We start from the raw sequence: 57,671 nt of genomic DNA, 5'->3' as shown, positions 1-57,671 counted from the left end.
CGTTTGCAGACAATGTTCCATATGAGCAGGGCGCTATGTTTGAGCCTGCAACCGTAGCCATCCACGGTGTATTCCAGAATGATTACCACGGCGGTGAGTATGTGGCAATCCTGGGCGGCGGTACCGTTGGTATGTTTACCATGCAGTGGACAAAGATCTTCGGCTCCAAGAAAGTCGTAGTTTTTGATATCAGCGATGAGAGACTTGCCCTTGCAAAACGTCTCGGCGCAGATGAAGTCATCAACACAAAAGAAGAAGGCTACATGGAGAAGGCCATGGCCATCACAGGCGGCAAAGGATACGGCTTTGTATTCGAGACAGCCGGACAAGTTCCTACTATGCACATGGCATTTGAGCTTGCTGCAAACAAAGCCCATGTATGCTTTATCGGTACTCCTCATGAGAACCTTACTTTCACACCGAAACAGTGGGAGAATATGAACCGTAAAGAGTTCAAACTTACCGGTTCCTGGATGTCCTACAGTGCACCATATCCGGGACGTGAGTGGGATCTGACCGCGCATTACTTTGCAACCGGCCAGCTGAAATTTGATCCGGGCTTCATCTACAAGAAGATCCCGATGAGCCAGGCACAGGAAGCATTCCAGCTGTTCAAGACCCCGGGCCTTGTAAAAGGAAAGATCCTTCTTTCCAATGAGGAAGACTGATATGATCCTGACTGTAACGTTAAACGCTGCCATTGACAAGCGTTATGTAGTAGATGATTTTAAAGTGGGCGAAGTGAACCGGGTACGGGAATGTACCTATGTTCCCGGCGGAAAGGGACTGAATGTCTCCAAGCCGGCGTCCATTTACGGTGCCGAAGTGGTTGCCACAGGTTTTGTGGGCGGCCACGCAGGCAATTATATTGAAGATGCCCTGAAACCTTTTGGCATCAAGAGCGCTTTTTACCATGTGGACTCGGAGAGCCGTTCCTGCATCAATATCTGGGATGAAGTGAATCACGTGCAGACCGAATTCCTGGAGCCGGGATTTACTCTCACAGAGGCAGACTTTGAGGGATTTGAGAAAAAATTCCGCGAGCTTGTAAAAGACGCTTCTGTTGTTGCAATGTCCGGCAGCGTGCCCAAAGGACTTGACGGAACTGCCTATCAGCGTCTTGTGAAGATTGTCAAAGACGCAGGAAAACCGGTGATCCTGGATACCAGCGGAAAGCTTCTGGAAGAGGGAATCAAGGCAGCACCAACACTGATCAAGCCCAATATCGACGAGATCCGAATGCTTACGGGAAAGCACTGTGATGACATCAACGATATCATCGAAGCGGCAAAAGCCATCCATGCCGGTGGCGTGGAGATCGTAGCGGTTTCTCTTGGAGCAGATGGCTCCTTGGCAGTTGGCGAGGAGGGGATTTTCCGTGCGATAGTTCCGAAGATCGATGCAGTAAATACTGTAGGCTGTGGAGATTCCATGATCGCAGGTTTTGCCCTTGGATTAAGCGAGGGACTTTCCCTGGAAGAGACCCTGCGCAGGGCCAGCGCGATCTCAGCGGCAGCAGCCATGCGTGAGGAGACCGGTTTCTTTGTGATGGAAGATATGGAGAAACTTCTTCCACAGATTGAAATCAAAAAATTATAGAGGCTGTAAAACAAGTTTATAATAAGAAAAATTTTTTCATAAAAAAGGAGATGTAAAGATGGCAGAAGTTATCAATCCGGCAATCGTGCCGAAAGTGACACTTCCTTCCGGCGAACAGGTTCCATGCGTCGGAATGGGAACCTTCGGTTCCGACCGTGTATCCGCCGAGGATGTATCTGCAGCTGTTGCAGGCGCGATCCGCAGTGGTTACCGTATGTTCGACTGTGCCGCATGCTACGGAAACGAGCATGAGATCGGCCAGGTATTTAAGGATGCGTTCGACGAAGGCGTTGTAGAGCGTAAGGATCTCTTCATCATGACAAAAGTATGGAACGACATGCACAGAAGAGTAGAGGAAGCCTGTGACAAGAGCATCAAAGACCTTCAGTGTGACTATGTGGATATGTATTATATCCACTGGCCATTCCCGAACTATCATGCACCGGGATGTGATGTAGATTCCAGAAATCCGGATTCCAAGCCGTTCAGTGTTGAGGAGTTCATGGATACATACCGTCAGTGCGAGGCTCTGGTAGAAAAAGGAAAGATCCGTTACATCGGTATTTCCAACATGACCATTCCGAAACTTGAGGCAGTTCTTCCACTTATGAAGATCAAACCTGCAACCTGCGAGCTTGAGCTGCATGTATGCTTCCAGCAGCAGGAGCTTTATGATTATCTGGTAGCACATAACATCCAGCCGGTAGGTTACATGCCGATCGGTTCCCCACGCAGACCTGAGAGAGATATCTGTCCGGAGGATGTTGCGGATCTGGAAGTTCCGGAAATGCAGGCAATCGCAAAAGCACATGGTGTTCATCCGGCTCTGATCGCTCTGAAATGGGCACATCAGAGAGGTGAGATCTCCATTCCGTTCTCTGTCCATAACTATGCAAGCAACCTGAAATGTGTCACCGAGGATCCTCTTACAGATGAGGAAATGGCAACCATCGCAACCCTGGAAAAAGGCAACCGTCTTGTAAAAGGACAGGTATTCCTGTGGCATGGTGCAAACGACTGGCATGACCTCTGGGATGAAGATGGCGTTATTGTAAAATAAATCGCGGAACAGCCAGCGTAATATTGTATACGATGAAATCCCGTGTCCAATATATTGGACATGGGATTTTTTGCACAGTACTGCCTGTAAAGTGGACTAAGAAACTCCGTTGTAAATTATCAACAAACATGTTACCATGTAGAAAGAATTAACAGTTATTGTTTACATAGAAAACAGTAATTTTTAACAATGTAAATGGCAGATATAGTGGGAGGTATCTGCCAGGGGGATGTACAAAAAAGCAACAGAAACTGAACAGAGGGGGACGACAGAAATTATGTATCGTATTTTACTGGTAGACGATGAGATACTTGTTCGCGATGCGATCCGGGAGAATATTGACTGGAAAGCCATGGACTGCGAGCTGGTAGGAGACTGTGACAACGGGAAGGCAGCAGCGGAATTTGTGCAGACCCATCCGGTAGACATTGTACTTACAGATATTCTTATGCCATATATGGATGGTATGGAACTGAGCCATTTTCTCCATGATAACTATCCGGATATTGTAATTGTGATCTTCAGTGGATTCGGTGAGTTTGAATATGCCAAGAAGGCGATCCAGTATGACGTCAGTGAATACATGCTGAAGCCTGTAACTGCCATGGAACTCCGTGCAGTCATCGAAAAAATGAAGAAAAAAGTGGATCAGCGAAGAGAAGAAAAACAGAAAATCGAGCGCCTGACGCAGACATCGGAGAACTATCAGAAGAATGCGATTGTGATCCGGTCCAGAGCACTGCAGGCTTTTGTGGAAAACATTAAAACAAGAGAAGAAAGCCTTGAGGAACTTTCCGGGCTTGGAATCAGTCTGGAAGCTGCCTGCTATCGCGTGGCGGCGTTTGATCTGGATCTGTATTCGGACGGAACACAGATCACCGCAGAGAAAAGGCAGGAGAGTGCACTGATGTCCTTTGTCCTTTTTAATGTCAGTGATGAGATTGTAAGCAGGGAGAAGGCAGGTGTTGCCTATCAGGAAGGAAACAATAAGGTCTGCGTATTGTTTATGGGAAACCGGACCAGAGAATTTGGCGAAAAAATTATGGAAATCTGTCAGATGATCCAGTCCAAGCTTAAAGAGCTGATGGCTCTGGATGTTTCAATCAGTGTGGGAAGCTGGGCAAGGACACAGCAGGAGCTTCTGGTGTCTCATGAGCTGGCAGAAAAGGGAATCGAATACAGATATCTTCTTGGTGGAAGGCTTCTGATTGATATGGAGGAACAGCCGGAGGAGAATACGCTTTCCATAAAGAATGTCGTAGAGGCTCTGGTAACCGCACTGAAAACAGGCAGGAAAGAAAATGCGGATCATATTTTAGAAAAAATTTCATCCGACATCAAAGCGGCACGCGTGGATAAGAGCAGGGCCTGTGTTTATCTGCAGCAGATCATCCGTGCAGCAGACGAAACCTGCGAGGATATGGTTCCGGACAGTAAGCTTTTTTCCAAAAGAGAAGCACTTCTGCAGCAGGTCACAGAGCAGAATTCTTTTGACAGTGCATTTGAACTGGTAAAATCTCATGTGGGAGAAATTTTTCAGACGCTTTCCGATGCCAACAGTTCCAGCGGACAGCGCCAGGCAAGACTTGCCCTGGACTATATTCAGAAGAATTATATGGACCCGGATTTAAGCCTGAACAGTATCTGCTCCTATCTGAATATCAGTACCAGTTATTTTAGTACGATTTTTAAAGATCTTACAGGAGAAACATTTACAGAAGTTCTGATACGTACCCGAATGGAGAAAGCGAAGGAGCTTCTGGAAAATACAACCATGAAGAATTATGAAATTGCCGAAAAAGTCGGATTTGCAGACCCGCATTACTTTGGAATCTCCTTCAAAAAAATGACAGGCTGCACCCCGACAGAATATGCAAGGGAGAAACGTAAATGAGAGATATCCGGTTTGCGGCAAAGATCATAGGAAAATTCAAAAGTATCCAGAGCGCGATCTTTGCGGTGGTGACGGTGCTGCTTTTAAGTGCGGTGCTGGTTATAACCGGTGTTTCTATGAGATATACCCGCAATTCTATTTTTGAAAATTCCTCTGTCTACACCCAGAATATCGTGCAGCAGATGAATCAGAATATAGATTCTTATATTGACTACATGGAAAATATTGCTTATATGATCTCCAGCAACGAGGATGTGCAGCAATATCTTTTCGGCGAAAATGTGGACGATGACACAAGAGAACGTCTGATCAACCAGTTCAAGACAATTCTGGACGGGCGAAGTGATATCCGAAATCTGGGAATCATTGGAATTAATGGGCGGAAACTGATCAACGACGGCAAACAGTCTGTGAATCCGGATCTGAAACTTTCCACCCAGGAGTGGTACCTGGATGCTTTGCAGAAGCCGGAAGGCCCGCTTCTTACATCTTCCCATGTACAGCACATCATCAGCGGAGAACGCCCGTGGGTGATCACTTTAAGCAGGGGAATCCGTAATTTTTCCAACAGTGGTGAGAAAGAGGGAGTCTTTTTTATTGACCTGAATTACAGTGCCATCAGTGAACTCTGTGATCAGAATACGATTGGGAAAAAGGGATATGCATTTATTCTGGATGAAAGCGGAAATATTGTATATCATCCGCAGCAGCAACAGCTTTACAATGAATTGCAGACGGAGAATATCGACCTGATCGTGGAATCAAAAGAAGATACGGTGCGTACCGGAAAGGGAAACAGAGGAAAGCTGTATTCCATTTCCAGATCCAATAAAACCGGATGGACCGTTGTGGGCTGTATGAGCGTCAGCGAGCTTCTGCGAAAAAGTAATCAGGCGCAGAGTATTTATGTACTTATATCTGCACTTCTGATGATCGTGGCTCTGCTTTTTTCAAGATTTCTGGCAAAGAGTCTTACCTATCCCCTTCAGCGTCTCAGGGATTCCATGTCCAGGGTACAGGAGGGGCATTTTGACGGAGCAGATGTGGAGATCGATTCAGAGAATGAGATCGGAAGCCTGACGAAATCTTTCAATATGATGACACATAGGATACAGGATCTTATGGAGCAGAACGTGAAGGAACAGGAAGCAAAGAGAAAAAGTGAGCTTAAGGCCCTTCAGTCCCAGATCAATCCTCATTTTCTCTACAATACCCTGGATTCGATCATCTGGATGGCAGAGGGCAGAAAGTACGAAGAGGTTGTTCTGATGACAGCATCCCTGGCGCGTCTTCTTCGTCAGAGCATCAGTAATGAAGATGAAGTGGTTCCTCTTGCAAGGGAAGTGGAGTATGCCAAGGGTTATCTTACGATCCAGAAGATGCGTTACAAGGACAAGCTGGAATTCGAGATCGATGTAGAACCTTCTATATTAAATATCCCTCTGATCAAGCTGGTTCTCCAGCCGATCATTGAAAATGCCATCTATCATGGACTGAAATATAAAGAGAGTAAGGGACTTTTGCAGGTAAAAGGCTTTATGAAGGACGGAAATGCAGTTCTTCAGGTGATCGACAACGGTGTAGGTATGGATGAGGAAACATTGTCACATATTTATGATAAGCATAAGGTGAATTATCATTCCAATGGTGTGGGTGTTTACAATGTACAGAAACGTCTGAAGCTTTATTATGGAGAAAATTACGGGATCACCTATGAAAGTGAAAAAGGTGTCGGAACCACTGCCACGATCATCATTCCGGGAATACAGGAGGAATCAATATGAAAAAACATAGAAAACTCCTGACTTTAGGAGTGGTCATCTGCCTTGTGGCGGGGCTTGTAGCCGGAATAGTCTATTATAAACAGGTAGAAGAAGAGAGAAAACTATCGCTGATCTATATTCCGAAGGTTGTGGACGGTACCAATGATTTCTGGACATCACTGATCCAGGGGGCGGAGATGGCTGCAAAGGAATATAATGCAGATATCCGCGTATGGGCACCTGAGGAAGAGAATGATGTGGATGGGCAGAACAAGCTGATCGAAAGGGCAACAGAAGAAAAACCGGACGCGATCCTGATCTCGCCGTCCAGCTTCACTGAATCCGACCAGCTTTTGAAGAAGGCAAAGGAACAGGGAATACATATCGCATTTATTGATTCTTACACACAGGAAGAGGTCCAGGATCTTACCGTTGCGACCGATAATCTGGAAGCGGGACAGATCCTTGGCAGGTTTGCGAAGGATCTTGTGGGAACGGATGATCAGATTGCGATCGTTTCACATGTAAAGGGTGTATCTACAGCAGTTGAAAGAGAAAAAGGTTTCCGGACAGGACTTGGCAGTCTGAAGGATAATATCGTAGATGTGGTATACTGTGATTCTCGGTATGACAAGTCCTATGAGCTTACAAAAGAGCTGATGAAAAAATATCCGGATCTCAAGATGATCGCGGGAATGAATGAATATTCCTCTGTAGGTGCTGCAAGAGCAGTAAAGGCAGCAAAAGCAGAGAATCGGATCAGGGTGGTGGGAGTAGACAGCTCACAGGAGGCCGTCCAGCTGATGGAACACGGAATCTTCCAGGGAATCGTTGTACAGAAGGCATTTAAAATGGGGTATGTGGGTGTTCGGGAAACTGTTAAGATGCTGCGTGGAGAAGACTATAAGAAGAATATTAATTCCGGGTGCCAGCTTGTGACTCCTGACAATATGTATACCAGTGAGATCGAAAAACTGCTTTTTCCGTTTAATACGTTAAAAACATATGGTGATCTTACACCGTAAATAGTCATAAATGCACAAAGAAAAAGGTTAAATATTTACCATACAGTAAATATTTAACCTTTTTTTGAAAGATATTCTATTACAATTATTGATTTTTGACGGTATTATAATAACCAAGAAAACACAAGATACGTGCAAAACGTGAGGAGGGTAAAAATTGGAAAACTTAAAACAAAATCCAATCGTTAAGAAGCTCGGATTGAACAGAATACTGCTTGTCTGTGTTCTGATTCTTATGTTCCTGGTTTTTAAAGTAGTTCTTGGAAACAAGTTTCCGGCTGTTGATAGTATCAGATCTACTTTGAACTATGTGTACTTCCTGGGCTTTTTGTCACTTGGCGTTACATTCGTAATCGCTACAGGAGGAATCGATTTCTCCATCGGACCTGTAATGTTCTGCTGTGCACTGGTATCCGGTTACTGCATGACATCTTACAAGGTTCCATGTGCAGTTGCCATGATCCTTTGCATTCTGATCGGTCTCTGCTTTGGTATTTTCAATGGCTGGATGGTTTCTTACATGTCAGTGCCACCATTCATTATTTCCATGGCATCCATGAACATTGCAAAAGGTATTGCTTCTGTATTCACAAAAACACAGTCCGTAAGCTGGCCGGCAGCCAGTGAGGCAAACGGCTGGTTCCGTAATATCGTTTCCGTAAATGGCTTCCCTGTAGGAATTGTTATTTTCCTGGTAATGGCAGTTATCTGCGGTATCGTTCTTTACAACACAAAACCAGGACGTTACATCCTCTGCCTTGGATCTAACAAAGAGGCTGTCCGTCTTTCCGGTGTCAACACAAAGAAATGGGAAATGCTTGCTTATATGATCTGCGGATTCCTGGTAGGTATTGCAGCACTCTTCTTTGTAGCTACATACACAACTGTTCAGCCAGGTTATGGCGATCAGTACAACAATGAGGCTATTGCAGGCTGCGTTATGGGTGGTACATCCATGGTTGGTGGACTTGCTTCCATCGGCGGTACTGTAATCGGCGTATTTATCATCTCTCTTCTTCAGCAGGGCATTATGGCATTTGGCCTTGGTAAAGGACAGCAGATGATCATCACAGGTATCATCGTTATCGTTGCAGTTTATATCGACGTTTCTGCAAGACGCAGAAAGAACTGATCTTAGAGGGAGGATGCGACAATGGGTGAAGTTATTTTAACTATGAAGGACATTGATAAGTCCTTTCCTGGAGTTCATGCTCTGGATCACGTTAATTTCGAAGTAAAACGCGGCGAAGTACATGCACTTATGGGAGAAAATGGTGCCGGTAAATCAACACTGATGAAGGTTCTTACCGGTATTTATCAGAAGGATTCAGGTTCCATCGTTTACAAAGGACAGGAAACAGAATTCCACAATACACGTGAGGCACAGGATGCCGGCGTTGTAATCGTACATCAGGAGCTGAACATGGTAGGTGATCTTACTGTTGCTCAGAACATCTTCATCGGACGTGAGCCGAAGAAGGGTTTCCGCATTGATGACAAAAAGATGATCGAGGATTCCAAAAAGCTTTTTCAGGATCTGAACATTGAGATCAATCCGAAAGAAAAGATGAAAAACCTGACAGTCGGAAAACAGCAGATGTGTGAGATCGCAAAAGCAATTTCCCATAAAGCTGAGGTTATCATTTTTGATGAGCCTTCCGCAGCACTGACAGAGAAAGAGATCGCGGACCTGTTCGAGATCATCCGTGACCTTCGTAAGAAGAATCTTGGTATCGTATATATCTCTCACCGTATGGATGAGATCAAGACCATCACAGACCGTGTAACCGTTATGCGAGATGGTGGATATGTAGGAACTCTGATCACAAAAGACAGTACAAAAGAAGATATCATCAACATGATGGTTGGTCGTGTTATTTATGAAGATCCGAAACAGCAGAGTGCAGTTCCGGCAGATGCACCGGTAGTTCTTAAGGTTGAACATCTGAACGCAGGAAAGATGGTTCAAGATGTAAGCTTTGAACTGAAGAAAGGTGAGATCCTTGGTTTCTCAGGACTAATGGGGGCAGGACGTACCGAGACAGCCAGAGCACTGTTCGGAGCAGACCCGAAACAGAGTGGTAAGATCTCTGTTATGGGTAAAGATGGACAGCTTCACGAAGTTACCATCAACAGCCCGCAGGATGCTGTTAAATGTGGTATCGGTTATCTGTCAGAGGACAGAAGAAGATATGGCTGTGTTGTACAGAAATCTGTAACAGAGAATACAACACTGGCAACCATGGAAGAGTTTACCAATGGTATTTTTATCAACAAGGCAAAAGAGAAACAGGTTGCAGAGAAATATGTAAATGAGCTTGCAACAAAGACACCGACCACCGATCAGCTGGTAGTAAACCTTTCCGGTGGTAACCAGCAGAAGGTTGTTATTGCTAAATGGCTGACACGAGACAGCGATATCCTTATTTTCGATGAGCCGACAAGAGGTATCGATGTTGGTGCCAAGAACGAAATCTACAAATTAATGAACAGACTGGCAGCAGAAGGCAAATCCATTATCATGATTTCTTCTGAGATGACAGAAGTTCTCCGAATGAGTGACCGTATCATCATCATGTGTGAGGGTAAAGTTACCGGATGTATTGATATCTCCGAGGCAACCCAGGAAAACATCATGGACAAGGCCACACGGAATATCAATTAAGGAGGAAAGTCATGACTAAGAAGAAAAAAAGTATTTTAAGTGATCAGAGATTTATTGTTTTGCTCGTTATCATTGTCCTGTGTGCGATATTCTCAGGCTTGAGTAAAGAATTCAGACAGTACACCACGATCCTGAGTATGCTGGATTTCTCATATTACGATCTTCTTATGGCGATCGGAGTTACATTCCCGCTTATCACTGGTGGTGTTGACCTGTCAATCGGAACTGGTATGGTAGCATACGCACTGATCGCAGGAACACTGATCAGAAACAACAATTGCCCGGTAGCTCTGGCAATGCTGATCTGTATTGTTCTGGGTATCGCAGTCGGTGCACTGAACGGTGTACTGATCGGTGTTATGAACCTGCCGCCATTTTTGGCAACACTTTGTACCTGTATGATTACCCGTGGTGCCGGATCTCTCTGCAGTGCGACACCTTGGCCGGGACTTACACAGCCGGGCGGATGGTTCCATACCATCTTCAAGGTAACAGTTGGTACAGGAAGAAGCGCTTCCCGTTATCCACTTGGTTTCCTCTGGATGATCATCCTGGTACTGGTTATGGAGTACATCCTGAACCACACAAAATTCGGTCGTTATACAATTGCAATCGGTTCCAACAAAGAGGCAGCAGCCCTTTCCGGAATCAATACAAAGTTCTATCACGTAATGGTATACGTTGTCTGCGGTCTGTTTACAGGTCTTGCGGCAATCGCATACGCAGCAGTAACACCTACTGTACAGCCTGGTACTGGTGCCGGACTTGAGATGGATGCTATCGGTGGTGTATTCGTTGGTGGTGTAGCAGCTACCGGTGGATATGGTTCCGTGATCGGTACATTCGTTGGTATCTTCGTCATCATGCTTCTGAAAACAGGTCTTCCATACATCGGCCTGCAGGCAAACTGGCAGCAGATCATCACAGGTATCGTTCTGATCGTAGCCGTTCTGATCGATATCCTGAAAGAGAAAAAAGCAGCACACTAATATTAAGAAGTGTGGTACAATAAGCAAGGGTGCTGTTCACAGAGAAATGTGAACAGTATCCGATAATCAAAGATGTGAAACGCCAAGGGGTAGCAACGGCGTATGAACATAAAAAACTATATAATATATTTTAAGGAGGAAATATTATATGAAAGCAAAAAAGGTTATGGCATTAATGCTCTGTGCAGCAATGGTAACAAGCATGAGCGCAACAGCAGCTTTTGCAGCTGAGGAGAAAGAAGATGCAGCAACAGAGGAATCCGCAGATTCCACAGCAGCTGAGGATCCTACCGCACAGTTCGACGGACTGAAAGCAAACGAAGCTTATGAGTTCCCGATGATGGTTAAATCTTTCCAGTCTACATACTGGGATGCAGCTCAGGAAGGTATGAAGAAAGCATCTGAGGAGCTGGGCGTTACTTATAAAGCACAGGGACCGAACAGTGAGTCCGATATCGCTGACCAGGTTAACATGATCAACACAGCTATCGGCTCCAATCCTGTTGGATTAGGACTTGCAGCTTGCGATACATCTTCTGTTCAGGATGCTCTTAAGACATGTGCAGAAAAAGGTATCCCGGTTGTAACTTTCGATACAGGTATCGCTGATGCTCCGGAAGGATCTGTAGTATGCGAGGTTTGTACAGACAACGCACAGGCTGGTGCAGTAGCAGCTGAGAATATGTACAACTCCATTAAAGACGTTGTTAAAGATGCTGACGGACAGGTTATCATCGGTGAGGTTAACCAGGATGCAACAGCTCAGAACATTCAGCAGCGTGGTACTGGATTCATCAACAAGATGATCGAGCTTCTTCAGGCTGATGGCAAGACTGTAGCAGTAAGCGGTAACGAGTTCTATGTTAACGCAGCAGAGGGTGCTGATGCTGATGCTAAAGACGCAGACGTTGTTATCCAGGTAGCTGTTCCGGCACAGACAACTGTAGAGCTTTGCTCCACAGAGGCTCAGGCAATCCTTTCCCAGGAGAACTGTATCGCAGTATTCGGTTCCAACCAGGTTTCTGCAGAGGGTGTTCTTGCAGCAAATGCTAACCTTAACGTTCTTGGTTCTGACCCGGCAAACGGTGATGTAGTTGGTGTTGGTTTCGATGCTGGTTCTATCATCAAAGCAGCTGTTAAAGATGGCACATTCATCGGTGCTGTTACACAGTCTCCTCTTATGATGGGATACTATGCAATCTACGCTCTGACAGCAGCAGCAAACGGCCAGGAGCTTCAGGATGTTCCTACAGACGGTTACTGGTATGATGCAACAAATATGGAAGACGAGGATATTGCTCCTAACCTTTATGACTAATCATATAATCGATCAGATCGTGAAGTTGTAATGAACGCGGATTGCGTTCACGAACGTAAAAATAAGAGATCCGCTGGCTGATTCAGTCAGCGGATTTTTTAAACAAATAATGCAGTAGTTCATAAATAATCGCTGTATTATTTGCAAATAAAGACACTTTTTTTGACAAAAGAGGTTCTTATCACCGGAAGGATCCTGATGTATGATAAATACAACATCAGATATGAAAGTGATCAGAAGCTTACATATTGAGGAGGATTTAAAAATGGCAACATATTATTTAGCAGTAGATATCGGAGCATCCAGTGGACGTCACATTCTGGGACATATGGAAAACGGAAAAATGATCCTGGAAGAAATCTATCGTTTTGAGAACGGCATGGTTAAGAAGGATGGAGAGCTCTGCTGGGAGTTTGACCGCCTTTTCAACGAGATCGTAAATGGTCTTAAGAAATGTAAAGAGATCGGCAAGATCCCGGTAAGCATGGGTGTTGATACCTGGGGTGTTGACTTCGTGCTTCTAGACAAGGATGACAAGGTTCTTGGCAACACGGTAGGCTACCGTGATCATCGTACAGAGGGAATGGACGAGGAAGTTTATAAGACAATTTCCCTGAAGGATCTGTATGCAAGAACCGGTATCCAGAAAGCAATCTACAATACAGTATATCAGCTGATGGCAGTGAAGAAGAAACATCCTGAGTATCTGGAGCAGGCTGAGACACTTCTTCATGTACCGGACTACTTCCATTTTCTTCTTACAGGCGAAAAAACTTGCGAGTACACAGAGGCAACCACAGGACAGCTTGTATGCCCGACAACCAAGGACTGGGATTATGAGCTGATCGATATGCTGGGATATCCAAGAAAGATATTCCAGAAGCTGATCATGCCTAGCACAAGCATCGGACATTTAACAGACACAGTGAAGGAAGCAGTTGGCTTTGATCTTGAGGTTGTAGCACCGGCTACACATGATACAGGGTCTGCAGTTCTGGCTGTGCCTGCAAATGATGACGATTTCATTTATATCAGTTCCGGAACATGGTCTCTGATGGGAATCGAGAGAAAAGAAGCAGACTGCTCTGAGAAGAGCTGTGAGATGAACTTCACAAACGAGGGTGGATATGCAGGACGTTTCCGTTATCTGAAGAACATCATGGGTCTCTGGATGATCCAGTCTGTACGTCATGAGTTTGATGATGCGTACAGCTTTGCACAGATCTGCGAGATGGCTGAGGAGGCAAAAGACTTCCCGTCAAGAGTAAACGCAAACGATGAGTGCTTCCTTTCTCCTGAGAACATGACAAAAGAGGTTCAGGACTACTGCCGCAGAACAGGACAGCAGGTTCCGGAAACTCTTGGCGAGATTGCAACCGTTATCTATACAAGCCTTGCAGATTGCTACGCTAAGATCGCAAAAGAAATCGAGGAGATGACAGGAAGAACCTACAGCCGTATCCATATCGTAGGCGGTGGTTCCAATGCAGGATACTTAAATGAGCTGACTGCAAAAGCTACAAAGAAAGAAATCCATGCAGGCCCTGGTGAGGCTACTGCAATCGGTAATATCACAGCACAGATGCTGAAGGCCGAGGAGTTTAAAACGATCGAGGAGGCTCGTACAACCATCCATGAGTCCTTCGGTATCAAAGTATACAAAGCATAAATAAAAATAACTGGAGGTTTTATTATGTTAGTTAACACAAAGGCAAAAGTTGGTGTATTTTCAATTGCTTTAGGCGCATATCTTCCGCAGTTCCCGTCACTGGTGCCGGAATTTGAGGCACAGTACGACGCATTCAAGAAAACGATCCCGGATACAGTAGAGATCGTTGACGGCGGAATGGTGACAACAAAAGAGCAGGCAATGGTGGCAGGAGATAAGTTCCGTGCAGCAGATGTTGACCTTGTATTTCTTCAGATGCTGACATACGCAACATCCTACAACATGCTTCCGGCGATCCGTGATCTGGATGTTCCGGTTGTTCTTGTAAACGTTCAGAAGATCAAAGCGCTGGATTATGAGCACACTGACATTGCCTCCTGGCTGGGTGAAGGCTATGCATGCGGTGCTGTAGGCGAGGCAGTTGCTGACCTTGAGAGAGCAGGCAAGAGACATGCGGTTATCACAGGCGTTGTAGAAGGCGGAGATCCTGCAGTTCAGGCTGAGATCGAAGACTGGTGCAAGGCTGCTCAGGTAAGAAGAAGATTCCGTGAGACTAACATTGCGCAGATCGGAAGACCATATCCGGGTATGATGGATCTGTATATTGATGAGACAAACCTCTATAACAGAATGTTCCTCTACACAAAACAGTTCGACTGGGAGAAGATGTGGGCGATCGCTGATGATATTACAGATGAGGAGGCAATCCGGGCAAAAGCACAGGATATCCTTGATACATTCGATATTGAGGGCGGCGGCACCATTGAGAAAGTATGGGATATGGCCAAATACGTTGTTGCTTTTGAAAAATGGGTAAAGGACGAACATCTTGGAATGATCGCTTCCCATTACGACGGATTTGCACAGGGTAAAGCAGGTGTCCTTGACAGTATGTTGATCCCGGCATTTTCCATGCTGATCAAACAGGGTACTGCATGTGCGGTAGAGGGTGACATGAAGGTTGCCATGGCAATGAGTATCTTAAAGACAATTTCCGGTACAGGCCAGCTTTCTGAGATGTACTCCATCGATTTCAACGATGACATCTGCATCATCGGACATTCCGGAAGCGGTGACGCTGACATCTCCGACAAGAAACCAACCATGAAAATCGTGCCGGTATTCCACGGCAAAACAGGCGGCGGATACCTGACACAGTTCTATCCATACACAGGCCCTGTAACCTACCTTGCAATCACTCAGGATAAAGACGGAAACTTCAAGTTCGTTGTAGCTGAGGGTGTAAACGAGGAAGGACCGATCCTTTCCTTCGGTGATACAAACATGAGAACACGTTTCACATGTGGAGCAAGAGAATTTGTAAATCGCTGGAGCGAGGCTGGCCCGACACATCACATGGCAGCTGCTACAGGAAGACACATCGACACAATCCTGAAAGTTGCAAAAATCTTCAACGTACCGGTAGATATCGTAACAAGATAATTATCAGTATCACAAAAAACGATAAATTCTTTCTTATAACCAACCGAAAACATATTCGAAAAAAGGAGACTGCAAATGCGGTCTCCTTTTTTGATGGAAAAATTCTTATTTTTTATGCATCATTGTATGCTCTTTTGTAAGTTCGTCATGGAGCTGAATGGAAGACCAGTGCTGGGTCACAGGGGTGAGCATGGCTTTTAACGAAACCGAAGGAATCGCTTCTTCCCGGAAAAACGCCAGGAACGCATCCATCTGTTCACTGGAAAAATTGTTCAGTACCATCATTTCCTCACTGAAATTTTTGCCCAGATTAAACTGTGCACAGGGCTGAAATCCCGGAAGTTCAAAAAGATATCCCAGAGGATGCAGAAATTCCGGTGTGGTGACGATCCGGACTTTTACTTTCTGACGGTTCAGATAGCGGCGGATGATCCGGAGCCGGTCCGGATCATTGAAATTGTATAAAAGTACTGCTGGCTGTGTATTCATAAGTATGATACCTCCTGTAAATTACTCTTCTCTGTGTGCCGGGAAGCGGATCTCGACTTCCGTTCCCTCTCCGGGTTTACTGGAATAGGCAAGTCCGTAATCTTTTCCATAAAGAATCTGAAGTCGGCGATGGGTGTTATAAACTGCAATATTTGTACCGCCAGACTGGCTGTTTCCCTTTCCTGACAGAATTGTTGACAGAATTTCAGGTGAAATTCCTACACCGTCATCAGAAATCAGAAGTACGATATCTGCATCCTCCATCCATCCGGTAATGACAATGGTTCCGGATTTTGACTCTTTTTCCAGGATTCCGTGGAGAATGGAATTTTCCACAACCGGCTGAAGAGTCAGTTTCGGAATCTGATATTCCGACAGCTCATCCGGAATATCCGTGATCAGTTCGATGCTGTCATGATAGCGCATATTCTGGAGCTGTACATAAATCGTCACATGTTCCAGTTCCCTTGCAATGGTAGAGATTCCTTTTTTCCGGCTTAACGTCAGTTTGTAAAAACGGGAAAGACTCTGTACCGCATGGCTGATTTCTTCCGTCTGTCCCTGCAGTGCCATCCAGTTGATCATATCCATGGTATTATAAAGAAAATGGGGATTGATCTGTGCCTGGAGGGAATTAAACTCCGCAATCCGGAGATCTTCTGCAGATTTTGCCTGCTTTTTCATCAGTTCATCCATTTTTCGGGTCATATAATTGTAGGTATCAATCAGATCACCGATCTCATCGTGGGCTTCCGGGCTTTCCATGGGAGTTGGTGGTCCGTGGCGTACGGTCTGCATCTGCCGGATCACAGAAGAAAGTCTTCCGGTGATGGAGTGTGCCAGTATATTGGCAAAAATAAGGGCCAGAACAAGAAAACCTGCGTAGAGCAGTGCAATCTGAAGCATCAGATGATTGCTTTCGTGGATCAGCGGAGGGGCAGGAAGAATTGTAACCATAAACCAGTCTGTATTGGAAATACTGTAAAAGCCGGCATAAACCTTAGTGTCCAGAATGTTTCGCTCAATAAAGTTGTTGGATGACATGAAGGAATCTTTGATGGTGTCGTAATCCAGCCGGTAGATTCCGGACAGTGATTGATCAGAAGTTGCAACGATGGCATCACGTTCATTTACAATATAGGACACGCTTCCCTCCAGAGAAAGATTGTCGGATAAAATATTGTTCAGCTTATCATCGGAAAAGTAAACAGCCAGATAAGCTTTGTAGGCGGTACTGTGGTAGTAAAGGCTCAGGGGACAGATATATGCCATATCTCCGTAATTCTGTTTTTCCTGAGAACCGAGATAGAAGGAAGGGCAGAACATTTCCTGCGGCTCCCGGTTTCCCTGGAAGATACCATACCAGTAAGTACCCTTTGCCTGACTTAAAGGTGCCAGGAGATCTTCTGTATTGGGATAGGCGTTCAGCGATTTCAGATCATCCGGGAAATCCACATAGATCCGCACATCGGTAACAATGGAATCCGTGGTCAGACGCTGAACGGCATTTTTGAAATCAATGGCATGATTGGATGTGGCAAGTTTTTCAGATGAATCGCTGACCGGCATGTAAAAAAGTTCCTGAAAAAAATTCTGGCCGGTGATATTCCGTGTAGTAGCCAGAATCGTATCCATGGTCCGCTCGATGAGAGGCGCAGTCTTTGCGGAGGCATCCTGTTCCTGCCGGATGGTATTGGACACGACCATATTGTACAGTCTTCCGTAAAAAAGAAATACGGTAAGAAATGCGGGAAGCACCACAATACTGATCAGCGCAATGGTGAATTTGGTCTGAAGGCTTAAGTTAAGATAGCCGTTTTTGAAACGGCGCCAGAAGGCCCTCATGACATTTTCTCCCGGTATTCGGACGGGGAGAAACCGGAGTATTTTTTGAAGCTTTTACCAAAGTAATTGCCGTCTGTATAACCTACTTTGGAAGAAATCTCAGAAATTTTGTATCTGGGATCAGAAAGCAGCTGTTTGGCTTTTTCCATGCGGTATTCCGTCAGATACTGATTGAGAGTCTGGCCAGTTTCACTTTTGAAAAAGGTGCATACGTAGGAAGCGGAAAGATATACATGGCTGCTGATATCCTTTACGGAAAGGGTATCATTCATGTAATTCCGGCTGATGTAATCCTTGATCATAAAGATGGTGGAATTTTCCGGCTGGGAATTCCTTGCATCTTCAAAATACTGAGCGGTTTTTTCTTTCAGAGATTCATGAAGCTCTTCGTAGGTAAAAGCATTGTTCAGGGTGTCCATGATCAGATCCTGTTTTTCGTGAAGCCCGGATTCTACCTGATTTTTTTTTCGGGAAGAGGAAAGCGCATTAAACAGCTGATAATAAAGATCACGGATCTGGTTGGGCATAAATGTGTGATTACAGCTGTAATACCGGAAAAGTTCCTCAAGAAACTGAACACAGTGTGTTTCCTCTCCGGCAAGGAGGTATTTGGAAAAAGTATTTTCCGGAGACTGCAGGGAATCCGGAACCGGTCCTTTTGGGGAAAGCTGTTTTATGGTGTTTTCTGTAAGAAATGTTTTTTCCGGAAAGAAAAAGCAATTCTGCAAAAGGATCACGGCGGAAGCGTAGGACTGATAAACTCTGGAAATATCAGTTACCGTATTGCCGGCAGCGATCAGATGTTTTCCACAGCAGTCATATTGCCTGGAAATATAGCTTCCTACGGCGGAAAGTGTAGTCGGGGAAGGCGCATTGCTTCCATATATATGGTGGACCAGATACTGTACTCTTTTTTCCACAAAGAGACATTTCAGGTGATAATGTTCCAGAAAACAGGAAATATCATTCAGGATATCTTCCAGAAAAATACCGGATGATTCTACTCCACTATTGAGTTTCACGATTATGGAAGTAAAATTCATGTCGGGATCAAGAAGCTCCGGCTGTCCGAGTTCCAGACAGAGATCTGCGATCTCACTGTTGTCGGAGGGCGGAAGGGTCAGTTTCTGTGCAAGCCGGGTGGCTGTTTCCTGAGAGTGCAGGGCTTCTTCACGGTGGGAACGAAGCTTCTGCCTGTAAAGAGACTGGGCCTCCAGCACTGCATCCCGTACTTCTTCGGGATGAAGGGGCTTTTCGATATAATTAACAGCTTTTAATTTAATGGCGGCTTTCAGGTATTCTTTATCTGAGTAGCCACTCATGAAGATAGGTACACAGTCCGGCAGAATCTTTTCCAGTCGTTCCAGCATGGCGATGCCGGTCATTCGTGGCATCCGCACATCACAGAGAATGATCTCGGGTTTATGAAGTCTGGCCATTTCCAGCCCGTTCACACCATCGTCAGCCTGAAGGATTTCGGTGATCCCCAGAGAATCCCAGTCGATAGATGAGATAAGTCCGGTACGTGTAAGTTCTTCGTCATCAACGATCAGTAATTTCATAGATAGTTCTCCAATTGGATATAGTTCATAGCCTTGTAAATCAGACATTTACGGTTCTGTTTATATTCACAGAAAACAGAAACGTCAGCGCTATCATTATAGCATAAAATATATAGAAATACGAGAATGCGGTATTGGTTTATGGGTAATATTTTACATAGAAAAGAGGAATATTTTACCCTTATCCAAAAATATTCCCATTATCAGCCAACAGGTGGGATGATAAAATAAAATCAGATCAAAGGAAAGGGAGGAGAAAGAGCCGTGTCAGAATATGTTCTTGAGTTAAAAGGTATTACGAAGATATTCCCCGGTGTCAAAGCTCTGAATAATGTACAGTTCCAGCTCAAACCTGGCGAAGTTCACGCGCTGATGGGTGAGAATGGTGCTGGTAAATCTACGTTTATCAAGGTTATTACCGGAGTACATAAAGCAGAAGAAGGTGAGATGTTCTTAAACGGACAGAAGGTTGACTTCAAAGGTCCGAAGGATGCTCAGGAAGCAGGTATCGCAGCCGTATATCAGCATCCGACATCATACCCGCACCTTACAGTAGCTGAAAATATTTTTATGGGTCATGAGATCATCAAACATCATATGATCCAGTGGAAAGAAATGAACCAGGAGGCAAACAAGTATCTGAAAGAGCTGGATGCAGATTTCGATGCAACCGCTGAGATGGGTACCCTTTCTGTTGCGCAGCAGCAGATGGTTGAGATCGCCAAGGCACTTTCCACAAATGCGAAGATCATCATTCTGGATGAGCCTACAGCAGCACTTACCAGAAACGAATCCGAGAAGCTTTACACACTGGTTGACAAGCTGAAAGAGAATGGCGTTTCCATTATCTTTATTTCTCACCGTTTTGAGGATATGTACCGTCTGGCTTCCAGAGTTACCGTATTCCGTGATTCCCAGTATATCGGAACCTACGATGTAAACGGAATCACAAATGCAGATCTGATCAAGGCAATGGTTGGCCGTGAGATCAATGATCTGTTCCCGAAACCGGAAGTTGAGCTGGGAGATGAGATGCTTCGTATCGAACATCTTTCCAGAACAGGATTTTTCAAGGATGTGTCCTTCAATGTACGTGCAGGTGAGATCGTAGGTCTTACCGGTCTGGTTGGTGCAGGACGTACAGAGGTTGTGGAAGCTGTCTGCGGAATCACCCGTCCGGATGAAGGAAAAGTTTTCCTTGAAGGAAAAGAGGTTTACATCAAGACTCCTTCCGAGGCAATGGAAAAAGGTATCATCCTTCTTCCTGAGGACAGACAGAAGGAAGGCCTGATCATGAGCTGGGGACTTGGAAGAAACGTAACACTTCCGGTCATCAGTAAATATGCAAAATCCGGATTCAACGACGAGAAGACAGAAAGAGAAATTTCCAAGAAGCTTCTTGAGGAAGTAGATACCAAGGCAGTTGATATCTTCCAGCCGGCAAGCTCCCTGTCAGGTGGTAACCAGCAGAAGGTTGTAGTGGCCAAGGCACTTGCACAGGAAATGAAGGTTGTTATCATGGATGAGCCTACCAAGGGTGTTGACGTTGGTGCGAAAGCCGAGATCTATGCGATCATGGGAGATCTGGCAAAGAAAGGCTATGCGATCATCCTGATCTCCTCCGAGATGCCGGAGATCCTGGGTATGGCAGACCGTATCATCGTTATGTGTAACGGCCGTAAGACAGGTGAACTGAACAGAGGAGAGGCAACACAGGAGGGTATCCTTGAGCTGTCCATGGAAAAGAGCACTGGAAAGGGGACTAAATAATGGAAAAGAAATCTGTCATCAAGAAGATTACAGGCTCCCGAGAGGCTCTGCTGGCAATTATCGTAATCGTGCTGTTTGCAGTTGTCACAGCGATCAGCCCGTCATTCCTTACGCCGAAGTCACTCATGGAGATGCTGAAAAATAATGCAGTAACAATGGTAATGTCACTTGGTATGCTGTGTGTCATGCTGGTAGGCGGAATCGATATTTCCATCATGTCAACCCTGGCACTTTCCGGTATGTCCATTGGTATGCTCCTGAAATACGGACATATCACAAGTACATTACTTGCTTTCATCATTGCAATGGCAATCGGTATTGCCTGCGGACTTGTTGTAGGTCTTGTGATCTCAAGAGCAAACGTTCCGCCGATCATTGCAACCATGGGCTTTATGTACATCTACAGAGCAATGGGATATCTTGTTTCTCACGGTGGTGAGTGGGCAAGTGCCGCAGCTCTTGGTGATTTCAAAAATTTTGCAACATCCACATTTCTTGGAATTAACAAAGTAATCTGGATAATCATCATCTGTTATGTAGTATTCTTCTTCTTTATGAAATGGACAAGAACAGGACGAAGAATCTACGCAGTAGGAAGTAATGCAAGTGCAGCACAGGTTTCCGGTATCAATGCAAAGAATATCAACCTTCTTGTATATGTGATCATGGGATTCCTCGCAGGTCTTGGCGGAGCACTTCAGGTTTCTGTTTATGCTTCTGCAATGCCTGATATGCAGTACGGTGGTGAGATGGATGTCATCGCAGCCTGCGTTATCGGTGGTGTAAGCATGAGCGGTGGACGTGGAACAGTAGTAGGTGCATTCCTTGGTTCCATCATCCTTGCAACCATCGCAAAAGCTCTTCCACTTGTAGGTATCAGCTCCCTGTGGCAGAACATGATCAAGGGTGTTATCATCCTGGTAGTAGTTGTGATCAATGTTATCCTGCAGAGGATCGCAGACAAAAATGCATTAAAGGGAAGGGAGATGTAAATCATGGCTGGAAAATCTGGAAGAAGTATTAACAATGTGCCGGAAAATCCGATGAAACACATCATATTCAGTTGGGAAGGCATCCTGGTCATTCTCTTTATCCTGGTAAATATTTTCTGCGCATCATTTTCTGAATTTTATAATCTGAAGAGTGTTCTTCGTCAGATGCCGGTTTACCTTGCAGAGGTATTCATGATGTTCCCGATGGCGTACATCCTGGTATTAGGCGAGATCGATATTTCTGTTGGTGCGATCGTGTGTCTCTCCGCAACTTTAAGCTGCATGGTCTGCAACACAAACGCTCCATTCATTGTAGTAGTACTTACAGCACTGGTTGTTGGTGCCCTCTGCGGTGCGGTTAACGGATTTATCCTTACCCGTTTCAAGGAGCTTCCTCCAATGATCGTAACACTGGCAACACAGATCATCTTCCGTGGTATCGCTGAGGTAACACTTGGAGCCGGCGGAAGTATCGCGATCACAAACACAGATGGTTTCCGTGCCATTGGTGGAAAAGTCGGACAGGTTCCATACATTCTTTTCCTGGTACTGATCCTTGGTGTCCTCTTTGCAATCTTCCTTGGAAAGAGCACATTCGGACGTCGTACCTATGCGATCGGAACAAACCGTGTGGCAGCTTATTATGCTGGTGTTCATGTTGAAAAGATCCGTTTCATCATCTACACAGTTATGGGTCTTATGTCTGGACTTTGTGCACTGTTCCTAGTATCATCTTCTTATGGTGCCAATACAACAACCGGTAACGGATTCGAGATGGATGCCATCGCAATGGCAGTATTCGGAGGTATCTCCTCCACAGGTGGTAAAGGTAACCTGGCCGGTGGTATCATTTCCGCATTCATCATCGTATGCTTACGAGTTGGTCTTGGACAGAAGAACGTAAACGCACAGGTAATCCTTCTGATCATCGGTGTACTTCTGGTAGCAGCAGTAGCTCTTCCAAACATCATCGGCGATGTAAAAAAAGCAGTCGCAATGAAGAAAAACTAAATATCAATTTTGAAACCCATATGATTGTTAGCTGCCTCCATTGGTGTAGCGGGGCAGCAGCATATAAAAAATTATATTCTTATAGGGAGGAACAAAAATGAAAAAAAAGGTAATTAGCGCAATCCTTTGTGGAGCAATGGTTCTTGGTACAGTTTGCCCAGTTCTCGCAGCAGATGACAAAAAAGACGATACTAAGACAGAAGCAGCAGCTGGCGATTCCGCAAAAGACAAAAAGATCGCTCTGGTTGGTAAAGCAGCTGGTAACGCATTCTTCGAGATCGCAGCGAAATCTTTCCAGGAGACTGTAGAGGCTGAAGGCGGCGAAGTTCAGGTCGTTTATCCTGAGACAGCTACCGCTGATGCACAGATCAAAGTTCTTGACAACCTGATTTCTCAGGACTTCGATGCAATCTGTATCTCCGCGAACGATGTTAACGCTCTTCAGGCTAAACTTGAGGAAGCTATGGATGCAGGAATCAAAGTATCTTCCTTCGACTCCGCACCGAACAAAGACAGCCGTGAGATTTTCGTAAACCAGGCTGGTACAAAAGAAGTTGCTCAGGCACTTATGGATGCAGTTCTTGATATTTCCGGTGGTGAGGGACAGTTCGCAATCCTTTCCGCTACATCTCAGTCCGCTAACCAGAATGCATGGATCGACGCAATGAAGACCATCATGGAAGGCGATGACAAATACAGCAAACTTGAGCTTGTAGACGTTGTATACGGCGATGATGAGCCACAGAAATCTACAGACCAGACAGCAGCTCTTCTTCAGAACTACAAAGATCTGAAAGTTATCTGCGCACCGACAACTGTTGGTATCGCAGCAGCTGCTAAATATCTTCAGGATAACGGATCTGAGTGCAAACTGACAGGTCTTGGACTTCCGTCTGAGATGCAGGAGTACACAGGTGATGATGCAGATCATTCCTGCCCATACTTCTATCTGTGGGATATGCAGGGCCTTGGAAAACTCAGCGCTTACACAACAATCGCTCTAATCAACGGTGACATCACAGGTGCCAAAGATGACAAGTTCACAGCTGGCGACCTTGGTGACTACACAATCACAGACGCTGATGACGGCGGTACAGAAGTTGTACTTGGCGCACCTCTGAAATTCGATACAAGCAACATCGAAGAGATGGCCAAACTGTACTAATCATATGATAAATCCTTTGGAAAGGGCGGAGTCTTTGGACTCTGCCTTTTTCTTTTGTGCAGCCGGAAAAGGATCATTGGGTGATTTCAGTTGTACTCCCGTGAAGGTAGTGCTAAAATGAGAGCAACAGGATAATGACAGACAAAGGAGCAGGATACATGCAGCAGGCTTTACTGGATCAGCTGAGAAAAATAACCGAAGAAGAACGTAAGATCCTGGACGGAGAAGCAGAGGTAGACAAAGATCTCTACACTTCCGGCCGGGATTTCACTGTGGACAGCCGTAAGATGCTGAAAGAAGGCAGGCTGATCGCTGTGCGTACACACACACGTTTTGTGTATTTTCCGGCACACCGGCATAATTTTGTAGAGGTGCTGTATGTGTGTGAGGGATCACTCACCAATATCATCGATGGAAAAAAAGTCGTGGTGAATAAAGGCGAGCTGCTTTTTCTTAACCAGTTTACAAAGCATGAGATCCTGAAAGCGGGACAGAATGACATTGCCATCAATTTCATGGTGCTGCCGGAGTTTTTTGATGTGGCTTATTCCATGACTGGCAATGACAATATGCTGGCGGATTTTCTGGTAAATGTTCTGCGTCAGGATGAGGAACGTGGCGAATATCTTCACTTTAAGGTTGCAGAGGTCCTGCAGATCCAGAATCTTCTGGAAAATATCATCTATTCTCTGGTAAACGGCGAAGAAAACCGGGAACGGATCAACCAGACCACAATGGGCCTGATCTTTATGTATCTGGTAGAATCCGTACAGTATGTGGAGATGCGCCTTCCCAATCAGTACGAAAATATGATCTCCATGACAACCCTGGATTATATTGAGCAGAAGTACCGGACAGCTACTCTGACAGAGCTGTGCACCAGGCTTCATCTGCCCATGCATGTACTAAGCAAGATGATCAAGAAAAGCACAGGATTTAACTTCAAGGAACTTCTTCAGAGAAAACGCCTGAACAAGGCTGTGGAGCTGATGTGTGAGACGGATCTTCCGATCAGTGATATTATTGCTGCTGTGGGATATGAGAATAACAGTTATTTTCACAGAGTATTTAAGGAACATTACCATATGACACCCAGGGTATTCCGTGTGAAGAACAGTGAAAAAGAACAGGTGAGGTTGTAGATTCCATATTATAAAAAATGCCATACCATAACCAGTGTGTTGAACAGAGCTGGAATATGGTGTGGCATTTTGTGTTCGCGGGCGATGCGCAGGCAGGATCAGATATCGTGAAACTGTCCGATCTTATCTTTGATCCGCTGCATTTCATTATCCATATCAATGACAGCGCGGGCGCAGTTTAGAAGCTCAGTGCTGACTTCCTCGTAACCATCCATTTCTTCGATATTCTGCTTATATCTGAGCTGATGTTCCAGGGTAGCCCAGAAATCCATACCATTGGTACGAATCTGGATCTCCGCACGCATGGGTGTTTTTCCCTTGGAGAAGAACACAGGAATTTCCACGATCATGTGGTAGCTGCGGTAACCGTTTGGTTTGGGATTTTTGATATAGTCTTTTACTTTGATGACGGTGATGTCGTCCTGTTTGGCAATGAGATCCGCAATGGTGTAGATATCATCAATAAAAGCACAGACAACACGGATACCGGCTACGTCATTGAGCTGGTTCTGGATATTCTCGGCAGTGAAGTCGTAACCCAGTTTTTTCAGTTTCTTGTAGATACTTTCCGGTTTTTTGATTCTGGTCTTGATAAAAGAGATTGGGTTACGTTTATATTCTACGGAAAATTCATCATTGAGAACTTCCAGTTTGGTACGTACCTCACGGACAGTACAGCGGTACATCATCATCAGATCATTAAATCTTGCGGAATTTTTGATAAAAACCTGTGGATCTGGGGTATCCAGCCAGGTGTTTGCATTTTTTTCAGCCATGGTATTTTCTGGTAAAACTCCCTTCGTAAGTAGGTTTTGTGATAATCACACTGTCACAATTATAGAATAAAATGACGATTTTTTCAACTTTTGTATTGACATATTAAAAATCCTGTGCTATTTTATATGAAAAGTTTAATCAAGTAAACCACTAAACCGTTGAAGCGGAGATAAAGGTATTCATGCGCGCACAGAGAGTCCGGGAGGGTGAGAGCCGGGCCGAGAAGCAGTTTACTAAATGGACCGCGGAGGGCACAGGGAAAGGTATTATGGATACCGAGTATTCTGTGACGTGAAGGCATACGTCAGTTGCCGGGAATATGCAGGTATTCCGCTAAGTGCACGGGTCGAACCGTGAATCAGGGTGGCACCGCGGGTGATTTTGAATTTGACGCTCGTCCCTGGCAGAACCAGATTCTGCCGGAGACGGGCGTTTTTTGAATTCCAATTTCGAAGAAATTGGAATTCATGAGCAAGTAGCGGATGCGGATTGTGAATGTCCTTGCTTTTTAATTTCGAAGAAATTGGAATCCATGAACAAGTAGCGAATGCGGATTGCGAATGTCCAGTACCGTACCGTCTCCTCCGGCAAAAGAATGAAAAGAACTCAGGAGGGCCTGTATATGTATCCAACATTAGAAAAAATCAAGAATATTGCACAGTCAGGCGAATACCGGCGCATCCCCGTATGCAGGGAGTTGTATTCCGACCGTTATACACCTGTAGAAGTCATGAGAACCTTACGCACAGCCAGCAGACACTGCTATCTTCTGGAAAGTGCCAGCCAGACAGAGGTATGGGGCCGCTATTCCTTCCTGGGATATGAGCCATCCATGGAGATCACCTGTACAGACGGAACTCTTCAGATCCGGAAGATCCACGAGGACGGAAGCGAAGAAAAAACCGTACAGCAGGTGAAACATCCGGGAGATGCTATCCGCCAGATCCTGAAAGAATACAAAAGCCCGGTGCTGGAAAATATGCCTACATTTACCGGTGGCCTGGTAGGATATTTTTCCTACGATTATATCAAATACAGTGAGCCAAAACTGGAGCTTACCGACAAGACAGTACAGGATTTCCGCGATATGGATCTGATGCTTTTTGACCAGGTAATTGCCTTTGATCATTACAGACAGAAGGTACTGCTGATCACCGGTGTGATGACTGATGACCTGGAAAACTCCTACAGGAAAGCCGAAGAGAAGTTAAAAGAGATGGCAGATCTGATCCGAAACGGAAAACAAAAGGAATTCCCGTCGCTGAAACTGAAATCCTCCATTGAACCACAGTTCCCCAAAGAAAAATACTGTGAGATGGTAGAAAACGCCAAACATTACATTCACGGAGGAGATATCTTCCAGGTGGTTCTTTCCAATCCCATGAGGGCAAAAGCGGAAGGAAGCCTGTTTGATACCTACCGGGTCCTTCGTGCTACGAATCCTTCTCCGTATATGTTTTATTTTTCCAGCGATGATATTGAGATCGCTGGAGCTTCGCCGGAAACTCTGGCCAAGCTTACCGGAACGGAATTAAGCACCTTCCCGTTGGCAGGAACCAGACCGAGAGGCAAGACAAAAGAAGAAGATCTGGAGCTGGAAAGAGGACTTCTCGCCGATGAAAAAGAACGTGCCGAGCACAACATGCTTGTGGATCTTGGACGAAACGATATCGGAAAGATCAGTAAGATCGGTACTGTAAAAGTAGAAAAATATATGTGCATCGAGCGTTTTTCCCATGTGATGCATATCGGTTCCACAGTTACCGGCCAGATCCGGGATGACAAGGATGCAGTGGATGCAGTAGATGCCATCCTTCCGGCAGGAACTCTTTCCGGAGCACCGAAGTTCCGTGCCTGCCAGATCATCCAGGAGCTGGAACAGAGCAAACGTGGTATTTACGGCGGTGCCATCGGATATCTGGATTTCGCCGGAAACCTGGACACCTGCATTGCCATCCGCCTGGTTTATAAAAAGAAAGGCGAGATCTGCATCCGGTCCGGAGCCGGGATCGTGGCAGACAGTGTTCCGGAAAATGAATTCCAGGAATGCTGCAACAAAGCAAGGGCCGTTGTACAGGCAATCGAAACAGCACAGGAGGGACTGGAATGATAGTACTGATCGATAATTATGATAGCTTTTCCTATAATGTTTACCAGCTGATCGGTTCTGTGGAGCCGGATATCAGGGTCGTACGAAATGACGAAGTAACCATACAGGAGCTGGAGGATATGAAACCGGAAGCCCTGATCCTTTCTCCGGGCCCGGGGCGTCCGGAAGATGCGGGAATCTGCATTGAATCCATAAAATATTTCAAAGACAGGCTGCCGATCCTGGGTATCTGCCTTGGGCATCAGTCCATCTGTGAAGCATTTGGAGGTACCGTCTCCTATGCAAAAGAGCTGATGCACGGCAAGCAGAAGGAAATCCATAAAGTTGGTGAGAGTCAGATATTTGAGGGATTGCCGGATACTTTCCTGGCAGCCAGATATCATTCACTGGCAGCGCTCCGGGATACGTTACCCGAAGAACTGGTCGTTACCGCAGAATCTGAGGACGGAGAGGTGATGGCACTGGAACATAAAAAATATCCGATCTTCGGATTACAGTTCCATCCGGAATCGGTTATGACACCAGATGGAAAAACGATGATCGAAAACTTTATGAAAGTTGTAAGGGAAAAGTAAAATTGAACAGAAACTGTCCCGGATAACGGACAGTACGGAAGTTGTAAGACAGAGAATGGTAATCCATAAAAGATAGGATCGTTACAGAACAGGAGGGAACAAGAATGATCAGAGAAGCAATCATCAAACTTTCAAAAAAAGAAGATCTTACATATGACGAAGCAGAATCCGTAATGAATGAGATCATGGATGGAGCGGCAACACCGGTACAGATGGCATCCTACCTGACCGCACTTTCCATGAAAGGCGAAACCATTGATGAGATCACAGCATCTGCAGCAGGTATGCGTGCACACTGCATCAAACTTCTTCACGATATGGATGTCCTGGAGATTGTAGGAACCGGCGGTGACGGAGCAAACTCCTTCAACATTTCCACAACTTCTTCTCTTGTGATCGCGGCAGGAGGCGTTCCGGTTGCAAAACACGGAAACCGTGCAGCATCCTCCAAGAGCGGAGCCGCAGATGTTCTGGAAGCTCTTGGCGTAAAGATTACCATTCCGCCAGAAAAAAGTGCCGAAATCCTGAAAAAGATCAATATTTGTTTCCTGTTCGCACAGAATTATCACATTGCCATGAAATATGTGGCACCGATCCGAAAAGAGCTGGGAATCCGTACAGTATTTAATATCCTCGGACCATTAAGCAACCCGGCAGGTGCAAACATGGAGCTGATGGGAGTCTTCGATCAGTCACTGGTAGAGCCTCTGGCGCAGGTTATGATGAAACTTGGCGTGAACCGCGGAATGGTTGTTTTCGGACAGGACAAGCTGGATGAGATCTCCATGAGTGCACCGACTTCTGTATGCGAGATCAAGGATGGATGGTTCCAGTCCTACGAGATCACACCGGAGCAGTTCGGTTACACTCGCTGCAGCAAAGAGGAACTTGCAGGTGGCACACCGGCAGAAAATGCAGAGATCACAAAAGCCATTGTAAACGGAACCGAAAAAGGCCCGAAGCGTCAGGCTGTATGCATGAACGCAGGTGCCGCACTTTATATCGCAGGAAAAGCAGAGAGCCTGGAAGCCGGCGTGAAGATGGCAGAAAATCTGATCGACAGCGGAGCCGCCGCAGCGAAGCTTGAGGAATTTATCAGATTAAGCAATGAAATTTGAGGATAATGGCGGGAGGAGAGGAATCGGCAACCCCATTAATTGAAATATTAAGTTGTCAGACTCCTTGAAATTGCCGAATGAGAGTTGAAATATCGAGGAGACAAACAAAGAATGAGTGAAAAAAACATTCTGGAAGAAATCGCAGAAAAGACAAGAGAACGTATCCAGAAGGAAAAACTTCAGCTTCCTCTGGAACAGCTGAAAGCTCTGGCAGAAAAAGCACCACAGCAGCCTTCCTTTCTGGAAGCCCTGAAAAAACCGGGCATGTCTTACATCTGTGAAGTAAAAAAAGCATCCCCTTCCAAGGGGCTGATCGCACCGGATTTTCCATATGTGGAAATTGCGAAAGAATACGAGGCAGCAGGTGCATCCGCAATCTCCTGCCTTACAGAGCCTTTTTATTTCATGGGAAGTGATACTTATCTTCGTGAGATCACGGAAACGGTGGCTATCCCGGTCCTCCGGAAAGACTTTACGGTGGATAAGTACATGATCTATCAGGCAAAAGCATTTGGCGCATCGGCAGTGCTTCTGATCTGCACCATTCTGGATGATCAGGAACTCCTGGAATACAGAGAGCTGGCAGAATCTCTGGGAATGGATGCACTGGTGGAAGCCCACGATGAGGAAGAAGTGGCAAGAGCACTGAAAGCAGGAGCGAAGATCGTCGGTGTAAATAACCGTGATCTGAAAACCTTCAAAGTTGATATGAATAACAGCATCCGTCTTCGAAACCTGGCACCGTACAATGTGGTATTTGTTTCCGAGAGTGGCATCAAAAATGCCGGAGACATTGCCATCCTGGAAAGAAACCGGGTAGGCGCCGTTCTGATCGGTGAAACCCTGATGAGAAGCCCGGACAAAAAAGCGGCGTTGGAAGAGTTAAATGGCGGAGCACTGAGATGAAAACAGAACAGAACAACACCATACGACAGGAAAGAGGCTGTGCGGATCGGAAACAGCAGGAGAAGCCGGTCAGAACCAGGATCAAGATCTGCGGCCTTACCCGCCTGGAGGACATTCAGGCAGTTAATGAAGCAAAACCAGATTTCTGTGGATTCATTGTAGAATTTCCAAAAAGCAGAAGAAACGTCACAGGAGCTCAGTTACGAACTCTCCGGGAAAAGCTGGATGAGAGTATTTTGCCGGTAGGCGTATTCGTCAATGCACCGGTGGAACTTCCCGCACAGCTTTTAAACGAAGGAACCATTTCCCTGGCACAGCTTCACGGACAGGAAAACGAAGATTATATCAGACAGCTTAAGATTATGACAGACCAGCTTCTGATAAAAGCTTTTTCCATAAAAACAGAAGAAGATGTAAAGCGGGCGATCCGTTCGGAAGCAGATTACATTCTTCTGGATCAGGGAGCCGGGGGCACCGGTGAGACCTTTGACTGGAGCCTGGTACCGTCCATAAAACGTCCCTGGTTTCTGGCCGGAGGCCTTGGGTGTGATAATTTGGAAACAGCCATAAAAATGCTTCATCCCTGGGCTGTGGACTTAAGCAGCAGTGTAGAAACCGATGGGCACAAAGACCCGGATAAAATAGTGAAAGCGGTACAGACCGTGAGGAACATAAAGGAGGATTTTTAACATGTCAAAAGGAAGATTCGGCATCCATGGCGGACAGTACATCCCGGAAACACTGATGAACGCCGTTCTGGAGCTTGAGGAAGCGTACAACCATTACAAAAACGACCCGGAATTCAACCGCGAGCTCACAGAGCTTCTCAATGAATACGCAGGAAGACCTTCCCGTCTTTACTATGCGGCACACATGACCGAAGATCTGGGCGGAGCCAAAATCTATCTGAAACGTGAGGATCTGAACCACACAGGTGCACACAAGATCAATAATGTATTAGGTCAGGTGCTTCTGGCAAAAAAAATGGGAAAGACCCGTGTCATTGCAGAGACCGGTGCAGGTCAGCACGGCGTGGCAACTGCAACCGCAGCAGCGCTGATGGGCATGGAATGTGAAGTCTTCATGGGAAAAGAGGATACCGAGCGTCAGGCCCTGAATGTATACAAAATGCGTCTCCTCGGAGCGAAAGTCCATGCAGTCACAAGCGGAACCGCAACTTTAAAAGATGCCGTTTCCGAGACTATGCGTGAGTGGACAAACCGTATCGCAGACACCCACTATGTACTGGGATCTGTTATGGGACCCCACCCGTTCCCGACTATTGTCCGTGATTTCCAGGCAGTTATTTCCAAGGAGATCAAAGAGCAGATGCTGGAAAAAGAGGGCAGACTTCCGGATGTTGTCCTGGCCTGCGTAGGCGGCGGCTCCAATGCCATCGGAACTTTTTATAATTTTATTGATGACAAAGATGTCCGTCTGATCGGATGTGAGGCAGCAGGCCGCGGTGTGAATACTGCAGAGACTGCAGCAACCATCGCAACCGGCCGTCTGGGAATCTTCCATGGTATGAAATCCTATTTCTGCCAGGATGAGTACGGACAGATCGCACCGGTATACTCCATCTCCGCAGGTCTGGATTACCCGGGCGTAGGACCGGAGCATGCACACCTTTATGACATCGGAAGAGCAGAATATGTGCCGGTAACCGATGATGAGGCAGTAGATGCATTTGAGTATCTTTCCAGAACAGAAGGAATTATTCCGGCAATTGAAAGTGCTCATGCAGTAGCCTATGCGAAAAAGATCGCACCAACACTTGGAAAAGACAAGATCATGGTAGTTACCATTTCAGGACGTGGAGATAAAGACTGTGCGGCAATCGCCCGCTACAGAGGGGAGGATATTCATGAATAAGAGAATTACAGAAGCTTTTGCAAACGGAAAGGCATTTATTCCTTTTGTAACCTGCGGAGATCCGTCACTGGAGGTTACCGAGCAGCTGGTATATGCAATGGAAGAAGCAGGCGCAGACCTGATTGAGCTTGGAATTCCGTTTTCAGACCCTACCGCAGAGGGACCGGTGATCCAGGAAGCCAATGTCCGGGCACTGTCCGGCGGAGTCACTACAGATAAAATTTTTGCAATGGTAGAAAAAATCCGTAAAAATACAAAAATTCCCATGGTGTTTATGACCTATGCCAACGTAGTATTTTCTTATGGAACGGAACGCTTTATCAAAAAAGCAGCAGAGATTGGAATGGACGGGCTGATCCTTCCTGATGTTCCGTTCGAAGAAAAAGAAGAGTTCGACGCTGTTTGCAAACAGTACGGCCTGGATCTGCTCTCCCTGATCGCGCCGACCTCCCATGAACGAATTGCCATGATCGCCAAAGAGGCAGAAGGTTTTGTGTACTGCGTATCTTCGCTTGGAGTTACAGGAATGCGAACCAACATCACAACCGACATCGGGGCCATGGTAAAACTGGTAAAATCCCAGAAAGACATTCCATGTGCAGTAGGATTCGGAATTTCCACTCCGGAGCAGGCAAAAAAAATGGCCGATCAGTCCGATGGTGCTATTGTTGGATCAGCTATTGTGAAGCTCTGCGGAGCCTACGGCAAAGACAGCGTGCCGAAGGTGAAGGCGTATGTGAAAGAGATGAAGGATGCAATAAGATAATTTATCTGTTATGGATATTTATATAGTTGAAGAAAAATCTGTTTTACTGAGAGATCATGTAGAACAGATTTTTTTGTTAGATAAAAAATGCATGGATGGGAAAATATAACAATAAACTTGTGAAAAACAGAGAATAATAGTACAATTTATACAAAATATTTATAAAGGGCAGCGAATACAGAGGTGTTATATTCACTGCCCGATTATGTAAAACGGGGGATTTGTACATATGAAAAAAGAAGAAACAGGGCTGAATCTGCGGTTTGGGATCATCTGCAGCCTTTACTGGATCTTATGGGCGGCGTCTACGGTATTTCTGGTACCGATCTTAAGACAGAAGGGAATGGGAGACGGACAGATCGGATTTCTGCTTTCGGTCCGTTCCCTGGCGGCCATTGGCTTTTCACAGGTGATCGCTTCTTTTCTGGACCGGCATTCTTTTTGTTTCCTCATATATTACTTTGCTTCCAATTGCCGGATCATACGGTTAATGATCGCAGCAGATTCTTCCGGTGTGTAATAAACATCCGGGTCCATATTTGTCAGGAAATCCTGAAAAATCTGAAGGATAAACGGTTCAGTGATCGCAAAGCACATATGCTCTCCGGCATTTGTCTGATAGGTAAGGGAACACGTATTTCCACAAAGAGCCATTCGAAGATTTTCAGACAGATGATTCAAAGGTTTTTTCAGGATCCGATAAGCACCCTTCTGACAGCACTGAGCGATTTCATGAAGGATACGGATACGCTGTTTCACAGTCAGAGGATGGTAAAACGTGGATGGGATTTCTTCGAATAATCCATCCTGCAGAAAGCGTGTCATACCATATTCTGTAAAGTATATGATGAATTTTTCATCTTTGATCCGCTGCATATTATCGATAAATAAAGCATCTGCCATAGAGATAACAGCATCTGCTCCGGGAATATTGTAATTAAAAATCTCTTTCAGCAGATCTCTTCGCAGAAATGGTAAAATACATGCTTCAGGCTGGATAAAGATTGTCACATCGGCAGAAGCCCTTGTGTTTGCAACAAACTGAAAAAGGGACGGCAGATCATCTGCGACAATAGGAAATGTCTGGAATACAGGCTGGCAGAGATCCTGATGGGAGCGGAAAAGATTCCACAACGCCTGTAAAATTTTCGAATCCTGATATAAGATCCCCATCTGGTAATCGGAAGAACATGTGATTGCATATAAAAATAATATATTAATATTTTCTAAAGAGAAAGAGTGTGAGGTGGAAAAATGACGATTAGAGTTAGCAGATATAATATGGATGATCTTATAGCTTTATTTCCAGTTTTATTTGGAATATTAATAGCTATGGCAATTTTGGCATGGGTAGCGGTTCATTTTGTGAAAAGAATGGATAATAATAAACCTTTAATTACAAGAAGAGTTAAAATTTTGGAAAAAATATACAGCCTTGGAGAGATTGAATGGTATGTTGTTGAATTTGAAAATGGAGAACGTTTAAAACTTAGAAATCTTAATGCACATAAGATGATTCTCTCAGCTGGCGATGTTGGTATCCTCAGATATAAAGGAATGACTATTGAAGCATTTCAAAGAGAAGGAATGAGAAATAAAACAGAAATGGGACGGTGTTTTCTGGTGCTCAAGCCATATTTCTCCGTCCCATTGGCTATTTTAAAGGAAATAAAAGGAGAGAGCAAAATGAGTAAGAAAGTAGTAAGAATATTAACTATGTTGGGAGTGATTTTTTTCCTTTTTATGGGTAAAGCATATGATTATGGTGCAGAGTCTCAGCACGGAGTACCGTATTCAACGGGCTATGTTGTAGATGGAAAATATAATTCTATACATAGTGGAGTATTAGGAGGAAATCAAAAAAGAGAGAATGATTTCAGCAGAGGAGCTACTATTTTTTATGGCCTTGGAGGAGTATGTGGTGTTATTTTTGCTGGAACATTTTTAGGACGCAGAAAAAGATAAGAGACTGTGAACAATAAAAATGATATAGACGATTGATGCTAAAAATCAGTTATTGTATTGATGGATATTTATGGAGAAAGGTGAGAAAGAAAATGCACAAGAAAAAATATTGTTTTATAATAATAACTTTAATTTGCTCTGCATTTATGATAACGGGATGCTCAAATAATAGAAATGTGAAGAATGGAGAAAGAGAGGAAGAGACAGCAACAGAGAGCAGTTCGAGTGAGAATACTGTAACTAATACAGAAAATAATACAGAAAACGTAGCGGAGACATCTTTTAATGTCAGGATAAATTACAGATTTAATGAAGGTGTGGAATGGATACAGGGAGATGCAGATGACTTGGGTTCGGGTTATGCATGTATTGACAAGGAAGGTAATGCTCTCTTTTTTGTGAATGAATCTGAGATATCAAATATTTCACCTTTTTCAAATGGATATTCTTTTATAGAAACAGAAAATGCTGTTTATCAGATTGATTTAAATGGAAACATAATAAATAAATATGATATATCTGATAATATTAAAGCGAAAGCATATGATGGAGGACAAATTTGGATAGAAGAATATAATTCGAATTTTGACAGTGCAGGATATGTATATAAATTATATGATGAAAGTGGAAATGAAATTACAGAATTTTCCATAGAAGGTACAGACCCTGTTAACGAAATTACATATTGCGGAAAAGGTGTATGGAGTTATGGAAATCTGAACAATGATGGAAACTGGGTTCGAATGTATTATTGTACACAGGGCAACAAATGGGTAGAGAAAACTACTTCATCGGATGATAATGTTTACTTTTATGAAGATACAGCGGTTTTGGGATTTGATTATGAAGATCCGAATGTTACAGGTTATAGATCGAAGATGATTTTAATGGATATAATGGGAAATTTGAATGAAATAGCTATAACCGGAGATTTAGGATGGAACTGGGGAAGTGATAATTATATAAATGAGGGATATTGTATATTGGAGGACTATGGAGATCACTTGGTTTCTTATAATGTTTCGTCAGGTGAATTTAAAGTAATGGATAATGAATATGCTGAAAAAATCAGAATGGCTGCTTTACCGGACAATTTGGTATTTGAAGATGGCTGCGTTGCACTTCCTTTAAGAGGAAATGATGAAAAAGATTATGTAGCGCTTTTTGACACATCGTGGAATATTATAGGAGAACCAATTCAAGGTACCAGATATGATTTTTCGGAAGGAAAATTAATAGTTGAACAGAATATCTCATCAGAAAATCAGGAAGGAACACATCTGGAAACTATAGTTTATAATACCAGGGAAGAAAAGATATTCAGCGCATTTGAAAAAGGTTATGCAACTATTACTTTTTATAAAGATGGAGTTGCTTATATTTTGGATGAAACTGCCGGGGCATTGATGAGAACTGCGGCAGGCAGACTTCAAACAGCGAGAGAGTTTTCTGATATCCCGCTGGATCGTAGTTGGAAATGTGTTAATGAAAATGGTGACTATCTTTTTGATACAATTAACATGGGGAATATAAAAACAATTGAATTAATCTAAACATTACGGGTCAGTTATATTTTTTTCTAATCAAAACACAAAAAAAGTAAAACCCGGCTGGTTCCTCTCATCTGGTAATCTATAGTCACTTCAAAAAAATACCAACAGGTGGGAGGAAAAAAATATGAAGAAAACACAGATTTTTGCAGGGATTTTATGTTTGGGTATTACAGCGACACTGATGACAGGATGTGGAAAAAGCGGGACTGTTGTTTCAGATAAGGAAGATGACTGCATAGTTGTTGAACTTCCGGATGATTACGGAGTCAGAGATATTTTTAACATCGTGTCCAGCACGGAGATTTCTGTGAGCGCGATCAGTGATCCGACGGTGGCACAGTTTTATATGATCGGAAAACTGGAAGATGGGGGTAGTGTAGTATGGAGGTCTAAGGAAGAACAGACTTTTGTGTATACGGAAAAAGAAGTGAAAGGTGTGGAAGTCAGCCATTATGGAAATGAGCTGAGAGATAAAACTCCGATATCTCTTGAGGAATTTGATGAGATATGTGAGAGTAAAGAAGGATGAAGATCAAAAAAAGTAAAACCCGGTTCATTTCTCTCAGCGGTTAATCTGTAGTTACTTCAGAAAAATACTAAAAGGTGGGAGAAAAAAAGAGGACGATGCAGATATCATCGTCCTCTGTCTGTATCTACCGCATAAACATCCTCACCATCTTCTCATAAACCTTCCGATACTTCTGATACCGCATAGGAAGATCAATCCAGGTTTTCTTATCCACGATGCTCTTATAGTGCGAAAATGTCCGGAAGCCGTCGATGCCGTGGTAGGAGCCCATGCCGCTTTCACCGAAGCCGCCGAATCCCATATTGCTGGTTGCCAGATGGATGAGGACATCGTTGATACAGCCGCCGCCGAAACCGCAGCGGGAAGTTACTTCCCGGGAGGCTTTTTCGTTGCTGGTGAAGAGGTAGAGGGCCAGTGGATGAGCCATAGAGTTGATCTTTGCTACCGCGCTTCCCAGAGATTCGTAGGTGAGGACCGGAAGTACCGGTCCAAAGATCTCCTGCTGCATGACCGGATCGTCGAAAGTTACGTTATCAAGGATCGTTGGTTCGATCTGAAGTGTTTCACGGCTGGAACCGCCACCGCAGACGGTTTTGGCAGGATCGATCAGGCCGTTGATACGGTCGAAATGTTTTTCGTTGATGATCTTCCCGTAATCCCGGTTTTTCAGAGGTTCTTTGCCGTACTGGCGGCTGATCTGGCGGCGAAGTTCTGCAACCAGTGCGTCTTTGATCTCCGGGTCGCAGTAAATATAGTCCGGAGCCACGCAGGTCTGGCCGCAGTTTAAAAATTTGCCGAATACGATACGTTTGGCTGCAAGGCGGAGATTAGCAGTTTTATCCACGATGCAGGGACTTTTTCCTCCAAGTTCCAGTGTGACCGGGGTGAGATATTCGGAGGCTTTTTTCATGACTTCTTTTCCTACAGCCTGGCTTCCGGTGAAAAAGATGTAGTCAAAGTGCAGGCTGAGAAGGTGGGTATTTTCCGCGCGGCCGCCTGTAACAACGGATACATATCTGGGATCAAAACACTCATGGATCAGAAGGCGGATCACTTCGCTGGTTGCCGGAGAGTAGGCGCTTGGTTTCAGGATGGCGGTGTTTCCGGCTGCAATGGCATCGACCAGCGGTTCAATGGTGAGAAGGAACGGATAGTTCCATGGACTCATAATGAGAACGACGCCATAGGGAGATGGTTTGCGGAAACTGCGGGAGTGGAACTGTGCCAGCGGAGTTGGTACGGTTTCTTCTTTTGCGTAAGAGCGGATATTTTTCAACATATGTGTGATCTCGGAGAGCACCAGTCCGGTTTCACACATATAGCTCTCGAAATTGCTTTTTCCCAGGTCTTTTCGGAGAGCAGCATGGATCTGTGCTTCGTGTTTTCGGATGGAGGCACGGAGGCGTTTCAGGGCGCTGATACGGAAATCGAGATTTAAAGTTGCGCCGGAGTAGAAATACTGGCGCTGTTTTTCCAGAAGCTGGGTGATCTGTTCTTTTTCCATGGAATTTATGGTCCTTTCTGAAAAATCCTGCTTTGCCAAATATCAGAAGTTGTCTGAAAAGGATATATCTCGGAATATAAAATAAGGCATAAGCAGTGGTAGTGTTGTGAATGATATAGACGACGGATGGCGGATGAAAATACTCAGCAGCTGCCAGCCGGTGGCATCAGTCTGTAATACAGGGTTTCCAGTTCGCTGGCATCCATCAGCACAGGAACCGGATACAGAGGATTGGCTTCTTTGTCGGCATAATGGGCAAGTTCAGGGATGTCGGTTTCCTGGATTTCCGGAATATAGTCTCCGATGCCAAAACGCTTTTTCATATCTTTGACGGCATCAATGAACATACGGGAGGCAGTTTTATCGTCTTCATTTTTGTCACAGAGACCGGCAGCTACGGCCAGATTGCGGAGTTTATGGGTAATGCTGTCCCCATAAGTTTCCAGCACCATAGGCAGGATCACGGCATTGGCAAGTCCGTGAGGCACGTTATATTTTCCGCCGAGGGAATGGGCAACTGCGTGAACGTATCCGACATAGGATTTGGTGAAAGCACAGCCTGCAAAATAGGAAGCGCGGAGCATGTTCCGTCTTGCTTCAATATTCTGTCCGTCTGTGTAGGCGGTATCCAGATTTTCAAAGATCAGCCGGACTGCATCCAGAGCGTTTTTACGGGTGCCGGGGGTGGTAGAGTTTCCGATATAAGCTTCTACCGCATGAGTGAGAGCGTCCATTCCGGTAGTGGCGGTGATAAACGGCGGAAGGCTTAAGGTAACCTTCGGGTCAAGAACTGCGTACCGTGGGATCAGCGGAAAATCGTTGATGGCGTATTTATGGCGGGTCTTTGCATCGGTGATCACGGCTGCAAGTGTGGTCTCACTTCCGGTTCCTGCAGTTGTGGGGATGGCGATGAGAAGAGGAAGCTTTTTGTGGACCTTCAGGATTCCCTTCATCTGTGCCAGAGACTGGTGCGGTTTGGCAATGCGGGCTGCGGTAGCTTTTGCACAGTCCATGCTGGAACCGCCGCCAAAGCCGATGATCGCCTGGCAGTCGTTGTCCAGATACATATGAAGAGCCTCGTCCACATTGACGGTCGTGGGATTTGCTACGGTTTTGTCATAGATCTGGTAGGAAATGCAGTTTCGTTTCAGAGTCTGCTCCAGGCGTTCTGTAAGGCCAAGGCTTCGGATACCTGTGTCTGTGATGATCAGTACGTTGTTATAACCTCTTTTTTCCAGAACTTCCGGGATACCTCTGACGCTTCCGATGATCTTCGGATTGCGGTAAGGAAGTACGGGAAGTGCAAATTTAAAGATGTTCTGGAAAATACGGCAGTAAGCTTTTTTTAATGGATTCATGGCAGTTTTCATTCCTTTTAAAATCAAATTGTTTTATTCTAAACATTATATATAGCAGTTGGGATGGGAAAAGTCAAGATTCCGGTTTGTGGAAGTGGATTTTTGGCAGTCATAAAAAATAAAACAGGAAAATATAATATTGTCATGGCTGAAAATATCCGTTAGACTAAAAGCAGCCAAACAGAATTTAACCAAATAGCGAAGCGGATTGCGAATATCCGCTTGACTCACGGAGGAAATCATGCCAGGAACAGACATATCCGAAAAAAATCCGCTTCACGTATCCGAAGTGGATGATAATTTAAAAGAATTAAGTCCTCACGGTTCCTTTGAGCTGCCGGTGGAAACGTACACGGGAAACTGTGAGATCTTTCATGCACTGTATGATCACTGGCACAGTGAAATGGAGATCATGTATATTGAGAAAGGCAGCGGTTTTGCCAGACTGAACCGGGAGAGTATCCGACTGAAAAAAGGGGATATTCTGATCGTAAACTGCGGGGTTCTTCACAGTATGCGGACAGATTTAAACAATCCTCTCTATTATAAAAGTGTGGTGTTTGGACTTGGATTTCTGGCCGGGCAGCCGGGAGATATCTGCCAGGAATGTGTGGTATCCCCTCTGATGGAAAACAGGGCAGAATTCTGCCATCATATAGAAGAAGGAGATTCCGGGTATGAGAAGCTTAAGGAAATTTTTTTGGAGATCCATACCTGTCATACAGAGAAGAAACCATATTTTTATGTGAAGCTGAAAATGCTGTTCTTTGATTTCTTTTATGAAATGCTGACCAGGCATTATATTATTCCGGTAAGTACAGAGCAGAATAAAAGCCTTGCGGCAGTGAAGGAAGTTCTGGATCATATCAGCCTTCACTATCAGGAAAATCTTACAGTTTCGGAACTTTCCGGGCTTTCCAATTACAGTGAATATTATTTTATGAAGCTTTTTCGCCAGTATACGGGAAAAACTCTGGTGGAGTACATCAATGATTTCCGTATGGAGAAGGCAAAATATCTTCTGACCCATTCGGACGCACCGGTGACAGAGATTGCCATGAACGTGGGATTCAACAGTACAAGCTATTTTATCAAGAAATTCCAGCAGGCAAATGAGATTTCCCCACATAAGTACAGAAAGAGCATGGGACAGTCAGTCTGACAAATATCTTGCATATCATGACAGGATTGTTATATTTTTGCATCTTGATGCGTGATATCCTAATACCATCAAAAACAAAGCAAACAACCTTGTAAAAACACATTTCATCCCATAAAGATCCATGAAAGGAGATCAAAAATGGAAACATTAAGCAAAGTATTCGAAGACAAATATAACAAAAATGTCAAAGACTGTACAAACGAGGAAATCTATCACGGACTTCTCTCCTGGACAAAGGAGCAGCTGAAAGGCCGCGGATATCAGGAAGGAAAAAAGAAGATTTATTATATTTCTGCAGAGTTCCTTATCGGAAAACTTCTCTCCAACAACCTGATCAATCTCGGTGTTTATGACGAAGTCGCAAGATATCTCAAAGAGAACGGCAAAGAACTTTCCATGATCGAGGAGATCGAGCCGGAGCCATCTCTTGGAAACGGCGGTCTTGGACGTCTGGCAGCTTGCTTCCTGGATTCCATCGCAACTCTGGGACTTCCGGGAGAAGGAATCGGACTTAATTATCACCTTGGACTTTTCAAACAGGAGTTCAAAGATCATCTTCAGTTTGAGACACCGAACCCGTGGATCGAGCCGGAGAGCTGGCTGACAGACGCAGGCGTTTCCTATTACGTACCGTTTAAAGGCTTTATGCTGAAATCCACACTGTATGATATTGATGTGGCAGGATATGAGAATAAGGCTATCAAGCTTCGTCTCTTTGATATTGATATTGCAGATGAGAGCATTGTAGGAGAGGGAATCTCTTTTGACAAAAAAGATCTTCTTCACAACCTGACTCTGTTCCTGTATCCGGATGACAGCGATGACGCCGGAAGAAAGCTTCGTATTTACCAGCAGTACTTCATGGTAAGCAATGCGGCACAGCTGATCCTGGATGAGGCGACTGCCAAAGGCTCCAACCTTCATGACCTTGCAGATTACGCAGTGATTCAGATCAACGATACACATCCGAGTATGGTAATTCCGGAGCTGATTCGCCTTCTCACAGAGCGTGGAATTGAGTTTGAGGAGGCCTGCGAGATCGTATCTCATGTATGCGCTTACACCAACCATACCATCCTTGCAGAGGCACTTGAGAAATGGCCGGTTTCCTATCTTGAGGAAGTAGTTCCGCACCTGATGCCGATCATCCGCAAACTGGATGAGCGTATCAAGGCAAAATACCCGCAGGAAAATCTTGCCATCATCGACAAGAATGACCTGGTCCACATGGCACATATGGACATCCATTACGGATTTTCCATCAATGGTGTTGCATCCCTTCATACAGACATCCTGAAGGAGACAGAGCTTCATCAGTTCTATGAGATTTATCCGGAGAAATTTAATAATAAGACAAATGGAATCACCTTCCGCAGATGGCTCCTTCACTGTAACCATCCGCTGACTGAGTACATCACATCCATGATCGGCGACGGCTTCCGCAAAGATTCCTTTGAGCTTGATAAAATGCTTGAATTTAAGGGAAATCAGGATGTTCTTGCAAATATCCTGAAGATCAAACAGGACGCAAAGAAGAGATGTGCAGAATTTATCAAGGCCAATACAGGCGAGGAGATCAACACACACAGTGTTTATGATATCCAGATCAAACGTCTCCATGAGTACAAACGTCAGCAGCTGAATGCACTTTATATCATCGACCGCTACCTGAAGATCAAAGCCGGCGAGAAGCCGCAGCGTCCGGTAACCTTTATCTTCGGTGCAAAAGCAGCTCCTGCATACATCATTGCAAAGGACATTATCCACCTGATCCTCTGCTTACAGGAACTTATCAACAATGATCCGGAAGTTTCTCCATACATGAAGGTTGTTATGGTGGAAAACTACAACGTAAGTGCAGCAGAGAAGCTGATCCCGGCCTGCGATATCTCCGAGCAGATTTCTCTTGCATCCAAAGAGGCCAGCGGAACCGGAAACATGAAGTTTATGCTCAACGGTGCGGTAACACTGGGAACCATGGATGGTGCAAACGTGGAGATCAGCCAGCTGGTAGGCAGGGAGAATATCTATATCTTCGGTGAGTCCAGTGAGCAGGTCATCAAGCACTATGAGAAAGCGGATTACTGTGCAAAAGATTTCTATGACAAAGATGAGCGCATCCGCCGTGCAGTAGATTTTATCGTAGGAAACGAGCTTCTTTCTATTGGAAGTGAGGAGCATTTAAGAAGACTGCATCATGAGATCGTAAGCAAGGACTGGTTCATGACACTTCTTGATTTCGAGGATTATGCGAAAGTAAAAGACCAGGCACTGTCCGATTATGAGGACAGAACCGCATGGGCAGAGAAGATGCTTGTGAACATCGGAAAAGCAGGATACTTCTCTTCAGACAGAACTATTGAAGAGTACAACAGAGATATCTGGCATCTGACAGCTGAGAAATAAAACAGTCTCAGCCAGATTGCTTCGGCGCGTATATAAAATAGAAAAATAGAAAATAAAAACACCGGCATTCATCGGAAATATGTACTGGGTCTGAGATGTCAGAGATGATCTGGCAACCCGGACAGGACATGTTACAGATGAATGACCGGTGTTTTTTATGAAATCAGATAAGTGGATGATTCAGGCTTTTCCATGCTTAAACGCCATCATCATTTCCTTGGTAAGGCTGATATTGTCACCCTCATCCGGAATATCTTCCCGGTTGAACCAGGAGGCCATGGAAAGTTCGCTGTGGTCTACAGTCAGAGTATCATCGCCGTCCAGGTCGCAGTAGAAGCCGAACAGAAGGGTTCCGGAGAAGGACCATGGCTGGCTCTTGTAGTAGCGGAGATTTTTGACCTTTACGCCGATCTCTTCCATAACTTCACGGTGAACGGTCTCCTCGATGGTCTCACCAATCTCCGCAAAGCCTGCGATCATGGCGTAGCGGGTGTGGTTTCGGCCTTCATATTTGGAGAGTATCAGCTTGTCGCCGTTGGTAACTCCTACGATCACAGCCGGAGAAAGTACCGGATATTCTCCGTTTCCGCAGGCAGGGCAGATCATCTTGCGCTCCGCCTTGTCATGTACCATGGGTTTACCGCAGCAGCCGCAGAAACGACGTTTGCTGTACCACTGGAAAAGCTGGTATCCGGTAATTCCCGCGAAGGCCAGATACTGTGGTTCAGCTGTGCGGAGTACGCGTGTGATCTCAAACTGATATCCGGGAAGAAGACTGGTATCCAGATCCGGGATCAGGTAAAAATGTTCTTCGTCAACAGAGAAGAGATAGATATAATTCTCATAAAGATGATCAATTTTTCCTTCCAGTTCTCCAAAACTTGGAAGAGTCATGGTCTCGCCGTCTTTTTTCATAAGGATCTTGCCTTCTTCGTAGGCGAGGATGTGGCTTGTTTTATCCGGGGCCACAGGCTTGTATTCATTGTGATAGGTATGCGGTGCGATATCCTGGATCATGATCGATAATTCCTTTCCGAATTCATTGTCTGGCAGTGTTCACGGATGATGCTGCCATGAAAAATAAAACATGCTTCCTACAGTATAAGCTTACATCACAAAAAAGGCAACGTCCTTTTCTTAAGGATTTTCGTAATATCAATAGAGAGAATGTAATGTCTGTCTGGAATGGCAGATATTATGGAAAAAATGTATCCGGGCTGGCAAAATCACATAAATCAGTTGCCTGGGGTTCAGGGGAAGTGTAAGATAGAGATATTACATTGTGCAGAATAAGCGAAGAGGCGGACGGACTTTATACCGGGTGTACTGCGGATATATTTCTGCACAGAAGGAGAATATTATGCCAACAACAGAAAAGCCGGGCCTGACCCGGGATGCCATTAAATATCTGGCGATTTTTACCATGCTTCTGAACCATATCGCCAACGTGCTTCTGCCGGAAAATACGATCCTGTGGGAAGTTCTGGTGGATATCGGGTATTTTACAGCCATTACCATGTGTTATTTTCTGGTGGAGGGATTTTATTATACCCATTCCCGGAGAAAATATGGCGAAAGACTTCTGATCTTTGCCGGAATCTCTCAGGTTCCTTATACGATGGCCTTCGGATATTCCCAATTGAACATGATCTTTACATTATTTATCTGCTTCATGCTCCTGGTGATCCAGGAAAAAATGATGGCAAGTCCGTGGAGGATTCCTCTGCTGATCCTGCTTCTTTTGCTGTCCGTTTTTTCGGACTGGGCGATCCTGGCACCGGTTTTTACCATCTGGTTTTATGCAGGATGGGGGAACCGGAAGAGAATGATAACCGCTTATGGAGTCGGTGCTGTACTTTTTGTGCTGTTTAATTATGGTTCCTATGCGGAAAAAATGGCAGCCGGACCGGCAATGGTACATGCGTTACTGTCTGCAGCAGGAATTGTGGCGTCGGGAATCATCATCCTGAACTTCTACAATGGAAAAAAATCTGAAAAAGCACCGAAGTTTTCGAAATGGTTTTTCTATATTTTTTATCCGGCACATCTTCTGATCCTGAGCATAGTACGGATTATAGTACAGTAATATACATAAGAGAACAGGTAACGAATATCTGCCTCACTTATGCATAACCGGATAGATTGCCGAAAATAAAACTCATATCCGTATAAAACATAGTAATTCTGTAAGAAAACAGAAAAATAGAGAAAAAACTCTTGAAAACCGAAAAATTATCTGCTATGCTAACTGACATGACAAAGGCGTCTGGAAATTAAGTTTCCAGGCGCTTTTTGCGTTGCAGAAATAATGTGAGGGAATCGAGGAGGAAATGGATGATGAATGCAGGAGATACTGGCTTTATGCTGATCTGTACAGCCTTTGTGTTCTTTATGACACCTGGGCTTGCGTTTTTCTACGGAGGACTGGTCCGCAGAAAAAATGTGGTAAATACCATGATGGCCTGTGGGGCGATCATGGGGCTGTCCGTTGTTATGTGGACATTGTTTGGATATTCGCTGGCATTTGGCGGAAACTATGGAGGGATTATCGGAGACCTGAGATGGTTTGCGCTGAATGGTGTTGGCTGGGAGCCGGGACCTTATGCAGATACGATCCCGCATCTGGTATTTGTAGCGTTCCAGATGATGTTTGCCATGATCACACCGGCACTGATCACCGGCGCTGTGGTTGGAAGAATGCGTTTTAAGGCGCTGTTTTTCTTTGTGGCGATCTGGTCTTTGATCGTGTATTATCCGATGGCACATATGGTCTGGGGAGACGGCGGATTTCTGGCAGCCATTGGCTCTGTGGATTTTGCAGGTGGAAATGTGGTACACATCAGTTCCGGTGTCAGTGCACTGGTTCTTGCCATTTATCTGGGGCAGAGACGTGGCTATGCAAAGGCAACCTATCGTACACATAACATTCCCTTTGTATTTCTTGGGTCGGCCATGCTGTGGTTTGGATGGTTTGGTTTTAATGCGGGAAGTGCACTGAAAGCAGACGGTCTTGCAGCGCATGCTTTTATGACCAGCAGTATTTCTTCTGCCTGTGCACTTCTGACATGGATGCTGATCGAGGTGATCCGTGAGGGAAAACCCACACTGGTTGGTGCCTCCACAGGTCTTGTAATTGGTCTGGTAGCGATCACACCGGGGGCTGGTTTTGTACCGGTGTGGGCATCCTTTATCATTGGAATCCTGGTAAGTCCGATCTGTTACTTTACCGTAATTCTGCTGAAGCAGAAACTGAAAATTGACGATGCGCTGGATGCTTTTGGCTGTCATGGTATCGGTGGTATCTGGGGAGGAATCGCCACGGGACTTTTTGGAAAATCTTCTATTAATTCCGTTGCAAAATGGGATGGCCTGGTGTTTGGGGACTACCGGCTGTTTCTGGCACAGGTATTAAGTATTGTGATCACCATTGCGGTTGCCATTGTGGGAACGCTGATCTGTATCGGAATCGTGCGGATCTTTACACCGCTTCGTGTAGATCCGAAGGAAGAACTGGTTGGTCTGGATGCATCCCAGCATGGAGAAAATGCATATCCGTCATTCAATGGATTTGACTGATCATGACAGAAAGATTTTTTATGGCAATGATCGTGTGAAAATGGAGGAAATCGTATGCTTATAAAAATAGAAGCAATTGTAAGAGAAGAAAAAATGGAAGATGTCAAAGCTGCGTTAAATGAGATCCAGGTAAACGGTTTTACCGTAACCCAGATCATGGGATGCGGAACCCAGCGTGGTTATACAGAGTATGTCCGGGGGTCCAAGATTGATGTATTTTTGAAACCGAAGATTAAATTTGAAATTGTAGTATCATCGGAAGACTGGGAGATCAAAGTTATCGATGCCGTACAGAAAGCAGCCTTTACCGGCGATCCCGGAGATGGCAAGATATTCAGCTATGAGATCCGTAATGCTGTCCGTATCCGTACCGGCGAGACCGGATACGATGCGCTGCAGTCGGAATTTCTGTAAATTGTTTTAGTCAAGCGGATATTCGCGATCCGCTTCACTATTTGCCTGATTCGGTTAAAATAAAATCATGTATGAAAAAATCCTTCGGGAAGTCACGAGTATATCAGCAGATAGGATCCTGAGACTTTTCGGAGGATTTTTTACCACAGATTTAACAATAGCCTTACGCTGATTTGATGAAAAATATCATGTGTTCGGTATAATATATAAGATGTACACGAAAACTGAAAATAACAGATAAGGCAAAAATGACAAAAAAGAAATCAAAGAAAAAAATAAGTAAAAAACAGAAATCCATGAAAGAAGGATTCACACAGGCCAAAGAGGAACAGGAGAAGGAAAATCCCCAAAAGTATGATCCGGCTCAGAAAACCGGGCAGGACAGAGTTTCGGATCCCGTGGAACCGGAAATTCAGAGACTGGCAGCAGAAAAAACAGCAGCCATTGCAAGCTACATCAAAGATCCGGACTACCGTCTCCGCTGCAAGGCAGCCATTGATATCCTTATGGCAAAACTGAAGATGATCAATGCAGAACTTTCCGGGCAGAAAAAACGTACGGTGATCAGTCAGGTCACCAGCCGGATCAAAAGTGCGGAGAGTATTTATGCAAAACTTCTGAAAAAAGGACTGGAACCGGATTTTGAGACTGCCAGGAAAAATCTGAAAGATCTCATCGGCATCCGCGTGGTCTGTCCTTTTGAGGATGAACTTTACCAGGTTGCAGAATCCCTGGAAATGCAGAAGGATATCGAGATCGTCCGGATAAAGGATTACATTAAAAATCCAAAGAAAAACGGCTACAAAAGTCTTCATCTGATCGTGAAAGTACCTATCTACTCTGCGGAAGGTGAACAGAAAGAACTGGTGGAAATACAGCTTCGGACCATTGCGATGGATTACTGGTCTGTGTTAGAATATGAGTTGTATTATAAAAAAAGAGACAATGCGGAAATTGAAGCAGAATTAAAAAAATATGCAGAAGAAATTGCAAATCTGGACCATAGAATGCTGGAACTACGAAATAAAATTGAAAAAATCTGAACAATCAGCGAATGTGAGATCAGAATGCCTGTTTTATGACAAAACTGTAAAATTACTGCATCAGAAAAGGAGGAATATATGGAAACATTAAGATCAAAAAAAGGCTTCATCTGTGATATGGATGGTGTAATCTACCATGGAAATAAACTCCTCGACGGAGTAAAGGAATTCGTGGAATGGCTTCAGAGAGAAGACAAGAGTTTTCTGTTTCTTACCAATGCAAGCAGCCGTTCCCCAAGAGAACTTCGCGAGAAGCTTCTCCGCATGGGACTGGACGTCGGGGAAGAGCATTTTTATACCAGCGCTCTTGCAACTGCAAAATTCCTGCAGAGCCAGGCACCTGGGTGCAGCGCTTATGTGATCGGAGATCATGGCCTTTACAATGCATTGTATGATGCAGGAATCACTATCGATGATGTTTCCCCGGACTATGTGGTTGTAGGTGAGACTACCACATACGGATATGAACATATCTTACGTGCCATGAACCTGGTAAACAAGGGAGCCAAGCTGATCGCAACCAACACAGATATCACAGGCCCCATCGAGGGCGGAATCGCACCGGCCTGCCGCGCTTTTGTGGCACCGATCGAAGCTACTACAGGCAAACAGGCATACTACGTCGGCAAACCAAACCCTCTGATGATGCGTACCGGACTTCGTATCCTGGGCGTACATTCCAATGAAGCCGTGATGATCGGTGACCGTATGGATACCGATGTGATCGCCGGTATTGAGACAGGCCTTGACACAGTTCTTGTACTTTCCGGTGTATCCACAAGAGAAACTGTAGATAAGTTCCCATACAGACCGAGACTGATCCTGAATGGAGTGGGAGATATCCCGGTGCTGGAGAAATAAAAGATATTTACACATGAAATTATAAATTAGAATTTATAAAAAAGAAAACGGAGAATTCCTGGAAAAAGAAGTTCGGGAATTCTCCGTTTTGTTGTTTGAGTCATTTCAGTCGGGCTCTGTTTATTATGGGTTATACTCTGTTGATCAGCTGCAAAGATGACACTTCTCACAGGCAGACGGTGTGGCTGCACAACCGCCGAGAGCAGTTTCACGAAGCTCTGCAGGAAGCTTTTTGCCTACGGTATACATGGCATCGATCATCTCATCCAGAGGGATGAATTGGGTGATACCGGCCAAAGACATTTCGGCTGCGATAAGGGCATTGGAAACACCGGCTGCATTACGGTTCTGGCAGGGATATTCCACCAGGCCGCCTACCGGGTCACATACAAGACCGAGCATATTCATAAGAACGGTGGAAGCCGCATAGGTACACTGCAGCGGAGTGCCGCCAAGAAGTTCCACAGCAGCAGAAGCAGCCATTGCGGAAGCGATTCCGACCTCAGCCTGACATCCGCCAACAGCACCGGCAACTGTGGCGTTTCGCATGGCAAGATAGCCGATCGCGCCTGCATTAAATAGTGCCTGGCGGATTTTTTTATCGGAAAAGCCGTAGACCTCCTGAAGTGCAAGCATCATTCCGGGAACGATCCCGGCACTGCCGGCAGTAGGAGAGGCAACGATAAGTCCCATGGAAGCGTTGGTCTCAAGGGTTGCCATAGCGTAGGTGATACCCTTTCCGAGAACATTTCCGCACAGGCTTTTTCCCAGGTCATGAAATTCGCAGAGCTTTCGGGCTTCACCGCCGATCAGTCCGCCCATAGATATCACCGGATCTTTGATGGGGGAAAAAGCAGCATCCTTCATGATCTCCAGAACACGGTCCATGCGCTGGTCCACGATTTCAGCAGTGGTTTCACCGAGAAGGATCTCACGCTGGCGCATTACTTCGGAAATCGGAAGCTTTTTTTTCTGGCAGAGAGCAAGAAGTTCCTTGGCATTTTTGAAATCCATAAAACACATCCTCCTTTTCCCTACATCTGAACAACCATGACATCATGGATGTTGGTGTTCTGGTGAATGCTTTCTACGATATCTTCCGGGAGATGACCGTCGGATTCCACGATCGTATAGGCTGTGGTTCCTTTGGATTCACGGAAGAGGCGCATGAAGGCAATGTTAATGTTACGTTCACTTAAGCATCTGGTGATGTAGGCCACAACACCGGGAGTATCCTGATGGATCACGATGATGGCACTGTATTCGCCGGTGAAATCCACTTTCACGTGGTTGATCTCCACAATACGGACCTTGCCGCCGCCCAGCGATTCCCCCCGGACTGTCATTTCCTGTCCCTGGTCATTGACCATGTGGATATCGACAGTGTTGGGATGGACATCGGTTTCTGTTTCATTTGGAGTAAAGGAAAAGTCGATCCCCTGTTCCCTGGCAATGTCAAAAGAATTCCGTATACGCATGTCATCTGTGGAAAAGCCCATGATCCCGCCAAGGAGGGCACGGTCTGTACCGTGTCCCTTGTATGTTCTGGCGAAGGAACCGTAAAGGATGAATTCCACTTTTTTCAGGGGCGGCGTGATCATCTTCTGGGCAAGGAAAGCAATGCGTGCAGCCCCTGCGGTATGAGAACTGGAAGGACCGATCATGTTGGGACCCATAACGTCAAATACACTGATAAAAGACATTTTGCTTAATTCTCCTGTGGTGTTTTTGCAATAAATTTCTTATAAATGGTGTCAACGATCACGCCGATGGCGTTGTCACCGGATACATTGCAGGCAGTTCCGAAGGAATCCTGGGTAATGTAAAGGGCAACCATGATAGCACAGATGGCACCGTCCGGATCCCCGGCTTCCGCTCCGAATACCATGTAAAGGAATGGAAGAGCAGTCATGATGGAACCACCGGGAGCACCGGGAGATGCAACCATGGCAACACCGAGAGTCATGATAAATGGAACTACAGTTCCGAGGCTGATAGGCAGCTGGTTCATAAGACAGACAGCTGTTGCACAGGCTGTGATGGTGATCATGGAACCTGCCATGTGGATGTTTGCGCAGAGAGGAACTACAAAGTTGCGGATCTGCTCACATACACCGTCATTTTTGGCACATTCCAGGTTAACCGGAATGGTAGCTGCGGAAGACTGGGTTCCAAGGGCGGTGGTATATCCCGGAATCTGATTTTTGATCAGGGTGAAAGGATTCTTCTTGCTTACGGTACCTGCGATCACGAACTGGATTGTAATACAGATCAGATGCATGATGATCACAACGAGGAATACTTTCCAGAGAATGCTTAAGATGGCAAATGTTTTTCCGGAAATAGTCATATCTGTGAAAGTTCCGCAGATGTAAAGAGGAAGCAGCGGGATGATGATGGTATGAAGAACTTTGTCAATGATCTTGGAAAAATCGCTCATTCCGTTGTACAGGCTGTTTCCCATCTCTTTTCCACGCATGGAAGAGAGGCAGAGTCCCATCACAAAGGCAAGGGCAACTGCGGAAAGGGTATCCATGACCGGACTCAGGGTAATACTGAAATACGGTGTCAGAGATGCGTCAGCAGTAGCCGCGATCTGGTCCAGGGCACCTTCACTCATAAAGTGCGGGAACAGGTTGGAAGATACCAGATAGGATGCGGAACCTGCGATCAGAGTGGAGCCATAAGCCAGAGCCACTGTGATCAGGAGAAGCTTCCCTGCACCCTGTGAAAGATCCGCAATACCCATGGTCACATAGGCAAGGATCATCAGCGGGATGACAAATTTCAGAAAGGTACTGAAAAATCCGGAAAGGGTTACAACAAAGCGACAAAAGCCTTCCGGAAGGAACTGGCCGAACAGGATACCTACGATGATGGCAATGATCAGCTTCGGCACAAGTCCGATCTTGATTTTTTTCTTTTCCATTTGGATTTTTTCCTCCGAAGTATGAATTTATTCATTTTGCACAAAAATACGATTGACGTCCTCGTGATTGTATTGTAACATTGACATAAAAATAAGGCAAATTCACAGATTTCATCATCACGATGAAAAAATTTCATAGTAAAAGGGAGAAAATCATGGAAATCCGTCAGTTGGAGACGTTTGTACATGTAGCACAGCTTCAGAGCTTTTCCAGGGCAGCAGAGGTTCTGGGATACACTCAGTCAGCGATCACTGTCCAGATCCGTCTTCTGGAAAATGAGCTGGAAACAAGACTTTTTGACAGAACCGGAAAGCGTGTGGTGCTTACTCCGTCCGGAAAAGAGTTTATGGGGCATGCAAGCCGGATCTTATATGACGTAAATAAAGCAAAAAAGTCAATGAATGATGATGCGGAACTGAAAAATCCATTACATATCGGGACGATTGAATCTCTCTGCACAGCAAAGCTTCCGGCTGTTCTCAGCAAATTTCGTGAGTTTCACCCGAAAGTAAATATGCAGGTGACTATTGATACACCGGAGCAGCTGATACGGATGATGGAGCATAACGGGCTGGATCTTATTTATATACTGGATACCCCAAGGTGGGACCAGAACTGGGTGAAGGTCATGGAGAAGGCGGAGCCGGTAGTATTTGTGGCCTCTGCAGATTCGGAGTTTGCGGGAAAGACGCTGAAGATGGAGAATATCCTGGAAGAGCCTTTTTTTCTCACGGAAAAGAATGCCAATTATCGCCAGGCCCTGGATCAGCAGCTGGCGCTTAAGAAGCAGGCCCTGTCACCGGTACTGGAGATCAGCGATACCGCTTTTATCATCCGCATGCTGGAAAAGAACCACGGACTTTCCTTTCTTCCCTATCTGGCTGTGGAGCGGGATATCCGGAAAGGAAGAATTGCCCTTTTACATGTGGAAGATGTGGAGATATCCATGTACCGGCAGATTTTTTACCATAAAAATAAGTTTAAGACGAGAGAGATGGAGGAGTTTATCCGTCTGGCGGCAGAGTGAAAGTCAGAGCTTGTAAAAACAAATAAAATGTGGCACTATAAAAGAAAAACACAGGAGAGAAAAAAATGAATCTTATTGAAGAAGCAAAAGCTCTTGGTTTTTCCGACGCAGCGGTCATAAGTACCGATCAGCTTGTATTTGTGCCGGAATACCGGGTTTTCTGCGAGGACAATCTTTGCGGGAATTATGATAAAAACCCGGCATGTCCACCACAGAGCGGCACTGTAGAGGAGATGAAAGAGCATGCGCTGAAATACGAAAAAACGCTGATACTCCAGACAATGCAGGATGGCCTTATGGACTACAAAAAGGCAAAACTTGCTCATAACAAACTGACAGAACAGCTGGCAGGGAAGATGAAAGAAGAGGGAATAACTGATCTTCTGATCATGAGTGCGGGGCCTTATAAACATAATTCCTGCATGTCCGCTTACTGTGTGGATGCACAGAAAATGGCAGACGCTGCAGGAATGCTATGCTGGACCAGCGACGGAATGATCCGTTATTTTTCCCAGGTTCTTTTCCGTGGGTAAGATGAAGGATTTTGTAAAGGAATATGGGAGAAATAGATGGAGTTTTACGAATGCGAGTATCCGTTGACAGAAACAGAAAAAACGTGTAGAGTTTAAATAAATGTAATTACATAAAAAGAATCAGCAGGAGAAAAACCAGAATGGAAAAATCAACAGTTTATTTCACTGATTTTCGTTGTCCGGTGGGAACCAGCCAGCTGGACAAACTGAAAAAACTCTGCGTTGCCGCAGGAATCAAAGATATCGATATGGATGGAAAATTCGTAGCCATCAAGATGCATTTCGGAGAGCTTGGAAATATGGCATTCCTTCGTCCGAACTATGCAAAGGTAGTCGCAGATCTTTGTAAGGAGCAGGGCGGAATGCCGTTCCTGACAGATTGTAATACTCTTTATCCGGGAAGCAGAAAGAATGCACTGGAGCATCTGGACTGTGCAAATCTTAACGGATTTAACACGATCACAACCGGATGCCAGATCATCATCGGTGACGGAGTTCGAGGAACCGATGAAGTAGAAGTTCCGGTAGTAAACGGAGAATACTGCAAAACTGCCCTGATCGGACATGCTATCATGGACGCAGATATTTTTATCAGTCTCAGCCATTTCAAGGGACATGAGACAACCGGCTTTGGCGGTGCTCTGAAGAATATCGGTATGGGATGCGGAAGCCGTGCCGGAAAAATGCAGCAGCATGCCAGCGGAAAGCCGGCCATCCATGAAGATGTCTGTCGTGGCTGCCGCCGTTGTGCGAAAGAGTGCGGAAGTGATGCGATTACATATATAAACAAGAAAGCAGTTATCGATTACGATAAATGCAAAGGCTGTGGCCGCTGTATCGGGGCCTGCAGCTATGATGCCGTATACAATCCGAATAGCAGTGCAAACGAGCTTCTTGACCGCAAGATGGCAGAGTATGCACAGGCTGTCTGTCACGGACGTCCCCATTTCCATATTGCGCTGGTACAGGATATCAGCCCTAACTGTGACTGCCATGGTGAAAATGATGCGCCGATCCTTCCGGATATCGGAATGTTCGCAAGCTTTGACCCGGTTGCACTGGATCAGGCCTGTGCAGATGCCTGCCTGAAGGCAACACCGATCGCCAACAGCCAGCTTGGAGAACATCTGGCAGAGCCGGGATGGCACTGTCATCATGACCACTTTAAGGATTCCAATCCGAATATTGAGTGGAAGGCAACCCTGGATCAGGCAGAAAAGATCGGTCTGGGAACCAGGGAATATGAGCTGAAGATAATCAAATAAGCAACAGAAATCATATAAAATCACGAAAGCACGCCTGTTACATGGCGTGCTTTTTTGCGTAAATAAAGAAACATAAAATGAAAAAACGTATAAAGACGGTATCTAAAATAAAAAACATATGCGTGCATATGCGTGCTCGAAATACAGCTATTGTGAATAATATACAAAGAAATAACAGGAAAATTTAGACAAAAACGAGAAAACAGAAAAAGCTGTAAATTTATATTGCATAATCAGACTGCGTGTGATAACATACACACAACATAATTAACACGCATTTAACACGCAAATAGAGGAAAATAGCACGCAAATACGAAAATATCAAAGATAAGCGGAGCTAATGTGCAGGAAAACGTGCAGATCGTGTGTACAGAAACAGGCTGCATTCTGTGAGCAGAGAATACAGAGCAGGCCTGAAATCTTTTTCAGAGGAGGAAATTATGACAGTAATACAGAAAAAACAGCGTCTGCTGACTATGATATTCGGAGCTTTTGCAATCTTTTTTACCGGATATCCCCATGTATGGTCTATTTACCAGCCCTATGTGATGGAGCAGGCAGGCTGGAGCCAGGGACAGGCATCCATGTGCTTTTATCTGGCACTGAGCACCTTTGTATTCGGAAATATCGTAGGCGGAAGGATGCAGAACCGCTTTAAGGAAAAGACGATTGTATGGATCGGAGGCGGGATCTTTGCGGCAGGAATCCTGGCATCCACATTTCTGATCGTTCCTACACCGCTTCCTATGTATCTGTCTTATGGCGTGATGCAGGGATTTGGACAGGGAATGATCTACACGGTGATCCTGGCAACTGTGCAGAGATGGTTCCCGGACCGTACCGGATTTGCTTCCGGTGTTGTGGTAACTGCCAACGGACTTTGCGGATTTTTCCTGGCGCCGCTGAGTCGAAAGCTGCTGGAGGCAGAGGGCGTGCAGAAAACCTTTCTGATCATTGGGGCAGCCATCGCAGTTTCCTGGATCCTGTGCGGCATCTTTTTTCAGGCACCCGATAAGAGTCTGGTGAACGCAGGTGGCTCTGCGGCAAAGCCCGGGACATCGGAGATGAAGCAGTATACATCCGGAGAGATGATGCGTACAAGAAATTTTTATCTTCTTCTTGCGACCATGTTCTTTGGACTGATTTCTTATTTTATGGTTTCACCGGTATCCCAGACACACCAGATCGACCTTGGGATTCCGTCTGCAGTGGCAGTCAGCGCCGTTATGCTTGGATCCATTGTCAATGCGGGAGCAAGACTGGTGCTTCCGACACTTGCAGATAAAGTGGGAAGGATCGTCTGCATCAAAGGAGTGCTGATCGTGGCAGTAATCGCTATGGGAGTTCTCGCTGTATCAAGATCCCTGGCAGTAACGGTTGCTGTTGTGCTGATGTACGGCTGCTACGGCGGCATCATGGGAAGCTTTCCGTCCCTGACAAGCTCTATTTTCGGAATGAAGCACACCGGGGAGAATTACGGATTTGTCATGTTCGGCATTGTATTTGCAACCTTTGGCGCACCGGCGATCTCCGGTCTGGTGAGCCGCAAAGGTTATGAGATGAACGTGGTATTTGGGATCGGAGCTGTTTTTGCAGTGATCGCATTTGTATGCCTGACTCTGCTTGGACGGAACCTTGTGAAAGAGCATGCCGAAAAATCTGCCGGAGTAAAGAATGATACAGCACAGGTAAGCAAACCACAGGCAGAATAAGTCTGAATGTAACTGGATGCAGAGCTGTATCAGCTGCCGGATCAAAGACAGCTGACTGCGAATCAGAAAATAGAAAAACCTGGAAGAAATAAAATGCCTGTGGCTGATTTCTTCCGGGCTTTTTTTGAGTTGCAGGGATCAGATATTTCTGCTAGGATAACGAAAGGATGAGAAAATCAGATATTGTTTTTGACTGTTTATGCAAGTAATTGAAGATGGACAAAATAGTAATTGTATTAACTGATGAACCATAGTATAATACAAATATGAACACAACATATAAATCAAACAACAATGTCGTCTAT

50 protein-coding genes (1 of these 50 running past the window's edge) are annotated in these 57,671 nt (G+C 45.1%); 39 read left to right on the top strand and 11 right to left on the bottom strand.

The window, feature by feature from the left end; genetic code table 11:
• The 12 genes from G5B12_RS00250 to G5B12_RS00195 all read left to right on the top strand — a co-directional run.
• Positions 1 to 668 carry the 3' portion of a galactitol-1-phosphate 5-dehydrogenase gene (locus G5B12_RS00250; RefSeq protein WP_021977843.1) on the top strand. The gene continues 385 nt to the left of window position 1, outside the view, so the window shows 668 of its 1,053 coding nt (coding positions 386-1,053); its start codon lies beyond the left edge, outside the window; the stop codon is at positions 666 to 668.
• A gap of 1 nt (position 669) precedes the next feature.
• Positions 670 to 1,599: a 1-phosphofructokinase gene (pfkB, locus tag G5B12_RS00245; RefSeq protein ID WP_119247781.1), complete on the top strand. Its 930-nt coding sequence runs from the start codon at positions 670 to 672 to the stop codon at positions 1,597 to 1,599.
• 58 nt (positions 1,600 to 1,657) lie between these two features.
• Complete coding sequence (locus G5B12_RS00240) at positions 1,658 to 2,659, top strand: aldo/keto reductase (RefSeq protein WP_118061951.1); 1,002 nt, start codon at positions 1,658 to 1,660, stop codon at positions 2,657 to 2,659.
• A gap of 277 nt (positions 2,660 to 2,936) precedes the next feature.
• On the top strand, positions 2,937 to 4,553 hold the full coding sequence (locus G5B12_RS00235; RefSeq protein ID WP_021977846.1) for a response regulator: 1,617 nt from the start codon (positions 2,937 to 2,939) through the stop codon (positions 4,551 to 4,553).
• Positions 4,550 to 6,337: a cache domain-containing sensor histidine kinase gene (locus G5B12_RS00230; protein ID WP_174087534.1), complete on the top strand. Its 1,788-nt coding sequence runs from the start codon at positions 4,550 to 4,552 to the stop codon at positions 6,335 to 6,337. Before G5B12_RS00235 ends, G5B12_RS00230 begins: the two co-directional genes overlap by 4 nt.
• Positions 6,334 to 7,341: a substrate-binding domain-containing protein gene (locus G5B12_RS00225; RefSeq protein ID WP_118070956.1), complete on the top strand. Its 1,008-nt coding sequence runs from the start codon at positions 6,334 to 6,336 to the stop codon at positions 7,339 to 7,341. Before G5B12_RS00230 ends, G5B12_RS00225 begins: the two co-directional genes overlap by 4 nt.
• Before the next feature lie 157 nt (positions 7,342 to 7,498).
• The gene (locus G5B12_RS00220; RefSeq protein ID WP_118070955.1) at positions 7,499 to 8,473 is read left to right on the top strand and encodes an ABC transporter permease; all 975 of its coding nucleotides are present in this window, start codon (positions 7,499 to 7,501) and stop codon (positions 8,471 to 8,473) included.
• A gap of 21 nt (positions 8,474 to 8,494) precedes the next feature.
• Positions 8,495 to 10,006: a sugar ABC transporter ATP-binding protein gene (locus G5B12_RS00215; protein WP_174087533.1), complete on the top strand. Its 1,512-nt coding sequence runs from the start codon at positions 8,495 to 8,497 to the stop codon at positions 10,004 to 10,006.
• Between the two features lie 11 nt (positions 10,007 to 10,017).
• Positions 10,018 to 10,995 carry an ABC transporter permease gene (locus tag G5B12_RS00210; RefSeq protein ID WP_118061946.1) on the top strand — a complete coding sequence of 326 codons (978 nt, stop codon included), beginning with the start codon at positions 10,018 to 10,020 and terminating at the stop codon, positions 10,993 to 10,995.
• A 148-nt stretch (positions 10,996 to 11,143) separates the two neighbouring features.
• Positions 11,144 to 12,313, top strand: coding sequence for a substrate-binding domain-containing protein (locus tag G5B12_RS00205; protein WP_118070954.1), 1,170 nt, complete (start codon positions 11,144 to 11,146; stop codon positions 12,311 to 12,313).
• Positions 12,314 to 12,578: 265 nt separating this feature from the next.
• Positions 12,579 to 13,982, top strand: a complete 1,404-nt coding sequence (gene rhaB / locus G5B12_RS00200; RefSeq protein ID WP_174087532.1) for a rhamnulokinase — start codon at positions 12,579 to 12,581, stop codon at positions 13,980 to 13,982.
• A 24-nt stretch (positions 13,983 to 14,006) separates the two neighbouring features.
• Complete coding sequence (locus G5B12_RS00195; protein WP_118061944.1) at positions 14,007 to 15,425, top strand: arabinose isomerase; 1,419 nt, start codon at positions 14,007 to 14,009, stop codon at positions 15,423 to 15,425.
• A 105-nt stretch (positions 15,426 to 15,530) separates the two neighbouring features.
• Here G5B12_RS00195 and G5B12_RS00190 read toward each other — a convergent pair whose 3' ends face one another.
• Genes G5B12_RS00190 through G5B12_RS00180 form a run of 3 tightly spaced genes read right to left on the bottom strand, consistent with a single transcriptional unit; the run spans position 15,531 to position 19,321 of the window.
• The gene (locus G5B12_RS00190; protein ID WP_174087531.1) at positions 15,531 to 15,914 is read right to left on the bottom strand and encodes a DUF3783 domain-containing protein; all 384 of its coding nucleotides are present in this window, start codon (positions 15,912 to 15,914) and stop codon (positions 15,531 to 15,533) included.
• A 21-nt stretch (positions 15,915 to 15,935) separates the two neighbouring features.
• Positions 15,936 to 17,759 (bottom strand): sensor histidine kinase, encoded by a 1,824-nt coding sequence (locus G5B12_RS00185; protein ID WP_174087530.1) that lies wholly within the window; start codon positions 17,757 to 17,759, stop codon positions 15,936 to 15,938.
• Positions 17,756 to 19,321 carry a response regulator transcription factor gene (locus G5B12_RS00180; RefSeq protein ID WP_174087529.1) on the bottom strand — a complete coding sequence of 522 codons (1,566 nt, stop codon included), beginning with the start codon at positions 19,319 to 19,321 and terminating at the stop codon, positions 17,756 to 17,758. The genes G5B12_RS00185 and G5B12_RS00180 overlap by 4 nt, the downstream gene beginning before the upstream one ends.
• A gap of 264 nt (positions 19,322 to 19,585) precedes the next feature.
• Here G5B12_RS00180 and G5B12_RS00175 point away from each other — a divergent pair, with 264 nt between their 5' ends.
• The 5 genes from G5B12_RS00175 (at position 19,586) to G5B12_RS00155 (ending at position 25,401) form a co-directional block, all read left to right on the top strand.
• The gene (locus G5B12_RS00175) at positions 19,586 to 21,091 is read left to right on the top strand and encodes a sugar ABC transporter ATP-binding protein (protein WP_021977413.1); all 1,506 of its coding nucleotides are present in this window, start codon (positions 19,586 to 19,588) and stop codon (positions 21,089 to 21,091) included.
• Complete coding sequence (locus tag G5B12_RS00170) at positions 21,091 to 22,083, top strand: ABC transporter permease (RefSeq protein ID WP_174087528.1); 993 nt, start codon at positions 21,091 to 21,093, stop codon at positions 22,081 to 22,083. Before G5B12_RS00175 ends, G5B12_RS00170 begins: the two co-directional genes overlap by 1 nt.
• Before the next feature lie 3 nt (positions 22,084 to 22,086).
• Positions 22,087 to 23,094: an ABC transporter permease gene (locus G5B12_RS00165; RefSeq protein ID WP_021977411.1), complete on the top strand. Its 1,008-nt coding sequence runs from the start codon at positions 22,087 to 22,089 to the stop codon at positions 23,092 to 23,094.
• 97 nt (positions 23,095 to 23,191) lie between these two features.
• Entirely contained in the window at positions 23,192 to 24,259 is a 1,068-nt protein-coding gene (locus G5B12_RS00160; protein WP_021977410.1) for a substrate-binding domain-containing protein, read from the top strand.
• 158 nt (positions 24,260 to 24,417) lie between these two features.
• Positions 24,418 to 25,401 carry an AraC family transcriptional regulator gene (locus tag G5B12_RS00155; RefSeq protein WP_021977409.1) on the top strand — a complete coding sequence of 328 codons (984 nt, stop codon included), beginning with the start codon at positions 24,418 to 24,420 and terminating at the stop codon, positions 25,399 to 25,401.
• A gap of 98 nt (positions 25,402 to 25,499) precedes the next feature.
• Here the strand turns inward: G5B12_RS00155 and G5B12_RS00150 are convergent, their stop codons facing one another.
• Entirely contained in the window at positions 25,500 to 26,177 is a 678-nt protein-coding gene (locus G5B12_RS00150; protein ID WP_174087527.1) for a GTP pyrophosphokinase, read from the bottom strand.
• A 623-nt stretch (positions 26,178 to 26,800) separates the two neighbouring features.
• Here G5B12_RS00150 and trpE point away from each other — a divergent pair.
• The 8 genes from trpE to G5B12_RS00110 all read left to right on the top strand — a co-directional run bounded on the left by trpE (position 26,801) and on the right by G5B12_RS00110 (position 34,048).
• Positions 26,801 to 28,288 carry an anthranilate synthase component I gene (trpE, locus tag G5B12_RS00145; RefSeq protein WP_174087526.1) on the top strand — a complete coding sequence of 496 codons (1,488 nt, stop codon included), beginning with the start codon at positions 26,801 to 26,803 and terminating at the stop codon, positions 28,286 to 28,288.
• On the top strand, positions 28,285 to 28,863 hold the full coding sequence (locus G5B12_RS00140) for an anthranilate synthase component II (protein ID WP_021977406.1): 579 nt from the start codon (positions 28,285 to 28,287) through the stop codon (positions 28,861 to 28,863). The genes trpE and G5B12_RS00140 overlap by 4 nt, the downstream gene beginning before the upstream one ends.
• A 104-nt stretch (positions 28,864 to 28,967) precedes the next feature.
• The gene (gene trpD / locus G5B12_RS00135) at positions 28,968 to 29,981 is read left to right on the top strand and encodes an anthranilate phosphoribosyltransferase (RefSeq protein ID WP_021977405.1); all 1,014 of its coding nucleotides are present in this window, start codon (positions 28,968 to 28,970) and stop codon (positions 29,979 to 29,981) included.
• A 111-nt stretch (positions 29,982 to 30,092) separates the two neighbouring features.
• On the top strand, positions 30,093 to 30,887 hold the full coding sequence (gene trpC / locus G5B12_RS00130) for an indole-3-glycerol phosphate synthase TrpC (protein WP_021977404.1): 795 nt from the start codon (positions 30,093 to 30,095) through the stop codon (positions 30,885 to 30,887).
• The gene (locus G5B12_RS00125) at positions 30,884 to 31,576 is read left to right on the top strand and encodes a phosphoribosylanthranilate isomerase (protein WP_118061938.1); all 693 of its coding nucleotides are present in this window, start codon (positions 30,884 to 30,886) and stop codon (positions 31,574 to 31,576) included. The genes trpC and G5B12_RS00125 overlap by 4 nt, the downstream gene beginning before the upstream one ends.
• A gap of 1 nt (position 31,577) precedes the next feature.
• Positions 31,578 to 32,762: a tryptophan synthase subunit beta gene (gene trpB / locus G5B12_RS00120; protein WP_021977402.1), complete on the top strand. Its 1,185-nt coding sequence runs from the start codon at positions 31,578 to 31,580 to the stop codon at positions 32,760 to 32,762.
• Complete coding sequence (trpA, locus tag G5B12_RS00115; RefSeq protein WP_174087525.1) at positions 32,755 to 33,528, top strand: tryptophan synthase subunit alpha; 774 nt, start codon at positions 32,755 to 32,757, stop codon at positions 33,526 to 33,528. The genes trpB and trpA overlap by 8 nt, the downstream gene beginning before the upstream one ends.
• Positions 33,529 to 33,757: 229 nt before the next feature.
• The gene (locus tag G5B12_RS00110) at positions 33,758 to 34,048 is read left to right on the top strand and encodes a hypothetical protein (protein WP_174087524.1); all 291 of its coding nucleotides are present in this window, start codon (positions 33,758 to 33,760) and stop codon (positions 34,046 to 34,048) included.
• Here the strand turns inward: G5B12_RS00110 and G5B12_RS00105 are convergent.
• Complete coding sequence (locus G5B12_RS00105; RefSeq protein WP_174087523.1) at positions 33,985 to 34,431, bottom strand: hypothetical protein; 447 nt, start codon at positions 34,429 to 34,431, stop codon at positions 33,985 to 33,987. The two genes, G5B12_RS00110 and G5B12_RS00105, sit on opposite strands and share 64 nt — an antisense overlap.
• Before the next feature lie 351 nt (positions 34,432 to 34,782).
• Between G5B12_RS00105 and G5B12_RS00100 the strand changes: the two genes are divergently transcribed.
• The 3 genes from G5B12_RS00100 (at position 34,783) to G5B12_RS00090 (ending at position 37,575) form a co-directional block, all read left to right on the top strand.
• The gene (locus G5B12_RS00100; protein ID WP_174087522.1) at positions 34,783 to 35,493 is read left to right on the top strand and encodes a hypothetical protein; all 711 of its coding nucleotides are present in this window, start codon (positions 34,783 to 34,785) and stop codon (positions 35,491 to 35,493) included.
• A 92-nt stretch (positions 35,494 to 35,585) separates the two neighbouring features.
• Positions 35,586 to 37,046, top strand: a complete 1,461-nt coding sequence (locus G5B12_RS00095; RefSeq protein ID WP_174087521.1) for a hypothetical protein — start codon at positions 35,586 to 35,588, stop codon at positions 37,044 to 37,046.
• Between the two features lie 124 nt (positions 37,047 to 37,170).
• Positions 37,171 to 37,575, top strand: a complete 405-nt coding sequence (locus tag G5B12_RS00090; RefSeq protein WP_118061932.1) for a hypothetical protein — start codon at positions 37,171 to 37,173, stop codon at positions 37,573 to 37,575.
• A 124-nt stretch (positions 37,576 to 37,699) separates the two neighbouring features.
• Here G5B12_RS00090 and G5B12_RS00085 read toward each other — a convergent pair whose 3' ends face one another.
• Together G5B12_RS00085 and G5B12_RS00080 are read right to left on the bottom strand one after the other, a co-directional pair.
• A complete protein-coding gene (locus G5B12_RS00085) occupies positions 37,700 to 39,079 on the bottom strand; it encodes an aldehyde dehydrogenase (RefSeq protein ID WP_118061927.1) in 1,380 nt (459 codons plus the stop codon).
• Positions 39,080 to 39,222: 143 nt separating this feature from the next.
• Positions 39,223 to 40,437, bottom strand: coding sequence for an iron-containing alcohol dehydrogenase (locus G5B12_RS00080; protein ID WP_118070941.1), 1,215 nt, complete (start codon positions 40,435 to 40,437; stop codon positions 39,223 to 39,225).
• 241 nt (positions 40,438 to 40,678) lie between these two features.
• On the opposite strand from G5B12_RS00080, the gene G5B12_RS00075 reads away from it, so the two are divergent.
• Both G5B12_RS00075 and glgP read left to right on the top strand, forming a co-directional pair.
• Positions 40,679 to 41,599 carry an AraC family transcriptional regulator gene (locus tag G5B12_RS00075; protein WP_118061926.1) on the top strand — a complete coding sequence of 307 codons (921 nt, stop codon included), beginning with the start codon at positions 40,679 to 40,681 and terminating at the stop codon, positions 41,597 to 41,599.
• 138 nt (positions 41,600 to 41,737) lie between these two features.
• On the top strand, positions 41,738 to 44,005 hold the full coding sequence (gene glgP / locus G5B12_RS00070) for a glycogen/starch/alpha-glucan phosphorylase (protein WP_118061925.1): 2,268 nt from the start codon (positions 41,738 to 41,740) through the stop codon (positions 44,003 to 44,005).
• Between the two features lie 180 nt (positions 44,006 to 44,185).
• On the opposite strand, the gene nudC is transcribed toward glgP, so the two are convergent.
• A complete protein-coding gene (gene nudC, locus G5B12_RS00065; protein WP_118061924.1) occupies positions 44,186 to 45,022 on the bottom strand; it encodes an NAD(+) diphosphatase in 837 nt (278 codons plus the stop codon).
• Between the two features lie 343 nt (positions 45,023 to 45,365).
• Here nudC and G5B12_RS00060 point away from each other — a divergent pair, with 343 nt between their 5' ends.
• The 5 genes from G5B12_RS00060 to G5B12_RS00040 all read left to right on the top strand — a co-directional run bounded on the left by G5B12_RS00060 (position 45,366) and on the right by G5B12_RS00040 (position 49,899).
• Entirely contained in the window at positions 45,366 to 46,091 is a 726-nt protein-coding gene (locus G5B12_RS00060; RefSeq protein ID WP_244096010.1) for a TraX family protein, read from the top strand.
• A 251-nt stretch (positions 46,092 to 46,342) separates the two neighbouring features.
• Positions 46,343 to 47,581: an ammonium transporter gene (locus G5B12_RS00055; RefSeq protein WP_174087609.1), complete on the top strand. Its 1,239-nt coding sequence runs from the start codon at positions 46,343 to 46,345 to the stop codon at positions 47,579 to 47,581.
• A gap of 54 nt (positions 47,582 to 47,635) precedes the next feature.
• A complete protein-coding gene (locus tag G5B12_RS00050) occupies positions 47,636 to 47,995 on the top strand; it encodes a P-II family nitrogen regulator (RefSeq protein WP_015527276.1) in 360 nt (119 codons plus the stop codon).
• 248 nt (positions 47,996 to 48,243) lie between these two features.
• Positions 48,244 to 49,038, top strand: coding sequence for a GTP pyrophosphokinase (locus tag G5B12_RS00045; RefSeq protein WP_174087520.1), 795 nt, complete (start codon positions 48,244 to 48,246; stop codon positions 49,036 to 49,038).
• A 78-nt stretch (positions 49,039 to 49,116) separates the two neighbouring features.
• Positions 49,117 to 49,899: an HAD-IIA family hydrolase gene (locus G5B12_RS00040; RefSeq protein ID WP_118070938.1), complete on the top strand. Its 783-nt coding sequence runs from the start codon at positions 49,117 to 49,119 to the stop codon at positions 49,897 to 49,899.
• 144 nt (positions 49,900 to 50,043) lie between these two features.
• Here G5B12_RS00040 and sdaAA read toward each other — a convergent pair whose 3' ends face one another.
• The 3 genes from sdaAA to G5B12_RS00025 are packed head-to-tail and all read right to left on the bottom strand — an operon-like array spanning position 50,044 to position 52,828.
• Positions 50,044 to 50,913 (bottom strand): L-serine ammonia-lyase, iron-sulfur-dependent, subunit alpha, encoded by an 870-nt coding sequence (gene sdaAA / locus G5B12_RS00035; RefSeq protein WP_021976643.1) that lies wholly within the window; start codon positions 50,911 to 50,913, stop codon positions 50,044 to 50,046.
• Between the two features lie 20 nt (positions 50,914 to 50,933).
• Positions 50,934 to 51,602: an L-serine ammonia-lyase, iron-sulfur-dependent subunit beta gene (sdaAB, locus tag G5B12_RS00030; RefSeq protein ID WP_174087519.1), complete on the bottom strand. Its 669-nt coding sequence runs from the start codon at positions 51,600 to 51,602 to the stop codon at positions 50,934 to 50,936.
• 5 nt (positions 51,603 to 51,607) lie between these two features.
• Entirely contained in the window at positions 51,608 to 52,828 is a 1,221-nt protein-coding gene (locus G5B12_RS00025) for a dicarboxylate/amino acid:cation symporter (RefSeq protein WP_174087518.1), read from the bottom strand.
• 155 nt (positions 52,829 to 52,983) lie between these two features.
• Here G5B12_RS00025 and G5B12_RS00020 point away from each other — a divergent pair, with 155 nt between their 5' ends.
• The 4 genes from G5B12_RS00020 to G5B12_RS00005 all read left to right on the top strand — a co-directional run bounded on the left by G5B12_RS00020 (position 52,984) and on the right by G5B12_RS00005 (position 57,366).
• Complete coding sequence (locus G5B12_RS00020; protein WP_021976645.1) at positions 52,984 to 53,856, top strand: LysR family transcriptional regulator; 873 nt, start codon at positions 52,984 to 52,986, stop codon at positions 53,854 to 53,856.
• A 65-nt stretch (positions 53,857 to 53,921) separates the two neighbouring features.
• Positions 53,922 to 54,389, top strand: coding sequence for a DUF2284 domain-containing protein (locus G5B12_RS00015; RefSeq protein ID WP_059086047.1), 468 nt, complete (start codon positions 53,922 to 53,924; stop codon positions 54,387 to 54,389).
• Between the two features lie 140 nt (positions 54,390 to 54,529).
• On the top strand, positions 54,530 to 55,654 hold the full coding sequence (locus G5B12_RS00010; RefSeq protein ID WP_174087517.1) for a DUF362 domain-containing protein: 1,125 nt from the start codon (positions 54,530 to 54,532) through the stop codon (positions 55,652 to 55,654).
• 440 nt (positions 55,655 to 56,094) lie between these two features.
• A complete protein-coding gene (locus tag G5B12_RS00005) occupies positions 56,095 to 57,366 on the top strand; it encodes an MFS transporter (protein ID WP_174087516.1) in 1,272 nt (423 codons plus the stop codon).
• Positions 57,367 to 57,671: the final 305 nt, after the last annotated feature.

It is taken from the genome of Blautia sp. MSK.20.85 (assembly GCF_013317245.1).
Classification (GTDB): Bacteria; Bacillota; Clostridia; order Lachnospirales; family Lachnospiraceae; genus Blautia_A.
This window is presented reverse-complemented; position numbering and strand designations above follow the sequence as displayed.

What these genes read in the sequence shown, in the direction of transcription:
- G5B12_RS00165 (WP_021977411.1), top strand. Translation starts at nt 22,087, where the DNA reads ATGGCTGGAAAATCTGGAAGAAGTATTAACAATGTGCCGGAAAATCCG.
- G5B12_RS00015 (WP_059086047.1), top strand. Translation starts at nt 53,922, where the DNA reads ATGAATCTTATTGAAGAAGCAAAAGCTCTTGGTTTTTCCGACGCAGCG.
- trpE (WP_174087526.1), top strand. Translation starts at nt 26,801, where the DNA reads ATGTATCCAACATTAGAAAAAATCAAGAATATTGCACAGTCAGGCGAA.
- G5B12_RS00020 (WP_021976645.1), top strand. Translation starts at nt 52,984, where the DNA reads ATGGAAATCCGTCAGTTGGAGACGTTTGTACATGTAGCACAGCTTCAG.
- sdaAB (WP_174087519.1), bottom strand. Translation starts at nt 51,602, where the DNA reads ATGTCTTTTATCAGTGTATTTGACGTTATGGGTCCCAACATGATCGGT.
- G5B12_RS00125 (WP_118061938.1), top strand. Translation starts at nt 30,884, where the DNA reads ATGAAAACAGAACAGAACAACACCATACGACAGGAAAGAGGCTGTGCG.
- G5B12_RS00085 (WP_118061927.1), bottom strand. Translation starts at nt 39,079, where the DNA reads ATGGAAAAAGAACAGATCACCCAGCTTCTGGAAAAACAGCGCCAGTAT.
- G5B12_RS00100 (WP_174087522.1), top strand. Translation starts at nt 34,783, where the DNA reads ATGACGATTAGAGTTAGCAGATATAATATGGATGATCTTATAGCTTTA.
- G5B12_RS00090 (WP_118061932.1), top strand. Translation starts at nt 37,171, where the DNA reads ATGAAGAAAACACAGATTTTTGCAGGGATTTTATGTTTGGGTATTACA.
- G5B12_RS00150 (WP_174087527.1), bottom strand. Translation starts at nt 26,177, where the DNA reads ATGGCTGAAAAAAATGCAAACACCTGGCTGGATACCCCAGATCCACAG.
- G5B12_RS00055 (WP_174087609.1), top strand. Translation starts at nt 46,343, where the DNA reads ATGAATGCAGGAGATACTGGCTTTATGCTGATCTGTACAGCCTTTGTG.
- G5B12_RS00225 (WP_118070956.1), top strand. Translation starts at nt 6,334, where the DNA reads ATGAAAAAACATAGAAAACTCCTGACTTTAGGAGTGGTCATCTGCCTT.
- G5B12_RS00005 (WP_174087516.1), top strand. Translation starts at nt 56,095, where the DNA reads ATGACAGTAATACAGAAAAAACAGCGTCTGCTGACTATGATATTCGGA.
- G5B12_RS00060 (WP_244096010.1), top strand. Translation starts at nt 45,366, where the DNA reads ATGCCAACAACAGAAAAGCCGGGCCTGACCCGGGATGCCATTAAATAT.
- G5B12_RS00240 (WP_118061951.1), top strand. Translation starts at nt 1,658, where the DNA reads ATGGCAGAAGTTATCAATCCGGCAATCGTGCCGAAAGTGACACTTCCT.
- G5B12_RS00050 (WP_015527276.1), top strand. Translation starts at nt 47,636, where the DNA reads ATGCTTATAAAAATAGAAGCAATTGTAAGAGAAGAAAAAATGGAAGAT.
- G5B12_RS00075 (WP_118061926.1), top strand. Translation starts at nt 40,679, where the DNA reads ATGCCAGGAACAGACATATCCGAAAAAAATCCGCTTCACGTATCCGAA.
- trpB (WP_021977402.1), top strand. Translation starts at nt 31,578, where the DNA reads ATGTCAAAAGGAAGATTCGGCATCCATGGCGGACAGTACATCCCGGAA.
- G5B12_RS00215 (WP_174087533.1), top strand. Translation starts at nt 8,495, where the DNA reads ATGGGTGAAGTTATTTTAACTATGAAGGACATTGATAAGTCCTTTCCT.
- G5B12_RS00010 (WP_174087517.1), top strand. Translation starts at nt 54,530, where the DNA reads ATGGAAAAATCAACAGTTTATTTCACTGATTTTCGTTGTCCGGTGGGA.
- G5B12_RS00025 (WP_174087518.1), bottom strand. Translation starts at nt 52,828, where the DNA reads ATGGAAAAGAAAAAAATCAAGATCGGACTTGTGCCGAAGCTGATCATT.
- G5B12_RS00195 (WP_118061944.1), top strand. Translation starts at nt 14,007, where the DNA reads ATGTTAGTTAACACAAAGGCAAAAGTTGGTGTATTTTCAATTGCTTTA.
- G5B12_RS00140 (WP_021977406.1), top strand. Translation starts at nt 28,285, where the DNA reads ATGATAGTACTGATCGATAATTATGATAGCTTTTCCTATAATGTTTAC.
- G5B12_RS00040 (WP_118070938.1), top strand. Translation starts at nt 49,117, where the DNA reads ATGGAAACATTAAGATCAAAAAAAGGCTTCATCTGTGATATGGATGGT.
- G5B12_RS00180 (WP_174087529.1), bottom strand. Translation starts at nt 19,321, where the DNA reads ATGAAATTACTGATCGTTGATGACGAAGAACTTACACGTACCGGACTT.
- G5B12_RS00160 (WP_021977410.1), top strand. Translation starts at nt 23,192, where the DNA reads ATGAAAAAAAAGGTAATTAGCGCAATCCTTTGTGGAGCAATGGTTCTT.
- nudC (WP_118061924.1), bottom strand. Translation starts at nt 45,022, where the DNA reads ATGATCCAGGATATCGCACCGCATACCTATCACAATGAATACAAGCCT.
- G5B12_RS00190 (WP_174087531.1), bottom strand. Translation starts at nt 15,914, where the DNA reads ATGAATACACAGCCAGCAGTACTTTTATACAATTTCAATGATCCGGAC.
- glgP (WP_118061925.1), top strand. Translation starts at nt 41,738, where the DNA reads ATGGAAACATTAAGCAAAGTATTCGAAGACAAATATAACAAAAATGTC.
- trpD (WP_021977405.1), top strand. Translation starts at nt 28,968, where the DNA reads ATGATCAGAGAAGCAATCATCAAACTTTCAAAAAAAGAAGATCTTACA.
- G5B12_RS00045 (WP_174087520.1), top strand. Translation starts at nt 48,244, where the DNA reads ATGACAAAAAAGAAATCAAAGAAAAAAATAAGTAAAAAACAGAAATCC.
- G5B12_RS00080 (WP_118070941.1), bottom strand. Translation starts at nt 40,437, where the DNA reads ATGAATCCATTAAAAAAAGCTTACTGCCGTATTTTCCAGAACATCTTT.
- G5B12_RS00210 (WP_118061946.1), top strand. Translation starts at nt 10,018, where the DNA reads ATGACTAAGAAGAAAAAAAGTATTTTAAGTGATCAGAGATTTATTGTT.
- rhaB (WP_174087532.1), top strand. Translation starts at nt 12,579, where the DNA reads ATGGCAACATATTATTTAGCAGTAGATATCGGAGCATCCAGTGGACGT.
- G5B12_RS00185 (WP_174087530.1), bottom strand. Translation starts at nt 17,759, where the DNA reads ATGAGGGCCTTCTGGCGCCGTTTCAAAAACGGCTATCTTAACTTAAGC.
- trpC (WP_021977404.1), top strand. Translation starts at nt 30,093, where the DNA reads ATGAGTGAAAAAAACATTCTGGAAGAAATCGCAGAAAAGACAAGAGAA.
- G5B12_RS00205 (WP_118070954.1), top strand. Translation starts at nt 11,144, where the DNA reads ATGAAAGCAAAAAAGGTTATGGCATTAATGCTCTGTGCAGCAATGGTA.
- G5B12_RS00235 (WP_021977846.1), top strand. Translation starts at nt 2,937, where the DNA reads ATGTATCGTATTTTACTGGTAGACGATGAGATACTTGTTCGCGATGCG.
- G5B12_RS00230 (WP_174087534.1), top strand. Translation starts at nt 4,550, where the DNA reads ATGAGAGATATCCGGTTTGCGGCAAAGATCATAGGAAAATTCAAAAGT.
- G5B12_RS00105 (WP_174087523.1), bottom strand. Translation starts at nt 34,431, where the DNA reads ATGGCAGATGCTTTATTTATCGATAATATGCAGCGGATCAAAGATGAA.
- G5B12_RS00095 (WP_174087521.1), top strand. Translation starts at nt 35,586, where the DNA reads ATGCACAAGAAAAAATATTGTTTTATAATAATAACTTTAATTTGCTCT.
- trpA (WP_174087525.1), top strand. Translation starts at nt 32,755, where the DNA reads ATGAATAAGAGAATTACAGAAGCTTTTGCAAACGGAAAGGCATTTATT.
- G5B12_RS00155 (WP_021977409.1), top strand. Translation starts at nt 24,418, where the DNA reads ATGCAGCAGGCTTTACTGGATCAGCTGAGAAAAATAACCGAAGAAGAA.
- G5B12_RS00170 (WP_174087528.1), top strand. Translation starts at nt 21,091, where the DNA reads ATGGAAAAGAAATCTGTCATCAAGAAGATTACAGGCTCCCGAGAGGCT.
- G5B12_RS00110 (WP_174087524.1), top strand. Translation starts at nt 33,758, where the DNA reads ATGAAAAAAGAAGAAACAGGGCTGAATCTGCGGTTTGGGATCATCTGC.
- pfkB (WP_119247781.1), top strand. Translation starts at nt 670, where the DNA reads ATGATCCTGACTGTAACGTTAAACGCTGCCATTGACAAGCGTTATGTA.
- sdaAA (WP_021976643.1), bottom strand. Translation starts at nt 50,913, where the DNA reads ATGGATTTCAAAAATGCCAAGGAACTTCTTGCTCTCTGCCAGAAAAAA.